General features: G+C 42.3%; 72 protein-coding genes, 1 rRNA gene, 1 pseudogene and 2 other annotated features (1 of these 76 cut by a window edge). All 74 genes and pseudogenes read left to right on the forward strand.

What is annotated here, in order from left to right; translation table 11 throughout:
- Positions 1–7 precede the first annotated feature (7 nt).
- A 5S ribosomal RNA gene (gene rrf, locus C6344_RS17800) occupies positions 8–123 on the forward strand.
- A 177-nt stretch (positions 124–300) separates the two neighbouring features.
- The gene (locus tag C6344_RS17805) at positions 301–765 is read left to right on the forward strand and encodes a CtsR family transcriptional regulator (RefSeq protein WP_003217184.1); all 465 of its coding nucleotides are present in this window, start codon (positions 301–303) and stop codon (positions 763–765) included.
- A 14-nt stretch (positions 766–779) separates the two neighbouring features.
- Positions 780–1,337, forward strand: a complete 558-nt coding sequence (gene mcsA / locus C6344_RS17810; RefSeq protein ID WP_060595374.1) for a protein-arginine kinase activator protein McsA — start codon at positions 780–782, stop codon at positions 1,335–1,337.
- Positions 1,338–1,341: 4 nt separating this feature from the next.
- Complete coding sequence (gene mcsB / locus C6344_RS17815; RefSeq protein ID WP_034665652.1) at positions 1,342–2,433, forward strand: protein-arginine kinase McsB; 1,092 nt, start codon at positions 1,342–1,344, stop codon at positions 2,431–2,433.
- Positions 2,430–4,865 carry an ATP-dependent protease ATP-binding subunit ClpC gene (clpC, locus tag C6344_RS17820; RefSeq protein WP_034665649.1) on the forward strand — a complete coding sequence of 812 codons (2,436 nt, stop codon included), beginning with the start codon at positions 2,430–2,432 and terminating at the stop codon, positions 4,863–4,865. The genes mcsB and clpC overlap by 4 nt, the downstream gene beginning before the upstream one ends.
- Before the next feature lie 93 nt (positions 4,866–4,958).
- Positions 4,959–6,338 (forward strand): DNA repair protein RadA, encoded by a 1,380-nt coding sequence (gene radA, locus C6344_RS17825; RefSeq protein ID WP_034620767.1) that lies wholly within the window; start codon positions 4,959–4,961, stop codon positions 6,336–6,338.
- A 2-nt stretch (positions 6,339–6,340) separates the two neighbouring features.
- A complete protein-coding gene (disA, locus tag C6344_RS17830; RefSeq protein WP_012008686.1) occupies positions 6,341–7,420 on the forward strand; it encodes a DNA integrity scanning diadenylate cyclase DisA in 1,080 nt (359 codons plus the stop codon).
- Positions 7,421–7,573: 153 nt separating this feature from the next.
- Positions 7,574–8,674, forward strand: coding sequence for a PIN/TRAM domain-containing protein (locus C6344_RS17835; protein ID WP_003217214.1), 1,101 nt, complete (start codon positions 7,574–7,576; stop codon positions 8,672–8,674).
- 13 nt (positions 8,675–8,687) lie between these two features.
- Positions 8,688–9,377, forward strand: coding sequence for a 2-C-methyl-D-erythritol 4-phosphate cytidylyltransferase (gene ispD, locus C6344_RS17840; protein ID WP_106073168.1), 690 nt, complete (start codon positions 8,688–8,690; stop codon positions 9,375–9,377).
- A gap of 3 nt (positions 9,378–9,380) precedes the next feature.
- Positions 9,381–9,857, forward strand: coding sequence for a 2-C-methyl-D-erythritol 2,4-cyclodiphosphate synthase (gene ispF / locus C6344_RS17845; protein ID WP_003216928.1), 477 nt, complete (start codon positions 9,381–9,383; stop codon positions 9,855–9,857).
- A gap of 94 nt (positions 9,858–9,951) precedes the next feature.
- Positions 9,952–11,403 (forward strand): glutamate--tRNA ligase, encoded by a 1,452-nt coding sequence (gltX, locus tag C6344_RS17850; protein ID WP_060595375.1) that lies wholly within the window; start codon positions 9,952–9,954, stop codon positions 11,401–11,403.
- Positions 11,403–11,634: a binding site (T-box leader), on the forward strand. It overlaps the preceding gene by 1 nt.
- Before the next feature lie 81 nt (positions 11,635–11,715).
- Positions 11,716–12,369 (forward strand): serine O-acetyltransferase, encoded by a 654-nt coding sequence (gene cysE / locus C6344_RS17855; RefSeq protein WP_012008691.1) that lies wholly within the window; start codon positions 11,716–11,718, stop codon positions 12,367–12,369.
- Positions 12,366–13,766, forward strand: coding sequence for a cysteine--tRNA ligase (gene cysS / locus C6344_RS17860; protein WP_060595376.1), 1,401 nt, complete (start codon positions 12,366–12,368; stop codon positions 13,764–13,766). Before cysE ends, cysS begins: the two co-directional genes overlap by 4 nt.
- Before the next feature lie 3 nt (positions 13,767–13,769).
- Complete coding sequence (locus C6344_RS17865; protein WP_034665636.1) at positions 13,770–14,201, forward strand: Mini-ribonuclease 3; 432 nt, start codon at positions 13,770–13,772, stop codon at positions 14,199–14,201.
- Positions 14,185–14,934, forward strand: a complete 750-nt coding sequence (gene rlmB, locus C6344_RS17870; protein WP_034665632.1) for a 23S rRNA (guanosine(2251)-2'-O)-methyltransferase RlmB — start codon at positions 14,185–14,187, stop codon at positions 14,932–14,934. The genes C6344_RS17865 and rlmB overlap by 17 nt, the downstream gene beginning before the upstream one ends.
- Before the next feature lie 2 nt (positions 14,935–14,936).
- Positions 14,937–15,449, forward strand: coding sequence for a ribosome-dependent mRNA decay endonuclease Rae1/YacP (gene rae1 / locus C6344_RS17875; RefSeq protein ID WP_060595377.1), 513 nt, complete (start codon positions 14,937–14,939; stop codon positions 15,447–15,449).
- 63 nt (positions 15,450–15,512) lie between these two features.
- Positions 15,513–16,169, forward strand: a complete 657-nt coding sequence (gene sigH, locus C6344_RS17880) for an RNA polymerase sporulation sigma factor SigH (protein ID WP_003217132.1) — start codon at positions 15,513–15,515, stop codon at positions 16,167–16,169.
- A gap of 76 nt (positions 16,170–16,245) precedes the next feature.
- Positions 16,246–16,395, forward strand: a complete 150-nt coding sequence (gene rpmG, locus C6344_RS17885; RefSeq protein WP_012008694.1) for a 50S ribosomal protein L33 — start codon at positions 16,246–16,248, stop codon at positions 16,393–16,395.
- A 34-nt stretch (positions 16,396–16,429) separates the two neighbouring features.
- Entirely contained in the window at positions 16,430–16,606 is a 177-nt protein-coding gene (secE, locus tag C6344_RS17890; RefSeq protein WP_003216942.1) for a preprotein translocase subunit SecE, read from the forward strand.
- Positions 16,607–16,776: 170 nt separating this feature from the next.
- Positions 16,777–17,310 (forward strand): transcription termination/antitermination protein NusG, encoded by a 534-nt coding sequence (gene nusG / locus C6344_RS17895; RefSeq protein WP_003217197.1) that lies wholly within the window; start codon positions 16,777–16,779, stop codon positions 17,308–17,310.
- Between the two features lie 171 nt (positions 17,311–17,481).
- Positions 17,482–17,907 (forward strand): 50S ribosomal protein L11, encoded by a 426-nt coding sequence (gene rplK / locus C6344_RS17900; protein WP_003216956.1) that lies wholly within the window; start codon positions 17,482–17,484, stop codon positions 17,905–17,907.
- A gap of 99 nt (positions 17,908–18,006) precedes the next feature.
- Entirely contained in the window at positions 18,007–18,705 is a 699-nt protein-coding gene (rplA, locus tag C6344_RS17905; protein ID WP_034665623.1) for a 50S ribosomal protein L1, read from the forward strand.
- A gap of 48 nt (positions 18,706–18,753) precedes the next feature.
- Positions 18,754–18,894: a sequence feature (ribosomal protein L10 leader region), on the forward strand.
- Between the two features lie 69 nt (positions 18,895–18,963).
- Positions 18,964–19,464, forward strand: coding sequence for a 50S ribosomal protein L10 (rplJ, locus tag C6344_RS17910; RefSeq protein WP_034665618.1), 501 nt, complete (start codon positions 18,964–18,966; stop codon positions 19,462–19,464).
- A gap of 41 nt (positions 19,465–19,505) precedes the next feature.
- Entirely contained in the window at positions 19,506–19,871 is a 366-nt protein-coding gene (rplL, locus tag C6344_RS17915) for a 50S ribosomal protein L7/L12 (protein WP_003216952.1), read from the forward strand.
- Between the two features lie 96 nt (positions 19,872–19,967).
- Positions 19,968–20,573, forward strand: a complete 606-nt coding sequence (locus tag C6344_RS17920) for a class I SAM-dependent methyltransferase (protein ID WP_106037492.1) — start codon at positions 19,968–19,970, stop codon at positions 20,571–20,573.
- 255 nt (positions 20,574–20,828) lie between these two features.
- On the forward strand, positions 20,829–24,410 hold the full coding sequence (rpoB, locus tag C6344_RS17925) for a DNA-directed RNA polymerase subunit beta (protein WP_003217223.1): 3,582 nt from the start codon (positions 20,829–20,831) through the stop codon (positions 24,408–24,410).
- A 61-nt stretch (positions 24,411–24,471) separates the two neighbouring features.
- Complete coding sequence (gene rpoC, locus C6344_RS17930) at positions 24,472–28,071, forward strand: DNA-directed RNA polymerase subunit beta' (protein ID WP_034665614.1); 3,600 nt, start codon at positions 24,472–24,474, stop codon at positions 28,069–28,071.
- A 145-nt stretch (positions 28,072–28,216) separates the two neighbouring features.
- Positions 28,217–28,465, forward strand: a complete 249-nt coding sequence (locus C6344_RS17935; protein ID WP_034665612.1) for a 50S ribosomal protein L7ae-like protein — start codon at positions 28,217–28,219, stop codon at positions 28,463–28,465.
- Positions 28,466–28,577: 112 nt separating this feature from the next.
- On the forward strand, positions 28,578–28,997 hold the full coding sequence (rpsL, locus tag C6344_RS17940; protein ID WP_003216962.1) for a 30S ribosomal protein S12: 420 nt from the start codon (positions 28,578–28,580) through the stop codon (positions 28,995–28,997).
- A 120-nt stretch (positions 28,998–29,117) separates the two neighbouring features.
- The gene (gene rpsG, locus C6344_RS17945; protein WP_003216884.1) at positions 29,118–29,588 is read left to right on the forward strand and encodes a 30S ribosomal protein S7; all 471 of its coding nucleotides are present in this window, start codon (positions 29,118–29,120) and stop codon (positions 29,586–29,588) included.
- A 54-nt stretch (positions 29,589–29,642) separates the two neighbouring features.
- Positions 29,643–31,721 (forward strand): elongation factor G, encoded by a 2,079-nt coding sequence (fusA, locus tag C6344_RS17950; protein WP_034665610.1) that lies wholly within the window; start codon positions 29,643–29,645, stop codon positions 31,719–31,721.
- Between the two features lie 118 nt (positions 31,722–31,839).
- Positions 31,840–33,030, forward strand: a complete 1,191-nt coding sequence (gene tuf / locus C6344_RS17955) for an elongation factor Tu (protein WP_034283892.1) — start codon at positions 31,840–31,842, stop codon at positions 33,028–33,030.
- Positions 33,031–33,140: 110 nt separating this feature from the next.
- Positions 33,141–34,100: an alpha/beta fold hydrolase gene (locus C6344_RS17960; protein ID WP_106073169.1), complete on the forward strand. Its 960-nt coding sequence runs from the start codon at positions 33,141–33,143 to the stop codon at positions 34,098–34,100.
- Positions 34,101–34,318: 218 nt separating this feature from the next.
- On the forward strand, positions 34,319–34,627 hold the full coding sequence (rpsJ, locus tag C6344_RS17965; RefSeq protein WP_003156464.1) for a 30S ribosomal protein S10: 309 nt from the start codon (positions 34,319–34,321) through the stop codon (positions 34,625–34,627).
- Positions 34,628–34,664: 37 nt separating this feature from the next.
- Positions 34,665–35,294 (forward strand): 50S ribosomal protein L3, encoded by a 630-nt coding sequence (gene rplC, locus C6344_RS17970; RefSeq protein ID WP_012008703.1) that lies wholly within the window; start codon positions 34,665–34,667, stop codon positions 35,292–35,294.
- Positions 35,295–35,321: 27 nt separating this feature from the next.
- Positions 35,322–35,945 (forward strand): 50S ribosomal protein L4, encoded by a 624-nt coding sequence (gene rplD / locus C6344_RS17975; RefSeq protein ID WP_007496312.1) that lies wholly within the window; start codon positions 35,322–35,324, stop codon positions 35,943–35,945.
- Positions 35,945–36,232 (forward strand): 50S ribosomal protein L23, encoded by a 288-nt coding sequence (gene rplW / locus C6344_RS17980; RefSeq protein WP_003217016.1) that lies wholly within the window; start codon positions 35,945–35,947, stop codon positions 36,230–36,232. The genes rplD and rplW overlap by 1 nt, the downstream gene beginning before the upstream one ends.
- 28 nt (positions 36,233–36,260) lie before the next feature.
- Positions 36,261–37,094: a 50S ribosomal protein L2 gene (gene rplB / locus C6344_RS17985; RefSeq protein ID WP_007496314.1), complete on the forward strand. Its 834-nt coding sequence runs from the start codon at positions 36,261–36,263 to the stop codon at positions 37,092–37,094.
- 57 nt (positions 37,095–37,151) lie between these two features.
- Positions 37,152–37,430, forward strand: coding sequence for a 30S ribosomal protein S19 (rpsS, locus tag C6344_RS17990; RefSeq protein ID WP_003216920.1), 279 nt, complete (start codon positions 37,152–37,154; stop codon positions 37,428–37,430).
- Positions 37,431–37,447: 17 nt separating this feature from the next.
- Positions 37,448–37,789 carry a 50S ribosomal protein L22 gene (gene rplV, locus C6344_RS17995; RefSeq protein WP_007496316.1) on the forward strand — a complete coding sequence of 114 codons (342 nt, stop codon included), beginning with the start codon at positions 37,448–37,450 and terminating at the stop codon, positions 37,787–37,789.
- 3 nt (positions 37,790–37,792) lie between these two features.
- On the forward strand, positions 37,793–38,449 hold the full coding sequence (gene rpsC / locus C6344_RS18000) for a 30S ribosomal protein S3 (protein WP_003217241.1): 657 nt from the start codon (positions 37,793–37,795) through the stop codon (positions 38,447–38,449).
- A gap of 1 nt (position 38,450) precedes the next feature.
- Entirely contained in the window at positions 38,451–38,885 is a 435-nt protein-coding gene (gene rplP / locus C6344_RS18005) for a 50S ribosomal protein L16 (RefSeq protein ID WP_003156478.1), read from the forward strand.
- Positions 38,875–39,075: a 50S ribosomal protein L29 gene (gene rpmC, locus C6344_RS18010; protein ID WP_003217155.1), complete on the forward strand. Its 201-nt coding sequence runs from the start codon at positions 38,875–38,877 to the stop codon at positions 39,073–39,075. The genes rplP and rpmC overlap by 11 nt, the downstream gene beginning before the upstream one ends.
- 25 nt (positions 39,076–39,100) lie before the next feature.
- On the forward strand, positions 39,101–39,364 hold the full coding sequence (rpsQ, locus tag C6344_RS18015) for a 30S ribosomal protein S17 (protein ID WP_003216906.1): 264 nt from the start codon (positions 39,101–39,103) through the stop codon (positions 39,362–39,364).
- Positions 39,365–39,403: 39 nt separating this feature from the next.
- The gene (rplN, locus tag C6344_RS18020; RefSeq protein WP_003216882.1) at positions 39,404–39,772 is read left to right on the forward strand and encodes a 50S ribosomal protein L14; all 369 of its coding nucleotides are present in this window, start codon (positions 39,404–39,406) and stop codon (positions 39,770–39,772) included.
- Between the two features lie 35 nt (positions 39,773–39,807).
- Positions 39,808–40,119 (forward strand): 50S ribosomal protein L24, encoded by a 312-nt coding sequence (gene rplX, locus C6344_RS18025; RefSeq protein WP_003217151.1) that lies wholly within the window; start codon positions 39,808–39,810, stop codon positions 40,117–40,119.
- A gap of 25 nt (positions 40,120–40,144) precedes the next feature.
- Entirely contained in the window at positions 40,145–40,684 is a 540-nt protein-coding gene (rplE, locus tag C6344_RS18030; RefSeq protein WP_003217159.1) for a 50S ribosomal protein L5, read from the forward strand.
- Positions 40,685–40,706: 22 nt separating this feature from the next.
- Positions 40,707–40,892, forward strand: a complete 186-nt coding sequence (gene rpsN / locus C6344_RS18035) for a 30S ribosomal protein S14 (RefSeq protein ID WP_008356542.1) — start codon at positions 40,707–40,709, stop codon at positions 40,890–40,892.
- 31 nt (positions 40,893–40,923) lie between these two features.
- On the forward strand, positions 40,924–41,322 hold the full coding sequence (rpsH, locus tag C6344_RS18040) for a 30S ribosomal protein S8 (protein WP_003217040.1): 399 nt from the start codon (positions 40,924–40,926) through the stop codon (positions 41,320–41,322).
- A 31-nt stretch (positions 41,323–41,353) separates the two neighbouring features.
- Complete coding sequence (gene rplF / locus C6344_RS18045; RefSeq protein ID WP_003217186.1) at positions 41,354–41,890, forward strand: 50S ribosomal protein L6; 537 nt, start codon at positions 41,354–41,356, stop codon at positions 41,888–41,890.
- A 32-nt stretch (positions 41,891–41,922) separates the two neighbouring features.
- A complete protein-coding gene (rplR, locus tag C6344_RS18050; RefSeq protein WP_003216951.1) occupies positions 41,923–42,285 on the forward strand; it encodes a 50S ribosomal protein L18 in 363 nt (120 codons plus the stop codon).
- A gap of 24 nt (positions 42,286–42,309) precedes the next feature.
- Positions 42,310–42,810 (forward strand): 30S ribosomal protein S5, encoded by a 501-nt coding sequence (rpsE, locus tag C6344_RS18055; protein ID WP_003217179.1) that lies wholly within the window; start codon positions 42,310–42,312, stop codon positions 42,808–42,810.
- A 13-nt stretch (positions 42,811–42,823) separates the two neighbouring features.
- Positions 42,824–43,006, forward strand: a complete 183-nt coding sequence (rpmD, locus tag C6344_RS18060; protein ID WP_003217067.1) for a 50S ribosomal protein L30 — start codon at positions 42,824–42,826, stop codon at positions 43,004–43,006.
- A 30-nt stretch (positions 43,007–43,036) separates the two neighbouring features.
- On the forward strand, positions 43,037–43,477 hold the full coding sequence (rplO, locus tag C6344_RS18065) for a 50S ribosomal protein L15 (protein WP_003216888.1): 441 nt from the start codon (positions 43,037–43,039) through the stop codon (positions 43,475–43,477).
- A 1-nt stretch (position 43,478) separates the two neighbouring features.
- The gene (secY, locus tag C6344_RS18070; RefSeq protein ID WP_012008710.1) at positions 43,479–44,771 is read left to right on the forward strand and encodes a preprotein translocase subunit SecY; all 1,293 of its coding nucleotides are present in this window, start codon (positions 43,479–43,481) and stop codon (positions 44,769–44,771) included.
- 55 nt (positions 44,772–44,826) lie between these two features.
- Positions 44,827–45,480 carry an adenylate kinase gene (locus C6344_RS18075; RefSeq protein WP_034665602.1) on the forward strand — a complete coding sequence of 218 codons (654 nt, stop codon included), beginning with the start codon at positions 44,827–44,829 and terminating at the stop codon, positions 45,478–45,480.
- Complete coding sequence (gene map, locus C6344_RS18080) at positions 45,477–46,223, forward strand: type I methionyl aminopeptidase (protein WP_060595380.1); 747 nt, start codon at positions 45,477–45,479, stop codon at positions 46,221–46,223. The genes C6344_RS18075 and map overlap by 4 nt, the downstream gene beginning before the upstream one ends.
- A gap of 27 nt (positions 46,224–46,250) precedes the next feature.
- Positions 46,251–46,558, forward strand: a pseudogene (locus tag C6344_RS19075) (KOW domain-containing RNA-binding protein).
- Positions 46,536–46,754: a translation initiation factor IF-1 gene (gene infA, locus C6344_RS18090; RefSeq protein WP_003217190.1), complete on the forward strand. Its 219-nt coding sequence runs from the start codon at positions 46,536–46,538 to the stop codon at positions 46,752–46,754. Before C6344_RS19075 ends, infA begins: the two are co-directional and overlap by 23 nt.
- A 31-nt stretch (positions 46,755–46,785) precedes the next feature.
- Positions 46,786–46,899 carry a 50S ribosomal protein L36 gene (rpmJ, locus tag C6344_RS18095; RefSeq protein WP_003156543.1) on the forward strand — a complete coding sequence of 38 codons (114 nt, stop codon included), beginning with the start codon at positions 46,786–46,788 and terminating at the stop codon, positions 46,897–46,899.
- Between the two features lie 21 nt (positions 46,900–46,920).
- Positions 46,921–47,286, forward strand: coding sequence for a 30S ribosomal protein S13 (gene rpsM, locus C6344_RS18100; RefSeq protein WP_003217023.1), 366 nt, complete (start codon positions 46,921–46,923; stop codon positions 47,284–47,286).
- A gap of 20 nt (positions 47,287–47,306) precedes the next feature.
- On the forward strand, positions 47,307–47,702 hold the full coding sequence (gene rpsK, locus C6344_RS18105; RefSeq protein WP_003217231.1) for a 30S ribosomal protein S11: 396 nt from the start codon (positions 47,307–47,309) through the stop codon (positions 47,700–47,702).
- Positions 47,703–47,877: 175 nt separating this feature from the next.
- Positions 47,878–48,822: a DNA-directed RNA polymerase subunit alpha gene (locus tag C6344_RS18110; RefSeq protein WP_003217009.1), complete on the forward strand. Its 945-nt coding sequence runs from the start codon at positions 47,878–47,880 to the stop codon at positions 48,820–48,822.
- A 76-nt stretch (positions 48,823–48,898) separates the two neighbouring features.
- Complete coding sequence (rplQ, locus tag C6344_RS18115; protein ID WP_003216944.1) at positions 48,899–49,261, forward strand: 50S ribosomal protein L17; 363 nt, start codon at positions 48,899–48,901, stop codon at positions 49,259–49,261.
- A gap of 124 nt (positions 49,262–49,385) precedes the next feature.
- Complete coding sequence (locus C6344_RS18120) at positions 49,386–50,228, forward strand: energy-coupling factor ABC transporter ATP-binding protein (RefSeq protein ID WP_008356549.1); 843 nt, start codon at positions 49,386–49,388, stop codon at positions 50,226–50,228.
- Positions 50,204–51,073 (forward strand): energy-coupling factor ABC transporter ATP-binding protein, encoded by an 870-nt coding sequence (locus C6344_RS18125; protein WP_044139648.1) that lies wholly within the window; start codon positions 50,204–50,206, stop codon positions 51,071–51,073. Before C6344_RS18120 ends, C6344_RS18125 begins: the two co-directional genes overlap by 25 nt.
- A complete protein-coding gene (locus C6344_RS18130) occupies positions 51,070–51,867 on the forward strand; it encodes an energy-coupling factor transporter transmembrane component T family protein (RefSeq protein WP_044139647.1) in 798 nt (265 codons plus the stop codon). The genes C6344_RS18125 and C6344_RS18130 overlap by 4 nt, the downstream gene beginning before the upstream one ends.
- A gap of 11 nt (positions 51,868–51,878) precedes the next feature.
- Entirely contained in the window at positions 51,879–52,622 is a 744-nt protein-coding gene (gene truA / locus C6344_RS18135; protein WP_050945816.1) for a tRNA pseudouridine(38-40) synthase TruA, read from the forward strand.
- Positions 52,623–52,788: 166 nt separating this feature from the next.
- Positions 52,789–53,226, forward strand: a complete 438-nt coding sequence (gene rplM, locus C6344_RS18140; protein WP_003217042.1) for a 50S ribosomal protein L13 — start codon at positions 52,789–52,791, stop codon at positions 53,224–53,226.
- Between the two features lie 20 nt (positions 53,227–53,246).
- On the forward strand, positions 53,247–53,639 hold the full coding sequence (gene rpsI / locus C6344_RS18145; protein ID WP_003217273.1) for a 30S ribosomal protein S9: 393 nt from the start codon (positions 53,247–53,249) through the stop codon (positions 53,637–53,639).
- Positions 53,640–53,837: 198 nt separating this feature from the next.
- Positions 53,838–54,353, forward strand: a complete 516-nt coding sequence (locus C6344_RS18150) for a GNAT family N-acetyltransferase (RefSeq protein WP_060595381.1) — start codon at positions 53,838–53,840, stop codon at positions 54,351–54,353.
- Between the two features lie 97 nt (positions 54,354–54,450).
- Entirely contained in the window at positions 54,451–55,197 is a 747-nt protein-coding gene (locus C6344_RS18155; RefSeq protein WP_106073170.1) for an amidohydrolase family protein, read from the forward strand.
- Positions 55,198–55,235: 38 nt separating this feature from the next.
- Positions 55,236–55,709 carry a GNAT family N-acetyltransferase gene (locus tag C6344_RS18160; protein ID WP_106031899.1) on the forward strand — a complete coding sequence of 158 codons (474 nt, stop codon included), beginning with the start codon at positions 55,236–55,238 and terminating at the stop codon, positions 55,707–55,709.
- Between the two features lie 109 nt (positions 55,710–55,818).
- Positions 55,819–55,831 carry the start of a hypothetical protein gene (locus C6344_RS18165; protein WP_060595383.1) on the forward strand. Its footprint extends 176 nt past the window's final position, so the window shows 13 of its 189 coding nt (coding positions 1–13); its start codon is at positions 55,819–55,821; its stop codon lies beyond the right edge, outside the window.

The raw sequence follows: 55,831 nt of genomic DNA on the forward strand, positions 1-55,831 counted from the left end.
CATCAGGTTTGGTGGCGATAGCGAAGAGGTCACACCCGTTCCCATACCGAACACGGAAGTTAAGCTCTTCAGCGCCGATGGTAGTTGGGGGTCTCCCCCTGTGAGAGTAGGACGCCGCCAAGCTTTTCTAAGGATCAGTTCCATACGGAACTGGTCTTTTTTGTGTTTTTGAGAGGTTTGACACCATATAAATGTGGAAATAATATTCTTAGTTGAGCGATTATCTTGAAAAATCGATCGAAAAAATTTATAGTAAGGTTAAAGTCAAATATAGTCAAAGTCAATGGAGGAGGAGGCGGAGTGGCACAAAATATTTCTGATATCATCGAGCAGTATTTGAAGGAAGTCTTGGATCAGAATGGTCGAGAAATATTAGAAATTAAGCGCAATGAAATTGCAGATAAGTTTCAATGCGTACCTTCACAAATTAACTATGTTATCAATACACGCTTTACGAGCGAGAGAGGCTATATCGTTGAAAGTAAGCGTGGCGGCGGTGGCTATATCCGCATCATTAAAGTCAAAATGAATGATGAAGTCGACTTATTGAACAACATTATTTCCCAAATATATCATCGTTTATCACAGGCTGCCTCTGATCATATCATCATGCGTCTTGTAGAAAATAACATTTTATCTGAAAGAGAAGCTAAGATGATGATCAGTGTCATGGACCGTTCTGTTTTGCACATTGATTTACCTGAACGAGATGAATTGCGGGCTCGGATGATGAAAGCGATGTTAAATGCTTTGAAATTAAAGTAAAGCGGGTGAAAAGATTGATTTGTCAAGAATGCAATGAGAGACCAGCCACTTTTCACTTTACGAAAGTTATAAATGGAGAAAAACAAGAAATGCACATATGTGAACAATGTGCAAAAGAAAACAGTGATTCATATGCTATGAGTGGAAACCAGGGTTTCTCGATTCACAACTTATTATCAGGTTTATTGAATATTGATCCTAGCTTCACCACAAGTGCTAATAAGGGATCATCCATTTTTCAAGAAGCGAGAGAAGTGGATCAATGTCCTAAGTGTGGCTTAACCTTTCAACAATTCAGAAAAACAGGCCGTTTTGGCTGTGCAGAATGCTATCGTTCATTTGATCAGTATCTGAACCCTGTTTTACGGAAAGTCCATAGTGGAAATACAGTCCATATTGGAAAAGTGCCTAAACGGATTGCCGGCAGTCTTCATGTCCGCCGGAAACTTGAGATGATGCAGCAAGAGCTGAAACAGTTAATTGAACAAGAAGAGTTCGAAAAGGCAGCGGAAGTTCGAGATCAAATTCGTGCATTAGAGCATGAACAATCTCAGCAGAGGGAGGGAGATTAACAACATGTCGCTCCAGCATTTTATTCAAGACGCTTTAAGTCAATGGATGAAACAAAAAGGACCAGAAAGTGACATTGTTCTAAGCAGTCGAATCCGGCTAGCACGCAACCTAGAGCATGTTCGTTTCCCAACTCAGTTTTCTCAAGAAGAGGCTGAAGCTGTCCTCCAGCAATTCGAGCAAAAGTTTGCTAGCCAGGAAGTGAAGGACATCGGAAACTTTGTTCTGATTCGTATGAATGAAACGCAGCCTTTAGCCAAGAGAGTACTTGTTGAAAAGCATTTGATCAGCCCAAACTTAGCAGAATCAAGATTTGGCGGTTGTTTGCTTTCTGAAAATGAGGAAATCAGTGTGATGCTGAATGAAGAAGACCATATTCGAATCCAATGCTTATTCCCAGGTTTCCAACTAGCCAATGCATTAAAAGCGGCTAATCAGATAGATGACTGGATTGAAGAGCAAGTGGATTATGCGTTTTCGGAAAAGCGGGGATACTTAACAAGCTGTCCAACTAATGTAGGTACAGGTATTAGGGCATCGGTCATGATGCATTTACCAGCTTTAGCCCTCACAAGACAAATGAATCGGATTATTCCGGCCATTAATCAATTAGGTCTTGTAGTCAGAGGAATTTATGGTGAAGGTAGCGAAGCAATAGGGAACATCTTTCAAATTTCAAATCAAATGACACTTGGTCAATCAGAAGAAGATATTGTAGATGACTTAAATAGTGTGACCGCTCAGCTCATTGAACAAGAGCGATCTGCACGAAAGGCGTTATATCAAACATCTCAAATTGAACTTGAGGACAGAGTGTACCGTTCCTTAGGGATATTGTCCAATTGTCGTATGATTGAATCAAAGGAAACAGCAAAGTGTTTGTCAGATGTGCGGCTTGGAATTGATTTAGGTATCATTAAGGGGCTTTCAAGTAATATACTGAATGAACTCATGATTTTGACTCAGCCAGGCTTTCTTCAACAGTACTCAGGAGGAGCTTTGGAGCCAAATGAACGAGATATAAAACGAGCAGCGATTATTAGAGAAAGGCTGCGTTTAGAAATGCATAGGAATGGACAGGAGGATGAAACGATATGATGTTTGGAAGATTCACTGAAAGAGCTCAAAAGGTATTAGCACTTGCACAAGAAGAAGCCATTCGCCTAGGCCATAAGAACATTGGTACTGAGCACATTTTACTTGGTCTAGTACGTGAGGGTGAGGGCATCGCCGCAAAAGCGTTAGAAGCACTGGGCCTTGTTTCAGATAAAATCCAAAAAGAAGTCGAAAGCTTGATTGGAAGAGGGCAAGAGGTGTCTCAAGCTATTCCTCATTATACGCCTAGAGCGAAGAAGGTCACTGAGCTTTCAATGGATGAAGCAAGAAAGCTAGGTCATTCCTATGTAGGGACAGAACATATTCTATTAGGTCTTATTCGCGAGGGAGAGGGTGTAGCTGCCCGCGTTTTAAATAACCTCGGAGTGAGCTTAAATAAAGCACGTCAGCAAGTTCTGCAGCTGCTTGGCAGCAATGAAACAGGTGCATCTGCCGCTGGCTCTAACAGCAATGCAAATACACCAACATTAGATAGCTTGGCAAGGGATTTAACAGCTATTGCGAAAGAAGACAGTTTGGACCCTGTCATTGGACGAAGCAAAGAAATTCAGCGTGTCATTGAGGTCCTAAGCAGAAGAACAAAAAATAACCCTGTGCTGATTGGTGAGCCTGGTGTTGGTAAAACAGCCATCGCTGAAGGTCTTGCGCAGCAAATTATTCATAATGAAGTGCCTGAAATCCTGCGCGATAAACGAGTGATGACACTTGATATGGGAACCGTTGTAGCGGGAACGAAATATCGTGGTGAATTTGAGGATCGTTTGAAAAAAGTCATGGACGAAATTCGTCAGGCAGGAAATATCATTCTCTTCATTGATGAGCTTCATACACTCATTGGTGCTGGTGGAGCAGAGGGTGCGATTGACGCATCTAATATTCTCAAACCATCCTTAGCACGTGGAGAGCTTCAATGTATCGGGGCGACAACGTTAGATGAGTACCGTAAATATATTGAAAAGGATGCTGCGCTTGAACGACGTTTCCAGCCAATTCAAGTGGATCAGCCATCTGTTGATGAAAGTATTCAAATCTTAAGAGGACTTAGAGATCGTTATGAGGCACATCACCGTGTGTCCATTACGGATGAAGCGATTGAGGCGGCGGTGAAGCTGTCTGACCGTTATATTTCTGATCGTTTCCTTCCAGATAAGGCGATTGATTTAATTGATGAGGCAGGTTCGAAAGTCCGCTTACGTTCTTTCACAACACCGCCTAACCTAAAAGAACTAGAGCAAAAGCTCGATGAAGTACGCAAGGAAAAGGATGCTGCTGTTCAAAGTCAGGAATTTGAAAAAGCAGCTTCTCTTCGCGATACGGAACAGCGTTTGCGTGAAAAAGTAGAAGTCACAAAGAAATCTTGGAAAGAAAAGCAAGGACAGGAGAATTCAGAGGTATCAGTGGATGATATCGCAATGGTTGTCTCTAGCTGGACGGGAGTGCCTGTTTCAAAAATTGCACAAACAGAAACAGATAAGCTTCTCAATATGGAACAATTGCTCCATTCTCGTGTGATCGGGCAGGATGAAGCGGTTGTCGCTGTAGCAAAAGCTGTGAGACGTGCGCGTGCTGGCCTAAAAGATCCAAAACGTCCAATCGGCTCCTTTATCTTCTTAGGCCCAACAGGGGTTGGTAAAACGGAGCTTGCAAGAGCACTCGCAGAGTCTATTTTCGGTGATGAAGAAGCGATGATCCGTATTGATATGTCTGAATACATGGAAAAACACTCTACATCTAGACTTGTTGGGTCACCTCCAGGCTATGTTGGCTATGAAGAAGGCGGTCAACTGACTGAAAAAGTGAGAAGAAAACCTTATTCTGTTGTGCTTTTAGACGAGATTGAAAAGGCACATCCAGATGTATTCAACATTTTGCTACAAGTGTTAGAAGATGGTCGTCTGACTGATTCTAAAGGGCGTACCGTTGACTTTAGAAATACGATTTTGATCATGACATCCAACGTTGGAGCTAGTGAATTGAAGCGAAATAAATATGTTGGCTTTAATGTGCAGGATGAAGGACAAAATTACAAGGATATGAAAGGCAAAGTGATGGGCGAGTTGAAGCGTGCATTTAGACCAGAATTCATCAACCGTATTGATGAAATCATTGTCTTCCATTCACTTGAAAAGAAACATCTAAAAGAGATCGTGTCTCTCATGTCTGATCAATTGACGAAACGATTAAAAGAACAAGACCTTTCAATCGAATTGACGGAAGCAGCAAAAGCGAAGATTGCCGACGAAGGTGTAGATCTTGAGTACGGTGCGCGCCCGTTAAGAAGAGCGATTCAAAAGCATGTGGAGGATCGACTTTCTGAGGAGCTTCTGAAGGGTAATATTGAAAAAGGTCAACATATCGTATTAGATGTGGAAGATGGAGAAATTGTCGTAAAAACGACGGCTGCTACGAACTAATATAGTAAGAAAAAAGTGTGAGGCATACCAGTAAAGTGTATGCCTCCCTTTACTTATTTTCTGATCAGTATAAGGAGTTGTATTCTTCAATCTATGGCTAAGACAAAATCAAAATTTATATGCCAATCGTGCGGTTATGAGTCAGCCAAATGGATGGGGAAATGTCCAGGCTGCGGCACGTGGAACAGTATGACAGAAGAGGTCGTTCGCAAAGAGCCGGCAAACCGTCGAAGCGCTTTTAATCATTCTGTTCAAACCATTCAAAAACCTTCACCTATATCTGCAATTGAAACATCAGATGAACCCCGAATCAAAACGAATTTAGAAGAATTTAACCGAGTATTAGGAAGTGGAATTGTCAAAGGCTCTCTTGTTCTCATTGGCGGAGATCCTGGGATTGGGAAGTCCACATTATTATTACAAGTATCAGCACAGCTCTCAGACAAAAATCAGAATGTATTATACATATCTGGTGAGGAGTCCATTAAACAAACGAAGCTAAGAGCGGACCGCCTCGGCATAAAAAGCACCTCTTTACATGTTTTGGCTGAAACCGATATGGAGTATATAACGTCTGCTATACAAGAGATGAAACCCGCTTTTGTCGTGGTGGATTCGATTCAAACCGTTTATCAAAGCGATATTACGTCAGCTCCTGGGTCTGTATCTCAAGTGAGAGAATGTACAGCACAGCTGATGAAAATTGCCAAGACAAATGGTATTCCAATATTTATCGTTGGTCACGTGACCAAAGAAGGCTCGATCGCAGGTCCACGCCTTTTAGAGCATATGGTGGACACGGTTCTTTATTTTGAAGGCGAGCGTCATCATACGTTTCGTATCTTACGTGCGGTGAAAAACCGATTTGGCTCGACGAATGAACTAGGGATTTTTGAAATGAGAGAGGAAGGACTCACGGAAGTATTAAACCCATCCGAAATTTTCTTAGAAGAACGTTCGGCAGGTGTATCTGGATCGTGTGTTGTTGCCTCAATGGAAGGAACAAGACCTGTTCTTGTCGAGATACAAGCATTAATTTCACCGACAAGCTTTGGAAATCCACGGAGAATGGCTACAGGCCTTGATCATAATCGTGTGTCATTGCTCATGGCGGTTTTAGAAAAACGTGTCGGACTGCTGCTGCAAAACCAAGATGCGTATTTAAAGGTCGCAGGCGGTGTGAAGCTTGACGAACCAGCGATTGACTTGGCCATTGCCGTCAGTATTGCTTCAAGCTTTAAAGACGCAGCGCCGCATCAAGCGGATTGCTTTATAGGAGAGGTCGGTCTGACGGGAGAAGTCAGAAGAGTATCAAGAATTGAACAGCGTGTGCAGGAAGCTGCGAAACTAGGATTTAAGCGAATGTTTATTCCTCAGGCGAATATAGATGGATGGAAAAAGCCGAGAGGGATTGAGTTAGTCGGTGTAGAAAATGTAGCGGAGGCACTTCGAATTTCACTAGGGGGATCATAGAAATGGAAAAAGAGAAAAAAGGAGCGAGAGAACTCGATCTCTTAGATATCGTACAGTTTGTGGCACCAGGGACACCTCTTCGGGCTGGGATCGAAAATGTCCTGAGGGCCAATACTGGCGGGCTCATTGTTGTTGGTTATAACGACAAAGTCAAGAGTGTTGTAGATGGAGGGTTTCATATTAACTCTGCCTTCTCCCCAGCACACTTATATGAATTGGCTAAGATGGATGGAGCCATTATTTTAAGCGATTCTGGTCAAAAGATCTTGTATGCGAATACACAGCTGATGCCAGATGCAACCATCCATTCATCGGAAACGGGCATGAGGCACCGTACTGCTGAACGTGTAGCGAAGCAGACAGGCTGCTTAATCATTGCGATTTCTGAACGGAGGAACGTCATTACCTTATACCAAGGGAATCGTCGTTATACGCTGAAAGATATTGGCTTTATTTTAACGAAGGCCAACCAAGCCATACAAACACTTGAGAAATATAAAACCATTTTAGATCACGCCATTTCTGCGCTAAGCGCCCTAGAATTTGAAGAGCTTGTGACCTTTGGTGATGTATTATCCGTGCTGCATCGTTACGAGATGGTGCTTAGAATCAAAAATGAAATCAATATGTATATCAAAGAGCTCGGAACAGAAGGACATTTGATCCGTCTGCAAGTCAATGAACTGATTACAGATATGGAGCAGGAAGCGGCTTTATTTATTAAAGATTACGTGAAAGAAAAGATTAAAGATCCATATGTTCTGCTTAAACAGCTCCAAGATATGTCTAGCTTTGAGCTTTTAGATGACTCCATTCTGTACAAGTTACTTGGCTATCCAGCTTCTACAAATATTGACGAATATGTGTACACAAGAGGCTACAGATTGCTTCACAAAATCCCTAGACTGCCTATGCCAATCGTCGAAAACGTGGTTGAAGCGTTCGGTGTGTTAGATCGAATTATGGAAGCGGATGTACAAGATTTGGATGAAGTAGAAGGAATTGGAGAAGTAAGAGCGAAAAAGATAAAAAAAGGATTAAAAAGACTGCAAGAAAAACATTATATCGACCGCCAGCTATAAGGAGAGAAATTTTTCTTAAACACGGTTAAAAATGGATGAATATGGGTATATTAATGATGCTTTTGTTTTCTGTTGATTATGATAGGAAACTTAAACATATATCAATGTCAGGTGAGGGTGGATTGACAGATGAAAAATAAAGGAGGTGAAGGTATGTTAAAAAGAATCGTTCAGGCGTTTTTTATCATTTTTGGTGCAGTTGTAGGGATTTTTATCATTCCAGAGTTATTTCTGCTGTTAAATGTAAAGGACATACCTTTCATAACAAATGCTTACTCTTCAGCACTAATAGGAGCCGCTGTGTTCTTTATCATCGGCAAATGGTGCACAGGCTATGTGGTTAATTGGGTGAAATGGATCGAGGATTCTCTATTAAAGGCGCCTCTTCCTGATCTTATATCTGGAAGTTTCGGATTAGTATTTGGACTTATTCTAGCATATCTTATTGTAAACGTGATCCCGCTAAACAATATCCCATATCATATTTTTGGTACCATTATTCCGATTTTCCTGGCTTTCTTTTTAGGATACCTTGGATTTCAGGTAGGGTTTAAGAAGAAGGATGAAATGATGGGGCTGTTCTCCCGATCTGCAAAGGTCACCAAGAAAAAAGGAGCAGCTGATGATGAACCTGAAATAGAAGATAAAAAGCTGAAAATTTTAGACACAAGTGTTATCATTGATGGAAGAATCGCAGATATTTGTCAAACTGGATTCTTAGAAGGTGTCATGGTCATTCCTCAATTTGTGCTCGAGGAATTACAGCATATTGCAGACTCTTCTGATGTATTAAAGAGAAATAGAGGCCGAAGAGGTCTTGATATTTTAAATCGTATTCAAAAAGAATTAGATATCAAAGTTGAAATTTACGAAGGTGACTTTGAAGACATTCAAGAGGTTGATAGCAAGCTTGTGAAGCTCGCTAAATTAACTTCAGGTGTTGTTGTGACAAATGATTTTAATTTAAATAAAGTATGCGAACTTCAAAAAGTAGCAGTGTTAAACATCAATGATCTAGCCAATGCGGTGAAACCGGTTGTGCTACCTGGGGAAGAAATGAAGGTACAGGTCATTAAAGATGGGAAAGAGCATAACCAAGGTGTTGCTTACTTAGATGACGGTACGATGATTGTGGTCGAAGAAGGACGCAATTACATTGGAAAAGACATCGATGTGCTCGTCACAAGTGTGCTGCAGACTGCTGCTGGAAGAATGATTTTTGCGAAGCCAAAACTTCTGGAGAAGGCGCTCTAAAGGGAGAACGAACATGTATTATGAAGTAGTTATTCCGGCTGCGGGGCAGGGGAAACGAATGAAGGCCGGCCGCAATAAGCTTTTTATTGAGCTGAAAAGAATGCCGGTCATTATTCATACACTAAAGGTGTTTGACGATCATTCGCAATGCAAACGCATGATCCTAGCGATCAATGAAGAGGAGCGTCAAGACTTTGAAAGGCTACTCAAGGTACACGCTTTTCAAACGCCTGTTTCACTTGTCACTGGCGGTGAAGAACGTCAGCAAAGTGTATACGAAGGATTAAAGGCTGTGAAAGATGCAGACATCGTGCTTGTTCATGATGGGGCAAGGCCTTTTATTAAGCATACACAGATTGACTTGCTCGTTAAAGCAGCGATTGAAAAAGGCTCCGCAGTTGTAGCGGTACCAGTGAAAGACACAATCAAGCGCGTTCAAGAAGGCAAAGTGGAACAAACCATTGAACGTCAGAGCTTGTGGGCAGTCCAGACCCCACAAGCTTTTCGTCATTCTATTTTAAAAGAGGCGCATGAATATGCGGAGCGGACCGGCTTTCTTGGAACAGACGACGCCAGTCTTGTGGAACAATTACATGGTGAAAACGTGTATATTGTCCAAGGAGATTACACCAATATTAAGCTGACGACACCGGATGATTTATTGGTTGCCAAGGCAATTATGGATGCGGAAAGAGGGTACTAGATCATGTTGAGAATAGGACAAGGCTTTGATGTACATCAATTAACAGAGGGAAGACCTTTGATTATCGGCGGGGTCACCATCCCATATGAAAAGGGGCTGCTTGGGCATTCAGACGCTGATGTACTGCTTCACACAGTGGCAGATGCCTGCCTAGGTGCGATTGCTGAAGGAGATATCGGCAGACATTTCCCAGACACAGATCCTGAGTTTAAGGATGCGGATTCTTTTAAATTACTGCAGCATGTGTGGGCACTAGTAAAGGAAAAAGGCTACACACTTGTGAATATTGATTGCACCATCATGGCGCAAAAGCCCAAAATGGCACCTTACATTCAACCAATGTGTGAGAAGATTGCAGAAGCGCTTGAGGCAGATGTCACACAGGTGAATGTGAAAGCAACAACGACAGAGAAACTTGGATTTACAGGAAGAGGCGAAGGAATTGCCTCTCAGGCAACAGTGCTTCTTCAGAAAAAGTGAAATCCATTTTGATGAGAATGGGATTTGATGATAAAATACGTTTATAAAAAATTGGTGTCAGACAACATGATGCAGATGAAAGGAAGTTAAACTCATGGGAAATGAAGTGCGTGTTCGTTATGCACCGAGTCCAACTGGTCATTTACATATTGGGAATGCTAGAACGGCTCTTTTCAACTATTTGTTCGCACGCAGCCAAGGCGGCAAATTTATTATTCGAATCGAAGATACGGATCAAAAGCGTAATGTAGAAGGCGGAGAAGAAAGCCAGCTTCGCCACCTGCAATGGCTCGGTATTGATTGGGATGAGAGCATTGATAAAGATGGCGGCTATGGTCCTTACAGACAATCAGAGCGTAATGAGATTTACAAAAAATATTATGATGAGCTGCTAGAGAAAGACTTGGCGTATAAGTGCTATTGTACGGCTGAAGAGCTAGAGGAAGAGCGTGAAGCACAAATCGCCCGCAGTGAAATGCCTCGATATTCTGGTAAATGCAGCCATTTATCAAAAGAAGAAGAGGACAAGCTGATCGCTGAAGGAAGAGAGCCAAGTATCCGCTTCCGAGTGCCAAAAGGAGAAATCATCAAATTTGACGACATGGTCAAAGGCGATATTTCATTTGAGACAGACGGCATCGGTGATTTTGTCATTGTGAAGAAAGACGGCACGCCAACTTATAACTTCGCTGTAGCAGTGGATGATCATTTGATGAAAATGACTCACATTCTCCGCGGAGAGGATCACATTTCGAATACGCCTAAACAAATCATGATCTTCAACGCATTTGGCTGGGATGTTCCGCTATTCGGACATATGACGCTGATTGTGAACGAGAACCGCAAAAAATTAAGTAAGCGTGATGAATCCATTATTCAATTCATCGAGCAATATAAAAACTTGGGCTATTTACCAGAAGCCCTGTTCAACTTCATTGCACTACTTGGATGGTCTCCGGTGGGCGAAGAAGAACTGTTTACAAAAGAGCAATTCATCGACATTTTCGATGTAAACCGACTTTCTAAGTCACCAGCTCTATTCGATATGCATAAACTAAAATGGGTAAATAACCAATACGTGAAGGCACTTGATCTTGATCAGGTTGTTGCGTTAACACTTCCGCATCTTCAAAAGGCAGGCAAGGTAAGCGAGCAGCTGACAGAAGAAGAAAACACGTGGGTGCGCAAGCTTATTTCTCTGTATCACGAACAATTAAGCTATGGAGCAGAAATTGTTGAGTTAACAGAGTTGTTCTTTAAGGAGCAAATTGAGTATAATCAAGAGGCAAAGGAAGTTTTAGCAGAGGAGCAAGTACCAGAAGTCATGGCATCTTTTGCTGGTCAGCTTGAACGGCTTGAGTCTTTCACACCTGATGAAATCAAGGCTGCTATTAAAGCGGTACAAAAAGAAACAGGGCATAAAGGCAAGAAACTATTCATGCCAATTCGTGTGGCTGTCACAGGACAAACGCATGGCCCAGAACTTCCGCAAAGTATTGAACTACTAGGTAAAGAAACGGTATTAAACCGCATTAAGCAAATATAAGGAAATCGTTGCGAGGGAGAAGTACAATGTTTTCGTCCATCACAGAAAGAGTCTTCACCGGCTGAAAGAGACTTATGGGCAGACGTTGGAAATGCACCCTCAAGACCCTTGAGGAACACGTGTACGTTAGTATGCAAGGGCGGTACCCTCCGTTATGGGATTAAGTTGAGAAGGCTGCAAAATGAGGGCTTTCTAAACAGAGTGGAACCGCGTTTTCAAAACGTCTCTGTCATTTGGCAGAGGCGTTTTTTATTTGTCCAAAAAAGAGAGCAAGTCCTAAGAGAGATTGATGGGGAAGAACGGGGGGAGCATGTGTTTTTCAAAATGCTGAAAGAAGATATTGATACTGTGTTTGATCAAGATCCTGCTGCTAGAAGCTATATTGAAGTAGTGCTAACCTATTCAGGGCTTCATGCGATTTGGGCTCATCGTATCGCGCACGCATTTTATAAGCGTAAGCTGTACTTTCTTGCGCGGATCATTTCTCAGGTCAGCCGGTTTTTCACAGGGGTGGAAATTCACCCTGCGGCAACCATTGGCAGGCGCTTCTTCATTGACCACGGCATGGGAGTGGTGATTGGGGAAACATGTGAAATTGGAGACAACGTCACTGTTTTCCAAGGCGTGACACTAGGGGGAACAGGGAAAGAAAAGGGAAAGCGGCACCCGACCATTTTAGACGATGCCCTCATTGCGACAGGTGCAAAGGTGCTTGGTTCCATTACAGTCGGAAAAGGGGCCAAGATTGGTGCGGGGTCAGTCGTGTTAAAGGACGTACCAGACCATTCCACCGTTGTCGGTATACCTGGGCGAGTCGTCGTTCAAAATGGAAAGAAAATCAATCGTGATCTCAATCATCAAGATTTGCCAGATCCAATTTCCGATCGTTTCAAAGAATTGGAACGAGAAATGGAAAAGCTAAAAGGTGAGCTGGCTTCATTGAGCAGAAAGGAAGAACAATCATGACAATCAATATTTATAATACATTGACACGTAAGAAAGAAGAATTTGTCCCGCTTGAACCAGGAAAGGTCAAGATGTATGTGTGCGGACCAACCGTTTATAACTACATTCATATCGGGAATGCCAGACCTGCTATTGTTTATGACACTGTACGTAAGTATTTAGAATACAGCGGCTATGATGTGAACTTTGTATCAAACTTTACAGATGTGGATGATAAACTCATCAAAGCAGCCAATGAACTCGGAGAAGATGTTCCGACGATTGCTGACCGCTTTATCCAAGCCTACTTTGAAGACGTCAGTGCACTAGGCTGCAAAAAAGCTGACCTTCACCCGCGAGTGACGGAAAATATGGATGATATCATTGCATTTATTGCGACATTGATTGAAAAAGGCTACGCCTATGAAGCGGATGGCGACGTGTATTACAGCACACGCTCATTTGAAGGCTACGGAAAGCTTTCGCACCAGTCGATTGATGAACTGAAGACAGGTGCTCGTATTCGTGTAGGTGAGAAGAAACGAGATGCACTGGACTTTGCTTTATGGAAGGCTGCAAAGGATCAAGAAATCTCATGGGATAGCCCGTGGGGCGAAGGACGCCCAGGCTGGCACATCGAATGCTCGGCCATGGTTAAAAAATATTTAGGTGATACGATCGACATTCATGCTGGCGGACAGGATTTAACCTTCCCTCACCATGAAAATGAAATCGCTCAATCCGAGGCTTTGACAGGGAAACCTTTTGCGAAGTATTGGATGCATAACGGATATATTAATATTGAGAATGAAAAAATGTCAAAATCACTTGGCAACTTTGTGCTCGTGCATGACATTGTGAAAGAACAAGATCCTGATGTGCTACGCTTCTTTATGTTGTCGGTTCACTACCGTCATCCAATTAACTACTCAATGGATTTACTAGAGAGTACAAAGAGTGCGTTTAACCGACTCAAAACGTCGTATGCTAATTTACATCATCGCCTTGAGAGCAGCACGAATATCACAGAAGACAATGCTGAATGGCTGGCGAAGATTGAAGAGCAGCGTGCGACATTTATTTCTGAAATGAATGATGACTTTAATACGGCAAATGCAATTTCTGTTTTATTCGAACTTGCGAAACAGGCGAATTATTATATGGAAAATGATCATACTTCGGAGGAAGTGATCAAGGCATTTATCGGCTTATTCCAAGAAATCACGTCTGTTCTTGGCTTCTCATTAGAAGAAAAGCACACGCTTGACGAAGAAGTAGAAGCGTTAATTGAAAAACGCAATGAGGCTAGAAGAAATCGTGACTTTGCGCTATCTGATCAAATTCGTGACCAGTTAAAGAGCATGAATATTGTATTGGAGGACACTCCTCAAGGTACTCGCTGGAAAAGAGGAGAATAGGTCATGTTGAATTTTGAAAAGCTGAAAGACGGTAAACAGTTGAACGGACTTGCGCTTGCTTATATGGGTGATGCCATTTTTGAAGTCTATGTGAGGCATCACCTCCTCCAAACGGGGGCGACAAAACCAAATGAGCTGCACAAACGAGCAAGCAAGATTGTTTCAGCTAAATCTCAGGCAGCTATTTTATTTACGCTTCAGCAGCAAGGCTTTTTCACTGAAGCAGAAGAAGCAGTGCTGAAAAGAGGAAGAAATGCAAAATCAGGCACAGTGCCTAAAAACACAGACGTTCAAACGTATCGTTATAGTACGGCGCTTGAAGCGCTCATGGGTTATTTATTTATTGAAAAGCAGGACGAACGCTTAGAAGAGCTGATTAGTCAGGCGATTGAAATCGGAACGTCAGGGAGGAAGACAAATGAGTCAGCAACATGATTATGTGATTGGGAAAAATGCAGTGATTGAAACACTGAAGTCAGATCGGGAGTTATACAAGCTCTGGATGGCAGAAAACACTGTAAAAGGACAAGCCCAGCAGGTCATTGAACTCGCTAAAAAACAAAATATCACCATTCAGTATGTTCCGAGGAAAAAGCTTGATCAAATGGTAACAGGTCAGCACCAGGGAATCGTTGCACAAGTAGCAGCATATGAATATGCGGAATTGGACGACCTGTATCAAATCGCCGAAAAGCGGAATGAACAGCCGTTTTTTCTTATTTTAGATGAAATTGAAGATCCTCATAATTTAGGATCCATTATGCGTACAGCAGATGCTGTAGGTGCACACGGGATTGTCATTCCGAAAAGGAGAGCGGTCGGCTTAACGACAACCGTTGCCAAAGCATCTACTGGGGCAATTGAACATATTCCTGTTGCCAAGGTCACCAATCTTTCAAGAGCTCTTGATGAGATGAAAGAAAGAGGAATCTGGGTCGCGGGAACAGATGCGTCTGCCAAACAGGATTATAGACAATTTGATGGCACGATGCCGCTTGCTCTTGTGATTGGCAGTGAAGGAAAAGGGATTGGCCGATTGATCAAGGAAAAGTGTGATTTTCTGATTAAGTTGCCTATGGCCGGGAAGGTCACTTCGTTAAACGCATCAGTTGCCGCTAGTCTATTGATGTATGAAGTGTATCGAAAACGTTATCCGTTAGGAGAATAGAGATGGAGATCCTCTTAGTCGATGGATACAACATGATAGGTGCATGGCCTCGGCTGCAGCACTTAAAGGAAAACAGCTTTGAAGAAGCCAGAGACGTGCTGATTCAAAATTTAGCAGAATATCAAGCATACACAGGGTATCGAGTCATTGTCGTATTCGATGCCCATATGGTCAAAGGGATCGAAAAAAAGCGGATCAACCACCGAGTAGAGGTCATCTTTACGAGAGAGAATGAAACAGCTGATGAGCGGATTGAAAAGCTGGCCCAGGATTTGAATAATGTTCGGACGCAAATTCATGTGGCGACCTCAGACTTCACAGAACAATGGGCAATTTTTGGACAAGGAGCTCTTCGGAAGTCGGCTCGAGAGCTTTTGAGAGAGATTGAAGTGATCGAACGAAAGATAGAGACGAGAGTCAAAAAGATTACTTCTGATAAACCAGTATCCAAGATTGAATTGTCAGAAGATGTATTGAAAACGTTTGAAAAATGGCGGCGTGGGAATCTGGAATAGCTTGACGATATTTCAACCATTAATGTATAATATTTCTATCTAGGTGCGGTCGGGGGGATCGAAGTGAATCTAAACAACAGCAAGGATAAATCCATCAGAGAGCAATTTTGCCAGTTGGAAGATGAACAAGTCATTGAAAGGGTTCATGTCGGAGATAGTGATGCGCTAGATTACTTAATAACGAAATACCGCAATTTTGTACGTGCAAAAGCAAGATCTTATTTCTTGATTGGAGCGGATCGAGAGGACATTGTCCAAGAGGGGATGATCGGACTTTATAAGTCTATCCGCGATTTCAGAGAGGACAAGCTTACTTCATTTAAGGCTTTTGCAGAATTATGTATTACCCGCCAAATTATCACCGCAATTAAAACAGCTACTCGCCAAAAACATATCCCGTTAAATTCCTATGTATCATTAGACAAGCCAATATATGATGAAGAATCAGACAGAACATTGTTGGACGTCATTTCCGGTGCTAAAGCGCTTAACCCAGAAGATTTAATCATTAGCAAAGAAGAATTTGATGATATTGAAATGAAAATGGGGGAACTACTAAGTGAGCTGGAAAGAAAGGTACTTGTGCTTTACCTTGATGGCAGATCCTATCAAGAGATTTCTGAAGATTTAAACCGTCATGTGAAATCAATTGATAACGCACTCCAAAGAGTAAAGAGAAAATTAGAGAAATATTTAGAGCTTCGCGAGATTAGTCTCTAATCAAACCTATATTGACAGCTTTTTCGACACTGTGATAAGGTACTAAGGAAATGATGTCGAGAAAATAGGTGTAAATATGAGGAAAAAGATTACTCTAGCCTGTAAAGACTGCGGAAGCCGCAATTATACGACAATGAAAAGTGATGCTTCAGCAGCTGAAAGATTAGAAGTTAAGAAATATTGCAAGACTTGTAATTCACATAAAACACATTTAGAAACGAAGTAAGATTTGCGTTCTTTAATCTGTGGAGGTCTTTTACATGCGTATTATCAGTTTCTTAAAAAGTGTCGGGAAAGAAATGAAAAAGGTCAGCTGGCCAAAGAAAAACGAAATGATTCGCTACACAATCACGGTTATTTTAACAGTCGTATTCTTTGCAATCTTTTTCTCTTTTCTTGATATAGGAATCTCACAATTAATCGAATTAATTCATTAATACTTGAATAATGGTCTGCTGAACGTGCTATAATAGATCATAATATGACTTGCCAAAAAACCCGTTTTACGGGTTTTTTCAATTGCTTGAAAATATTTACCGGTACTCGAGATTCGTCAAATAGACATTACGAAATGTGGGGAGGGAAGGACTGAATAGTCCTGAACGAAATGGAAAAGAATTGGTATGTTGTGCATACGTACTCTGGCTATGAAAACAAAGTAAAAGCAAACTTGGAAAAGCGTGTTGAATCAATGGGCATGCAGGATAAAATCTTCCGCGTTGTCGTACCAGAAGAAGAAGAAACAGATATTAAAAATGGTAAGAAAAAAGTCGTCAAAAAGAAAGTATTCCCTGGCTATGTCCTAGTGGAAATCGTGATGACTGACGACTCTTGGTATGTTGTTCGTAATACACCAGGTGTCACAGGATTCGTTGGATCAGCTGGATCAGGCTCAAAGCCGACAGCGCTGCTGCCAGGCGAAGCCGAAACCATTCTGAAGAGAATGGGTCTTGAAGAACGCAAAACAGAAATCGACTTTGAATTGAAAGAAACAGTCAAGGTAATCGACGGACCATTTGCTAACTTCACAGGCTCTATCGAAGAGATTGATTACGATAAAAGCAAAGTCAAAGTATTCGTTAATATGTTTGGTAGAGAAACACCCGTGGAACTTGAGTTCACGCAGATCGATAAATTGTAATTCAAAAGAGCTTGAAATGAGTGTATAGAAGTGGTAATATAGCAAAGGTACGTCTTGAGTTCGCTCAAGATCGCTAGCTAGTTATTTCGTCATTCATATAAAGAATGAAGTTGTTGAGTGGGAGGGGGATTCCCCTATTACCACATCACGGACTTTAAGGAGGTGTGTCTCGTGGCTAAAAAAGTAGTTAAAGTTGTTAAATTGCAAATTCCTGCTGGAAAAGCTAACCCAGCTCCACCAGTTGGACCTGCACTAGGTCAAGCCGGTGTTAATATCATGGGATTCTGTAAGGAGTTTAATGCTCGTACAGCTGACCAAGCTGGTCTTATCATTCCTGTTGAAATTTCGGTTTTTGAAGACCGTTCATTTACATTTATTACTAAAACTCCACCTGCTGCAGTTTTACTTAAAAAAGCAGCTGGTATTGAGTCTGGTTCTGGTGAACCTAACCGTAATAAAGTGGCAACTGTTAAGCGTGATAAAGTACGCGAAATCGCGGAAACAAAAATGCCTGACTTAAACGCTGCTAGCGTTGAATCAGCTATGCGCATGGTTGAAGGTACTGCACGCAGTATGGGTATTGTCATCGAAGATTAATTTATTGTCTTGTTGGGTTGCGAGTTTGGTTTTGACAAGTTCGCAACCCTTATTCGTGGGAGGTTATTCCGCTAAAACCACATAAGGAGGATTTTTATAATGGCTAAAAAAGGTAAAAAGTATGTAGAAGCTGCTAAGCTGATCGAACGTACTAAAGCGTATGATGTAGCTGAAGCTGTTTCTCTTACAAAAAAAGCAAATACAGCGAAATTTGATGCGACTGTAGAAGTTGCTTTTCGTTTGGGTGTAGACCCTCGTAAAAACGATCAACAAATCCGCGGTGCAGTTGTACTTCCTAACGGAACTGGTAAAACTCAACGCGTTCTTGTGTTCGCTAAAGGCGAAAAAGCAAAAGAAGCAGAAGCTGCTGGAGCAGACTACGTTGGAGATTCTGATTACATCACTAAAATCCAACAAGGCTGGTTCGAATTCGATGTAATCGTTGCAACACCTGACATGATGGGTGAAGTTGGTAAGATCGGTCGTGTACTTGGACCAAAAGGTCTTATGCCAAACCCTAAAACAGGAACTGTTACATTCGAAGTAGAAAAAGCAATCAATGAAATCAAAGCTGGTAAAGTAGAATACCGCGTTGATAAAGCTGGTAACATCCACGCGCCAATCGGAAAGGTTTCTTTCGAGGACGAAAAGCTTGTTGAGAACTTTGCAACAATCTATGATACAATCCTTAAAGCAAAACCTGCAGCGGCTAAAGGTGTATACGTGAAAAACGTTTCTGTTACAACTACTATGGGCCCTGGCGTGAAAGTGGATCCATCTTCTTTCTCTGCAAAATAAATCTTGACTTATCACAATCGTTTTGATAATATCAAAATGTTGTAAAATAGAATATGTCCATTTATACCGTAGACAGCAGGGGCCTTATGGCTTAATTAACCCGCCGAGGTGTATATGTCACAGTCTTACGTTAACGTATGCTTGTATATACAGCCTCCATGTCTTAATGGAGGCTTTTTATATGGAGAACCGTTCGTTAGGAACGTGATGGCCTGATCGGTATAAGTGTTACACAAAGAATGTACAGGAGGTGTAACCATGAGCAATGCAATCGATACTAAAAAAGTTGTCGTTGATGAAATTACTTCTAAATTTAAAGACAGTATGTCTACTGTAATTGTAGATTACCGTGGTCTTTCAGTTTCTGAAGTGACTGAACTTCGTAAACAGCTTCGTGATGCTGGCGTAGAATTCAAAGTTTACAAAAATACTTTGACTCGCCGTGCAGTTGAACAAGTTGAACTAACGGGTTTAAACGATTTCTTAACAGGTCCAAACGCTATCGCATTCAGTAACGAAGATGTTATCGCACCTGCGAAAATCATCAACGAATTTGCGAAAAGCCACGAAGCTTTAGAAATCAAAGCTGGTGTCATCGAAGGAAACGTAGCGACTGTAGAAGAAGTGAAGGCTCTTGCGGAACTTCCGTCTCGCGAAGGCTTACTTTCTATGTTGCTTAGCGTTCTTCAAGCTCCAGTTCGTAACCTTGCTCTTGCTACTAAAGCAGTTGCAGAACAAAAAGAAGAACAAGGCGCTTAATGCGTACTTAACGTAAAAAACTTAAAATGGAGGAATTACAAATGGCTTTAAATATCGAAGAAATCATTGCTTCAGTTAAAGAAGCAACTGTACTTGAGTTAAACGACTTAGTAAAAGCAATCGAAGAAGAATTTGGCGTAACTGCTGCTGCTCCTGTAGCTGTAGCTGCAGCTGGTGGTGCCGCTGCTGAAGAGAAAACTGATTTTGATCTAGTACTTGCTGGTGCTGGAGACCAAAAAATCAAAGTTATCAAAGTGGTTCGTGAAATCACTGGTCTTGGCTTGAAAGAAGCTAAAGAACTTGTTGACAACACTCCAAAACCACTTAAAGAAGGTATTGCTAAAGAAGAAGCTGAAGAACTTAAAGCTAAGCTTGAAGAAGTTGGCGCTTCTGTAGAAGTTAAGTAATCTTCGCCTAATCTTTTGGGAAAGCTCGCTTTTACTGGCGGGCTTTTTCTTTTCTATTCTCCTGAAACGATTGAATCCAGAGGAGGTCCATTCATCATGAGTGACCACTATTATACGGAAAAGCCATCAGTGAAAAGCAATAAACAGACATGGGACTTCACCTTGAGAAACCGTACCTTTACTTTTACAAGTGACAGTGGAGTGTTTTCTAAGAAAGAAGTCGACTTTGGTTCAAGGCTTTTAATTGAAGCTTTTGAAGAACCTGACGTGGATGGCGATGTCTTAGATGTCGGTTGCGGTTATGGACCGATTGGCTTATCGTTAGCATACGAAATGACGAGCCGCACCATTCATATGATTGATGTGAACGAAAGAGCAGTCGAACTTTCAAAGGAAAACGCTAAACATAATCGCATTGATAATGTCCGCATCTATCAAAGTGATTTGTTCTCGAATGTTCATTCATCAGCTGCTTTTGCCTCTATACTGACCAATCCCCCAATACGGGCAGGGAAGAAAGTTGTACATGCGATCTTTGAAAAAAGTGCTGATCATTTATTGCCGGAAGGTGAGTTGTGGGTGGTTATTCAGAAAAAGCAGGGCGGACCATCTGCGATTGAAAAATTAGAACAGCTCTTTGGAGAAGTCGAGGTTGTATTGAAAAAAAAGGGCTACTATATTATCAAAGCTAAAAAAGTTTGACGCAGTTTCCTAGCTGTGTTAACATTATAAAATGCCAATGTGTATATTTTGCTTGATAGGCTTAAAAAACAACTATTTTGTATAAATTATGCATACTTGGGAAAACTAATAAAATCGGTATTTGTTTTTGGATGTGGTTTTCTTATTTTAGAAACCCTTTTTTCTTTTGTCTTGTAAAAGTATTTCTTTACTGACATTTGAAAGGCTGAAATACTTTTTACACATATAATACGCATGATTTGAGGGGTGAATCAGTTGACAGGTCAACTAGTTCAGTATGGACGACACCGCCAGCGCAGAAGCTACGCACGCATAAGCGAAGTGTTAGAATTACCAAATCTCATTGAAATTCAAACCTCTTCTTATCAGTGGTTTCTTGATGAGGGTCTTAGAGAGATGTTTCAAGATATATCCCCAATTGAGGATTTTACTGGTAACCTTTCTCTTGAATTCATTGATTACAGCCTAGGGGATCCTAAGTATCCTGTAGCAGAATCAAAAGAACGTGATGTAACTTACTCTGCTCCACTAAGAGTAAAAGTTCGTTTAATTAACAAAGAAACTGGAGAAGTAAAAGACCAAGATGTGTTCATGGGTGATTTCCCAATCATGACAGACACAGGTACTTTTATCATTAACGGTGCGGAACGTGTAATCGTTTCTCAGTTAGTGCGTTCTCCAAGTGTATATTTCAGTGGTAAAGTAGACAAAAACGGTAAAAAAGGTTTTACTGCGACTGTCATTCCAAACCGTGGCGCATGGTTAGAATACGAAACTGATGCGAAGGATGTAGTCTATGTACGCATCGATCGCACACGTAAGTTGCCGGTTACGGTTCTTTTGCGTGCTCTCGGCTTCAGCTCTGATCAAGAGATTCTTGACCTCATTGGCGAGAATGAATACTTACGCAACACGCTGGAAAAAGACAATACAGAGAATGCGGATAAAGCACTTCTCGAAATCTACGAGCGCCTCCGTCCTGGAGAGCCGCCAACTGTTGAAAATGCGAAAAGCCTGCTAGACTCTCGCTTCTTCGATCCGAAGAGATATGACCTAGCTAATGTTGGACGCTACAAGATTAATAAAAAGCTTCATATTAAAAATAGACTGTTCAATCAAAAATTGGCTGAAACGTTAGTTGACCCTGAAACAGGTGAAATTCTAGCAGAAAAAGGTCAAATTTTAGACAGAAGAGTTCTTGATAAAGTTCTTCCATACTTAGAAAACGGCATCGGATTTAGAAAGCTTTATCCAAATGGTGGCGTAGTAGAAGATGAAGTAGAACTTCAATCTATTAAGATTTATGCACCGTCTGATCAAGAAGGCGAGCAAGTGATCAACGTGATCGGGAATGCATACGTAGAGGAAGCTGTGAAAAACATCACGCCTTCTGACATCATTGCATCGATCAGTTACTTCTTCAACCTTCTTCATGGTGTAGGTGACACAGATGATATCGATCACCTTGGTAACCGTCGCCTGCGTTCTGTAGGTGAGCTTCTGCAAAACCAATTCCGTATTGGTTTAAGCAGAATGGAGCGTGTTGTTCGTGAAAGAATGTCGATCCAAGACACAAACACGATCACACCTCAGCAACTGATCAACATCCGTCCTGTGATCGCTTCTATCAAAGAGTTCTTTGGTAGCTCTCAGCTTTCTCAGTTCATGGATCAAACAAACCCGCTTGCTGAATTGACGCACAAACGTCGTCTGTCGGCGCTTGGACCGGGTGGTTTGACACGTGAGCGTGCAGGAATGGAAGTTCGTGACGTTCACTACTCTCACTATGGCCGTATGTGTCCGATTGAAACACCAGAGGGTCCAAACATCGGTTTGATCAACTCTCTATCTTCATTTGCAAAAGTGAATCGCTTCGGCTTTATTGAAACACCTTACCGCCGGGTTGACCCTGAAACAGGTAAAGTGACACCGAGAATCGATTACTTAACTGCTGATGAAGAGGATAACTACGTTGTAGCACAAGCGAATGCTATATTAGGTGAAGATGGTTCGTTTATCGATGATAATATCATTGCTCGTTTCAGAGGGGAAAACACAGTTGTTCCTCGAAACCGCGTTGACTACATGGACGTTTCGCCAAAGCAGGTTGTTTCTGCAGCGACAGCATGTATCCCATTCTTAGAAAACGATGACTCTAACCGTGCTCTAATGGGAGCGAACATGCAACGTCAGGCTGTGCCTTTGATGCAGCCGGAATCACCGATTGTTGGTACAGGTATGGAGTATGTATCAGGGAAAGACTCTGGTGCTGCTGTTATCTGCCGCTACCCTGGTGTTGTAGAACGTGTTGAAGCGAAAAATATTTGGGTTCGTCGCTATGAAGACGTTGATGGACAACAAGTCAAAGGGAATCTAGACAAATACAGCTTGCTGAAATTTGTCCGCTCTAACCAAGGGACTTGCTACAACCAGCGTCCAATCGTAAGTGTTGGAGATGAAGTCGTAAAAGGAGAAATCCTTGCAGACGGTCCTTCAATGGAAAAAGGTGAATTGGCTCTAGGACGTAACGTCATGGTCGGCTTCATGACTTGGGACGGTTATAACTACGAGGATGCGATCATCATGAGTGAGCGCCTTGTAAAAGATGACGTCTACACGTCTATTCATATTGAAGAATATGAATCAGAAGCTCGTGATACAAAGCTTGGACCGGAAGAAATCACTCGTGATATTCCAAACGTTGGGGAAGATGCTTTACGCAACCTTGACGAGCGCGGAATCATCCGTATTGGTGCAGAAGTAAAAGACGGAGACCTTCTTGTAGGGAAAGTAACGCCTAAAGGTGTAACAGAACTAACAGCTGAAGAACGTCTATTACATGCAATCTTCGGTGAAAAGGCTCGTGAAGTGCGTGATACGTCTCTACGTGTTCCACACGGCGGCGGCGGAATTATCCACGACGTCAAAGTCTTTAACCGTGAAGATGGAGATGAATTACCTCCAGGTGTAAACCAGTTAGTCCGCGTATACATCGTTCAGAAGCGTAAAATTTCTGAAGGTGACAAAATGGCCGGACGACATGGTAACAAAGGGGTTATCTCTAAAATCCTTCCAGAAGAAGATATGCCGTATCTTCCAGATGGAACACCGATTGATATCATGTTAAACCCTCTAGGGGTACCATCTCGTATGAACATCGGTCAGGTACTTGAGCTTCATATGGGTATGGCTGCACGTTACCTTGGCATCCACATTGCGTCACCAGTATTTGATGGTGCGCGCGAGGAAGATGTTTGGGAAACGCTTGAAGAAGCAGGTATGTCCCGTGATGCGAAAACAGTCCTTTATGACGGTCGAACTGGTGAACCATTCGATAACCGTGTATCAGTCGGAATCATGTACATGATCAAACTGGCTCACATGGTTGACGATAAACTTCACGCTCGTTCAACTGGCCCATACTCACTTGTTACGCAGCAGCCACTTGGCGGTAAAGCACAGTTTGGTGGTCAGCGTTTCGGAGAGATGGAAGTATGGGCGCTTGAAGCTTACGGTGCAGCATACACACTTCAAGAGATCTTAACAGTTAAATCGGATGACGTTGTAGGTCGTGTGAAAACATACGAGGCCATCGTCAAAGGGGATAACGTCCCTGAACCAGGTGTCCCTGAATCATTCAAAGTGTTAATTAAAGAACTTCAAAGTTTAGGTATGGATGTCAAAATCCTATCTGGCGATGAAGAAGAGATAGAAATGAGAGATTTAGAAGACGATGAGGAAACGAAGAAAGCAGACGGATTAGCGTTATCTAATGACGAAGATGCTGCAGACCTCGCACCTGTCGATCTTGAACGTGACGCAGTCACAAAAGAATAGCAGAAACGATTAGAGCAAGTGACTAGGGTATAACCCGAAGATTAAAAGGGAGGTAGGCCCCTTGCTAGATGTGAACAATTTTGAGTATATGAACATCGGTCTCGCATCACCTGATAAAATCCGTTCTTGGTCTTTTGGTGAAGTGAAAAAGCCTGAAACGATTAACTATCGTACACTGAAACCTGAAAAAGATGGTCTCTTTTGTGAACGTATCTTCGGACCGCAAAAAGACTGGGAATGTCATTGTGGAAAGTATAAACGCGTTCGTTATAAGGGTGTTGTATGTGACCGTTGTGGTGTAGAAGTAACACGGGCAAAAGTCCGTCGTGAGAGAATGGGGCATATCGAACTGGCTGCCCCAGTTTCCCACATTTGGTATTTCAAAGGTATCCCAAGCCGTATGGGTCTTGTTCTTGATATGTCACCACGTGCGTTAGAAGAAGTGATTTACTTCGCTTCTTACGTTGTAACAGATCCGGGCAACACCCCGCTTGAGAAGAAACAACTTCTTTCTGAGAAGGAATTCCGTGCGTATTTAGATAAATACGGTAATACGTTCCAAGCAGCTATGGGTGCAGAAGCAATCAATAAACTTCTTCAAGATATCGATCTTGTAAAAGAAGTAGATACACTGAAAGAAGAGCTGAAAACTGCTCAAGGACAGCGTCGTACACGTGCGATTAAACGCCTTGAAGTGCTAGAAGCCTTCCGTAACTCAGGAAACAAACCATCATGGATGATTCTTGATGTACTTCCGGTTATTCCGCCAGAATTACGTCCAATGGTCCAGCTTGATGGTGGACGTTTTGCTACTTCTGACTTAAACGACCTTTATCGTCGTGTTATCAACCGTAACAATCGTCTGAAACGTTTATTAGATCTTGGCGCGCCAAGCATCATCGTTCAGAACGAGAAGCGTATGCTTCAAGAAGCTGTCGATGCCTTGATTGATAATGGACGTAGAGGCCGACCAGTAACAGGACCAGGAAATAGACCATTGAAATCTCTTTCTCATATGCTGAAAGGGAAACAAGGACGTTTCCGTCAAAACTTGCTCGGTAAACGTGTTGACTATTCTGGACGTTCCGTTATCGTCGTAGGACCACATTTGAAAATGTATCAGTGTGGACTTCCGAAAGAAATGGCTCTTGAATTATTCAAACCATTCGTGATGAAGGAGCTTGTTGAAAAAGGTTTAGCTCACAACATCAAGAGTGCGAAGCGTAAAATTGAGCGCGTGCAGCCGGAAGTATGGGATGTTTTAGAATCAGTTATTCGTGAGCACCCAGTCTTACTAAACCGTGCACCGACTCTTCACAGACTTGGTATTCAAGCGTTTGAACCTACACTTGTGGAAGGACGCGCAATTCGTCTGCATCCACTTGTATGTACAGCCTACAACGCTGACTTTGACGGTGACCAAATGGCGGTTCACGTACCATTATCTGCTGAGGCTCAAGCTGAAGCTCGTATCTTAATGCTTGCTGCTCAAAACATTTTGAACCCGAAAGATGGAAAACCTGTTGTTACGCCATCTCAGGATATGGTGCTTGGTAACTACTACCTTACACTTGAGCGTAAAGGTGCTATCGGAGAAGGTATGGTCTTCAAAGATACTGACGAAGCCCTTCTAGCTTATCAAAATGGGTATGTGCATCTTCATACACGTGTAGCTGTTGCAGCTAGCTCGTTGAAGAATGTGACATTCACTGATGAACAGCGTTCTAAATTGTTGATTACAACAGTCGGAAAACTGATCTTTAACGAAATCTTACCGGAATCATTCCCTTACATGAATGAGCCGACAAAGAGCAATATTGAAGAAAAAACGCCTGACCGCTTCTTCCTTGAAAAAGGTGAGGATGTCAAAGCTGCGATCGAGAAACAAGAAATCAATGCGCCGTTCAAAAAAGGTATTTTAGGTAAAATCATTGCGGAAATCTTTAAGAGATTCCATATCACTGAGACATCTAAAATGCTTGACCGCATGAAAAATCTTGGTTTCAAATACTCTACTAAAGCGGGTATTACGGTTGGTGTGTCTGACATCGTCGTATTAGATGATAAGCAGAAGATCCTCGAAGAAGCACAAGCAAAAGTAGATAACGTCTTGAAGCAATTCAGACGTGGTTTGATTACTGAAGAAGAGCGTTACGAGAGAGTCATTTCGATCTGGAGTTCTTCTAAAGATGTCATCCAAGGTAAACTGATGAAGTCCCTTGATGAAGTCAACCCAATCTACATGATGAGTGACTCTGGAGCGCGTGGTAACGCATCTAACTTCACTCAGCTGGCTGGTATGCGTGGTCTGATGGCCAACCCGGCTGGACGTATCATTGAACTTCCGATTAAATCTAGTTTCCGTGAAGGTTTAACCGTATTGGAATACTTTATTTCCACTCACGGAGCGCGTAAAGGTCTTGCCGATACAGCCCTTAAAACAGCTGACTCAGGTTACCTTACGCGTCGTCTCGTCGATGTTGCACAGGATGTTATCATCCGTGAAACAGATTGCGGTACAGACCGTGGTATCTTGGCGAAGTCCATTAGAGAAGGAAATGAAATTATTGAGAAGCTTGAAGAACGTCTGATCGGACGTTTTGCAAGAAAACCAATTGTTCATCCTGAAACGGGCGAAGTCATTGTGGACGAAAACGAACTAATTGATGAAGATAAAGCACTTGAAGTAGTTGAAGCAGGAATTGAGGAAGTATGGATCCGTTCTGCATTTACATGTAACACGCCTCATGGTGTATGTAAACGATGCTACGGCCGTAACCTTGCAACTGGTACTGACGTTGAAGTCGGTGAAGCAGTTGGAATCATTGCTGCTCAATCAATCGGTGAGCCAGGAACACAGCTTACAATGCGTACGTTCCACACCGGCGGGGTAGCAGGAGACGATATCACACAAGGTTTACCTCGTATCCAAGAGCTATTTGAAGCGCGTAATCCGAAAGGGCAAGCGACCATTTCTGAAATTGATGGTGTCGTTGCTGAAATTAACGATGTTCGTGACAAGCAGCAGGAAATTGTGGTTCAAGGCGACGTTGAAACTCGTTCTTACACAGCTCCTTACAATGCGCGTCTGAAAGTTGTTGAAGGTGACAAAGTCACTCGTGGTCAAGTACTGACAGAAGGTTCGATCGATCCGAAAGAACTTCTTAAAGTGACTGACATGACAGCTGTTCAAGAATATCTGCTTCATGAAGTACAAAAAGTATACCGTATGCAAGGGGTAGAAATCGGAGATAAGCACGTTGAGGTAATGGTTCGCCAAATGCTTCGTAAAGTGCGTGTCGCTGATGCAGGGGATACAGATGTATTACCAGGCACACTTCTTGATGTACATCAATTCACTGAAGCGAACAAAAAAGTACTATTCGAAGGCAAACGTCCTGCAACAGGCCGTCCAGTTCTTCTTGGTATTACAAAAGCATCGCTTGAAACAGACTCATTCTTGTCTGCGGCATCCTTCCAAGAAACGACTCGTGTCCTAACAGATGCGGCGATCAAAGGAAAACGTGATGAACTGCTTGGCTTGAAAGAGAATGTTATCATCGGTAAACTTGTTCCAGCTGGAACAGGAATGCCAAACTACCGTAAAGTTAAGCCGGTTTCACAAGTGCAGCCGTCTGACGATATGGTTCCTGTAGAGTAATCTTTCTCGTGAGATTCCTATAAAATCATCAAAAAATGGTGAAGGATGTCAAGATAATCTGTCATATGATATTGACATCCTTCTGCCATGATGATAATATAACCAAGGTGCTCAAAATAAAACCTGTTACTTTGGAGGATATTCGATGTCTTATGATAAAGTATCACAGGCTCAATCCATTATTATTGGTACGAAGCAAACAGTAAAAGCTCTGAAACGAGATTCAGTAAAGGAAATCGTCGTAGCGAAAGATGCTGATCCTGCTTTAACAGCTAGTGTAATAAAACTAGCGCAAGAGAAGGGTGTAGACATTTTAGTGGTAGATTCCATGAAAAAGCTCGGCAAAGCCTGCGGAATTGAAGTTGGGGCAGCAGCTGTTGCCATTATGTTATAGCGTACTTGTTTTGTTTTTGCATGTGTAAATGCAAAAGCATTGTTTTTTGCCTTTTGATGAACCACCTGGGTATGTGGGTTATAAAAAAAGCAACGAAGGGAGGAATAACAACATGCCTACAATTAATCAGCTAATACGCAAAGGACGCGTGAGTAAAGTTGAAAACTCAAAGTCTCCTGCACTTAACAAAGGATACAACAGTTTCAAAAAAGAGCACACTAACGTAACATCTCCACAGAAGCGCGGGGTTTGTACTCGTGTCGGTACAATGACACCGAAAAAACCAAACTCAGCACTACGTAAATATGCTCGTGTACGTTTGTCTAACCTGATTGAGGTAACAGCTTACATTCCTGGTATCGGACATAATCTACAAGAGCACAGTGTAGTACTTATCCGTGGCGGACGTGTAAAAGACTTACCGGGTGTACGTTACCACATCGTTCGTGGTGCGCTTGATACTGCCGGAGTTGACGGTCGTATGCAAGGACGTTCTAAATACGGAACAAAACGCCCTAAACAAAGCAAATAATACAAACAAACATAAGGGTTTTTAGAAGTTGATATCAGATCAGTGGAGTCAGGCAACTGACAACGATATTGAGATGAGAGACAGATAGAAATCCTTTTAAATGAGAAGGGAGGCTATCAGATGCCACGTAAAGGTCCTGTAGCAAAAAGAGACGTATTGCCAGATCCAATTTACAATTCTAAACTTGTATCTCGTTTGATCAACAAAATGATGATCGACGGTAAAAGAGGAAAGTCACAAACAATTCTCTACAAGTCATTTGATATCATCAAAGAACGTACTGGTAATGAAGCGATGGAGGTTTTCGAACAAGCCTTGAAAAACATCATGCCAGTTCTTGAAGTTAAAGCACGTCGTGTAGGTGGAGCCAACTACCAAGTTCCTGTAGAAGTTCGCCCAGACCGTCGTACTACTTTAGGTCTTCGCTGGTTAGTAAACTACGCTCGTCTTCGTGGAGAAAAAACGATGGAAGAGCGTCTTGCTAACGAAATCCTTGACGCAGCTAACAACACTGGTGCTGCTGTTAAGAAACGTGAAGATACACACAAAATGGCAGAAGCGAACAAAGCATTCGCTCACTACCGCTGGTAGGATTTATACCAAACTAAAAAAACTATTCCCTAATAAGGAAGGAGAAATTACCCAATGGCAAGAGAGTTCTCCTTAGACAAAACTCGTAATATTGGTATCATGGCTCACATCGATGCCGGTAAAACGACAACGACTGAGCGTATCTTATACTACACTGGTCGTATCCATAAAATTGGCGAAACTCACGAAGGAGCTTCCCAAATGGACTGGATGGAGCAGGAGCAAGAACGTGGTATTACAATCACTTCTGCTGCTACTACAGCACAATGGAAAGGTTACCGTGTAAACATCATCGATACACCAGGACACGTAGACTTCACAGTTGAAGTTGAACGTTCTTTACGTGTACTTGATGGTGCGGTTACTGTTCTAGATGCACAATCAGGTGTAGAGCCACAAACTGAAACAGTTTGGCGCCAAGCAACAACTTACGGAGTACCTCGTATCGTATTCATTAACAAAATGGATAAAACAGGTGCGGACTTCCTTTACTCTGTAGGCACATTAAGAGATCGTCTTCAAGCGAACGCTCATGCAATTCAATTGCCGATCGGCGCTGAAGATCAATTCGAAGGAATCATCGACCTTGTAGAAAACGTAGCATACTTCTACGAAGATGACCTTGGAACTCGCTCTGATGCACAAGAAATCCCTGCTGAGTATAAAGACAAAGCTGAAGAGCTTCGCAACAGCCTAATTGAAGCTGTCGCTGAGCTTGACGAAGAGCTTATGGAAAAATACCTTGAGGGTGAAGAAATTACAATTCCTGAATTGAAAGCTGCAATCCGTAAAGGAACGTTGAATGTTGAATTCTATCCAGTTCTTGTTGGATCTGCTTTCAAAAACAAAGGTGTTCAGCTTGTACTTGACGCTGTGCTTGATTACCTTCCTGCACCAACTGATGTTGCTGCAATCAAAGGTACCTTGCCAGATTCAAATGAAGAGGTTGTACGTGAGTCTACTGATGACGCACCATTCGCAGCCCTTGCTTTTAAAGTAATGACTGACCCTTATGTTGGGAAACTAACTTTCTTCCGTGTATACTCTGGAACACTTGATTCTGGTTCTTACGTGAAGAACTCTTCTAAGAACAAGCGTGAACGTGTTGGACGTATCCTTCAAATGCACGCAAACAGCCGTGAAGAAATCTCTACTGTATATGCAGGGGATATCGCAGCAGCTGTAGGTCTTAAAGATACATCAACTGGTGACACTCTTTGTGACGAGAAAAGTCTTGTTATCCTTGAGTCTATGGAATTCCCAGAGCCAGTTATCGATGTAGCAATCGAGCCTAAGTCTAAGGCTGACCAAGATAAAATGGGTATCGCTTTAGCTAAACTAGCTGAAGAGGATCCAACATTCCGTACACAAACAAACACTGAAACTGGTCAAACGATCATCTCTGGTATGGGTGAGCTTCACCTTGATATCATTGTTGACCGTATGAAGCGTGAGTTCAAGGTTGAAGCTAACGTAGGAGCTCCTCAAGTTGCGTACCGTGAAACATTCCGTTCTGGTGCAAAAGTTGAAGGTAAATTCGTACGTCAGTCTGGTGGACGTGGTCAGTTCGGACACGTTTGGATCGAATTCGAACCAAACGAAGAAGGCGCAGGCTTCGAATTCCAAAATGCAATCGTCGGTGGGGTTGTTCCTCGTGAATACATTCCAGCTATTCAAGCAGGTCTTGAAGATTCACTTGAAAATGGTGTATTAGCTGGATTCCCATTAATCGACATCAAAGCAAAATTATTTGATGGATCTTACCACGATGTTGACTCTAACGAAATGGCGTTTAAAATTGCTGCATCTATGGCATTGAAAAATGCTGTCAGCAAATGTAACCCAGTTCTACTTGAGCCAATGATGAAAGTGGAAGTCGTTATCCCTGAAGAATACATGGGAGACATCATGGGTGATATCACATCTCGTCGTGGACGTGTAGAAGGTATGGAAGCTCGCGGTAACGCTCAAGTTGTTCGCGCAATGGTTCCACTTTCTGAAATGTTCGGATATGCAACTGCACTCCGTTCTAATACACAAGGACGCGGTACTTTCACTATGCACATGGATCACTACGAAGAAGTGCCTAAGAGCATCAGTGAAGAAATCATCAAAAAAAATAAAGGTGAATAATTGATTTTGCCTTTAAACTAAAGTATAACTACTATTGAAGATCAGAAAGTGAGAGGTAACTCTTCACTTTCTATCACTCTATACCAAATACAATGAACCTTTAAGGAGGATTTTTAGAATGGCTAAAGAAAAATTCGACCGTTCCAAATCGCATGCTAACATTGGTACAATTGGACACGTTGACCATGGTAAAACAACTCTAACTGCTGCTATCTCAACAGTTCTTCATAAGAAATCTGGTAAAGGTACGGCTATGGCTTATGACCAAATCGATGGTGCTCCAGAAGAGCGCGAGCGTGGAATCACAATCTCAACAGCACACGTTGAGTATGAAACTGAAACTCGTCACTATGCACACGTAGACTGCCCAGGACACGCTGACTATGTTAAAAACATGATCACTGGTGCTGCTCAAATGGACGGCGCGATCTTAGTAGTATCTGCTGCTGATGGTCCAATGCCACAAACACGTGAGCACATCCTACTTTCTCGTAACGTAGGTGTACCATACATCGTAGTATTCCTTAACAAATGTGACATGGTTGACGATGAAGAGTTACTTGAACTTGTTGAAATGGAAGTTCGTGACCTTCTTTCTGACTATGACTTCCCTGGTGACGATGTACCTGTTATCAAAGGTTCTGCTCTTAAAGCTCTTGAAGGTGATGCTGATTACGAAGCAAAAATCTTTGAACTTATGGATGCGGTTGATGAGTACATCCCAACTCCAGAGCGTGACACTGAGAAGCCATTCATGATGCCAGTTGAGGACGTATTCTCAATCACTGGTCGTGGAACAGTTGCTACTGGTCGTGTTGAGCGTGGACAAGTTAAAGTCGGTGACGAAGTTGAAATCATCGGTCTTCAAGAAGAAAACGGTAAAACAACTGTTACAGGTGTTGAAATGTTCCGTAAGCTTCTTGACTATGCTGAAGCTGGTGACAACATCGGTGCACTACTTCGTGGTGTATCTCGTGAAGATATCCAACGTGGTCAAGTACTTGCTAAACCAGGTACAATCACTCCACATAGCCGTTTCAAAGCTGAAGTTTATGTACTTTCTAAAGAAGAGGGTGGACGTCATACTCCATTCTTCGCTAACTACCGTCCGCAGTTCTACTTCCGTACAACTGACGTAACTGGTATCGTACATCTTCCAGAAGGTACTGAAATGGTAATGCCTGGCGATAACACTGAGATGGAAGTTGAACTTATCTCTACTATCGCTATCGAAGAAGGAACTCGTTTCTCTATCCGTGAGGGTGGACGTACTGTAGGTTCTGGCGTCGTTTCAACTATCATTAAGTAATAAAACATATAAAAGAGACTCCTTGCAAAAGGGTCTCTTTTTTTGCTTTTCCAGATCAGAACGGCTACTATAAGCTATAGAATCTAATTGGAACCGAGAGGATCACTGGAATGGCGAAGATATATTTGAAGAAATGGTTAATCGGCGGGGTTGACCAATGGATTATGATCAAAGAAGATCACACAAATGAAGCGAAACCTGTTCTTTTATTTTTACACGGTGGGCCCGGCTCCGCTCAAATCAGCTATATTGACTCGTTTCATGAGGAACTTAATCAAGATTTTACAGTAGTTCATTGGGATCAGCGAGGCGCGGGACTTTCCTATCAAAAGAATCTCCCCGATACTTCCATGACCATTCAGCAATTTATTGAAGATACGATTGAACTGACAGAGAAAGTCCTTTCATATCTAGGTCAATCAAAATTGTACATCGCAGGATATTCATGGGGATCACTAATCGCCATACAAGCAGTACATAAGCGTCCAGATCTATATCATGCTTATTATGGAATTAGTCAGGTAGTAGATGTATTAAAAGAAGATATTGTGTCGTACGAGCTCCTTTTGGAGAAATACCATCGGAATCGGTTGTTTACTTGGTGCCTGCGATTACTGACGCCTCCTCCGTGGAAACGAATATCAGCTCATGCTCTGTTCTCTCTCTATAAAGAGCTCGGAAGCGTAGGTCTCACACATAGGTGGAGGCCGCTTATTCAAATGCTGCGCGGATTTCTTTTTAGTAAGGAATATCAGCTGAAAGATAAGTGGAAGTTCCTTAAAGGACAGAAGTTTAGTCAGGACATGCTATGGGATGAATTGATGAATGAGAGCATTGAATACCGAGTTTCTACTATATTAATACCTTGCTACTTTATCATTGGCGCATATGACATGATTACACCAGCTGCTGCATCAAAACCATATGTTGATCAATTAACAGCACCAATCAAAGAGTGGTTCACCTTTAAAGAATCTGCACATTCCCCGCATCTAGAAGAACCAGAAGAATTTATCCGTACCATAAAAAAGACTGCTGTACATCATCTTCAGGGAAAGCTTGATTTATAGGCTGAACCCCTGTATAATATGAAAAGTGTGCAAATCATAAATTTATCCGATTTATTATTGCAACACGCAGGCCAATTTGGTACAATAGTGCATGTTGGTCTTTGACTGCGATGAAGTGAGAGGTTGCTGACACACCCGGCCGCTTTGCCATGGCAAGGTGATCAGGTTTTTCTCACGGAGAACTGTCTAACGTAAGTAGGCGAAAAGGAGGGAAAATAATGGCAAAACAAAAAATTCGTATTCGTTTAAAAGCATATGATCATAGAATTCTTGATCAATCTGCTGAGAAGATTGTTGAAACGGCTAAGCGTTCTGGTGCTAGTGTATCTGGTCCAATCCCGCTTCCAACTGAAAAATCAGTTTACACAATCCTTCGTGCGGTGCATAAGTACAAAGATTCTCGTGAGCAATTTGAGATGCGTACTCACAAACGTCTAATCGACATCGTGAATCCAACTCCACAAACAGTTGATGCACTTATGCGTTTAGATTTACCATCTGGTGTAGATATCGAAATCAAACTTTAATTCAAATAGAAAACACATATTATAGGAGGTGTGACTAATGACCAAAGGAATCTTAGGTAGAAAAATTGGTATGACGCAAGTATTCGCAGAAAACGGTGATCTTATCCCTGTAACTGTTGTTGAGGCTGCTGCTAACGTTGTTCTTCAAAAGAAGACTACTGACACGGATGGCTATGAAGCAATCCAAATCGGTTTTGACGACAAACGTGAAAAGCTTTCTAACAAACCAGAGAAGGGCCACGTTGCTAAAGCGGAAACTGCTCCTAAGCGCTTCGTAAAAGAATTACGCGGTGCGGAGTTAGATGCGTATGAAGTTGGTCAGGAAGTCAAAGTTGATATTTTCGCAAATGGAGATATCGTAGATGTAACAGGAACATCAAAAGGTAAAGGATTCCAAGGGGCTATCAAGCGCCACGGACAATCACGCGGACCAATGACTCACGGTTCACGTTACCACCGTCGTCCTGGTTCAATGGGACCTGTTGATCCAAACCGAGTATTCAAAGGTAAACTTCTTCCAGGTCGTATGGGCGGAGAGCAAATCACTGTCCAAAACCTTGAGATCGTTAAAGTTGATGCAGAACGCAATCTACTATTGATCAAAGGAAATGTACCAGGAGCTAAAAAATCTCTAGTAACTGTAAAGAGTGCAGTTAAATCTAAATAACTCTCTTAGGAAAGGAGGAAACAAGTCATGCCAAAAGTAGCATTATTTAACCAAAACGGTTCTACTAACGGTGAAATCGAATTAAACGCTTCTGTGTTTGGAATCGAGCCAAACGAAAGCGTAGTATTCGATGCTATTCTTATGCAAAGAGCTTCCTTACGTCAAGGAACTCATAAAGTAAAAACTCGTTCTGAAGTACGTGGCGGAGGTCGTAAGCCTTGGAGACAGAAGGGTACAGGTCGTGCTCGTCAAGGTTCTATTCGTTCACCACAATGGCGCGGAGGCGGTATCGTATTCGGTCCAACACCACGCAGTTATTCATATAAATTACCTAAAAAAGTTCGCCGCTTGGCTATCAAGTCAGTATTGTCTTCTAAAGTAATCGACAACAACATCATCGTTCTTGAAGATTTGACTCTTGATGCAGTGAAAACGAAAGAATTCGCAGGCATCCTTAAAGGATTATCTGTTGAGAAGAAAGCGTTGATCGTCACTGCGGATGCAAACGAAACAGTTGCTTTATCTGCTCGTAACATCCCTGGAGTAACAGTTGTTGAAGCTAACGGTATCAACGTTCTTGACGTTGTCAACCACGACAAACTTCTGATCACTAAAGCAGCGGTTGAAAAAGTAGAGGAGGGACTTGCATAATGAAAGATCCTCGTGATGTTCTAAAGCGCCCTATCATTACTGAACGTTCTGCTGATCTAATGACAGAGAAGAAGTACACGTTCGAAGTTGATGTCAGAGCTAACAAAACAGAAGTGAAAGACGCTGTTGAAGAAATCTTTGGAGTGAAAGTTGAGAAAGTCAACGTTCAAAACTACAAAGGGAAATCTAAACGCGTTGGACGCTACACTGGTATGACTAGCCGTCGCAGAAAAGCGATCGTGAAATTAACTGCTGACAGCAAAGAAATCGAAATTTTTGAAGCGTAAATCTTAAAAAGAAGGAGGGAAATTCAAAATGGCGATTAAAAAGTATAAACCAACCAGTAATGGTCGTCGTGGCATGACTACTTCAGATTTTGCTGAAATCACGACTGACAAACCAGAAAAATCGTTGCTTGCACCGCTTCACAGAAAAGGCGGACGTAACAACCAAGGTAGATTGACTGTTCGTCATCAAGGTGGCGGTCATAAACGTCAATACCGTATCATCGACTTTAAGCGTGATAAAGACGGTATACCTGGACGCGTTGCTACAATCGAGTATGATCCAAACCGTTCAGCGAACATCGCTCTTGTAAACTATGCAGATGGTGAGAAACGTTACATTCTTGCTCCGAAAGGAATCCAAGTTGGTACTGAAGTTACTTCTGGACCAGAAGCTGACATCAAACCAGGTAATGCTCTTCCACTTATCAACATCCCAGTTGGTACAGTTGTGCATAACATTGAATTAAAACCAGGTAAAGGTGGACAATTAGTTCGTTCTGCTGGTACTTCTGCTCAAGTTCTTGGTAAAGAAGGTAAATACGTTCTTGTACGTTTGAACTCAGGAGAAGTTCGCATGATTCTTTCTGCTTGCCGTGCGACTATCGGTCAAGTTGGAAACGAGCAACACGAATTAATTAACATCGGTAAAGCTGGACGTTCTCGCTGGAAAGGCGTACGCCCAACAGTTCGTGGTTCTGTAATGAACCCTAACGATCACCCACACGGTGGTGGTGAAGGACGCGCTCCAATCGGACGTAAATCACCAATGTCTCCATGGGGTAAACCGACTCTTGGATTCAAGACTCGTAAGAAAACCAACAAGTCTGATAAATTCATTGTACGTCGTCGTAAAAACAAGTAACGGGGTTGTCTACGGTTCATTTAGGACCGTAGTTCAATCACGAAGGGAGGTTCCACAATGGCTCGCAGCTTAAAAAAAGGACCATTTGTTGATGATCATTTGATGGCTAAAGTCGAGAAATTGAATGAAACTGACAAAAAGCAAGTCGTAAAAACTTGGTCTCGTCGTTCTACAATTTTCCCACAATTCATCGGTCACACAATCGCTGTCTATGACGGACGCAAACATGTACCTGTTTTCATTTCTGAAGATATGGTAGGTCACAAATTGGGCGAATTCGCACCAAGCCGTACTTACAAAGGTCATGCTAGTGACGATAAAAAAACAAGACGCTAATGAGAGGAGGCTTTTAAATGCAAGCTAAAGCTGTCGCAAGAACAGTCCGTATTGCTCCTCGTAAAGCACGTCTAGTAATGGACCTGATCCGAGGTAAGCAAGTAGGAGAAGCAGTTTCTATCTTAAACCTTACACCTAAGGCTGCTTCACCAATTATTGAAAAAGTATTAAAATCTGCTATCGCAAACGCTGAGCACAACTACGAGTTGGACGCTAACAGCCTAGTGATTACTCAAGCATTCGTTGACGAAGGTCCAACACTTAAGAGATTCCGTCCACGTGCTATGGGTCGTGCGAGCGCAATTAACAAACGTACTAGCCACATTACAATCGTTGTATCAGAAAAGAAGGAGGGATAATCCGTGGGTCAAAAGGTAAATCCAGTAGGTCTTCGTATTGGCGTCATTCGTGATTGGGAATCTAAATGGTTCGCAGGAAAAGATTACGCTGACTTCTTACATGAAGACTTGAAAATCCGTGAATTCATCAGCAAGCGTTTGTCTGACGCGTCTGTTTCTAAAGTAGAAATCGAACGTGCTGCAAACCGCGTAAATATCACAATCCACACGGCTAAACCAGGTATGGTAATTGGTAAAGGCGGATCTGAAGTTGAAGCACTTCGTAAAGCTCTTAACAGCCTAACTGGCAAACGTGTACACATCAACATTCTTGAAATCAAGAGAGCAGATCTTGATGCTCAGCTAGTTGCTGAAAACATCGCTCGTCAACTTGAAAATCGTATTTCATTCCGTCGTGCACAAAAACAAACAATCCAACGCACAATGCGTGCTGGAGCACAAGGAATCAAAACAATGGTTTCTGGTCGTCTTGGCGGTGCAGATATTGCTCGTTCTGAATATTACAGTGAAGGTACTGTTCCGTTGCACACACTTCGTGCTGACATCGACTATGCTACTGCTGAAGCTGACACTACTTATGGTAAGCTTGGCGTAAAAGTATGGATCTATCGTGGAGAAGTCCTTCCAACTAAGAAGAATACTGCGGAAGGAGGAAAATAATATGTTATTGCCAAAACGCGTGAAGTATCGCAGAGAACATCGTGGGAAAATGCGTGGTCGTGCAAAAGGTGGCACTGAAGTACATTTCGGTGAGTACGGTATCCAAGCTCTTGAAGCTTCTTGGATCACGAACCGTCAAATCGAAGCTGCTCGTATTGCTATGACTCGTTACATGAAACGTGGCGGTAAAGTTTGGATTAAAATTTTCCCTTCTAAGCCATACACAGCTAAACCTCTAGAAGTCCGCATGGGTTCCGGTAAAGGTGCTCCAGAAGGATGGGTAGCTGTAGTAAAACCGGGCAAAGTTTTATTTGAAATTTCTGGTGTGTCTGAAGAAGTTGCTCGTGAAGCTCTTCGTCTTGCATCTCACAAATTGCCAATTAAAACGAAGTTCGTAAAACGTGAAGAAATTGGTGGTGAATCAAATGAAAGCTAATGAAATTCGTGACCTTACCACTGCTGAAATTGAACAAAAAGTAAAGTCTCTTAAAGAAGAACTTTTCAATCTTCGTTTCCAATTAGCGACTGGGCAGCTTGAAAACACTGCTCGCATTCGTGAAGTGCGTAAATCAATCGCACGCATGAAAACTGTGATTCGTCAAAGAGAAATCGCTGCTAATAAATAATAATTAGAGGGGAGGCCCCGCAAACATGAGCGAACGTAACCAACGTAAAGTGTATCAAGGTCGTGTTGTTTCTGACAAAATGGATAAAACCATCACTGTTGTAGTTGAAACATACAAAAAGCATTCACTTTATGGCAAACGTGTAAGATACTCTAAGAAGTTCAAAGCACATGATGAAAACAACCAAGCAAAAATCGGAGACATCGTAAAGGTCATGGAAACTCGTCCTTTATCTGCGACTAAACGCTTTCGTCTAGTTGAAGTTGTCGAAGAAGCCGTTATTATCTAATAAAGTTCGGATTTCTTTTTCCGAAAGGAGGTAACATTAATGATTCAACAGGAGACTCGTTTAAAAGTAGCTGACAACTCTGGCGCACGCGAAGTACTAACGATTAAAGTTCTTGGTGGCTCTGGACGTAAGACGGCTAACATCGGTGATGTCATTGTTTGTACGGTTAAACAAGCAACACCAGGAGGCGTTGTCAAAAAAGGTGAAGTTGTGAAAGCAGTTATCGTTCGTACAAAGAGCGGAGCTCGCAGAAACGATGGATCTTACATCAGTTTCGATGAAAATGCATGTGTCATTATCCGTGACGACAAGAGCCCGCGTGGAACTCGTATCTTCGGACCAGTAGCACGTGAACTTCGTGAAAACAACTATATGAAAATTGTTTCTCTAGCACCAGAAGTACTTTAATGAATACAATCCGCGACTCAAGGAGGTGCGATTAAATGCATGTTAAAAAGGGCGATAAAGTAGTGGTTATCTCTGGTAAAGATAAAGGTAAACAAGGAGTCATCCTTGCTGCTTTCCCTAAGAATGACCGTGTTTTAGTAGAAGGTATTAACCTTGTGAAAAAACACTCTAAACCAACCCAAGCTAACCCTCAGGGCGGAATTTCTGAACAAGAAGCGCCGATCCACGTATCAAACGTAATGCCGCTTGATCCTAAAACGGGTGAAGTGACACGTGTTGGGTATAAAGTTGAGGACGGAAAGAAAGTCCGTGTAGCGAAAAAATCTGGGCAAGTTCTAGATAAATAGTAAATAAGGAAGGGAGGTCTTTCTCATGAACCGCCTTAAAGAAAAGTATGTAAAAGAAATTACACCTGCATTAGTTTCTAAGTTTGAATACAAATCAGTAATGCAAGTGCCAAAAATCGAAAAAATCGTGATCAACATGGGTGTTGGTGACGCTGTTCAAAACGCTAAAGCAATCGATACTGCTGTTGAAGAATTAACGTTTATCGCTGGTCAAAAACCTGTCGTTACTCGTGCGAAGAAGTCTATTGCTGGATTCCGTCTACGTGAAGGAATGCCAATCGGTGCGAAAGTAACACTTCGCGGAGAGCGCATGTACGATTTCCTTGATAAACTTATTTCTGTATCTTTACCACGTGTACGTGACTTCCGCGGGATTTCTAAGAAATCTTTCGACGGTCGTGGAAACTACACGCTTGGTATTAAAGAACAGTTAATCTTCCCAGAAATTGATTACGATAAAGTAACAAAAGTCCGCGGTATGGATATCGTTATCGTTACGACTGCCAATACGGACGAAGAAGCACGTGAGTTATTAACTCAAGTAGGTATGCCGTTCCAGAAATAATCAATGAAAGGGAGGCGAAATCGTGGCTAAAAAGTCTATGATTGCGAAACAACAACGCAAACAAAAGTTTAAAGTTCAAGAGTATACGCGCTGCGAACGTTGTGGACGTCCACATTCAGTAATTCGCAAGTTTAAACTTTGCCGTATTTGTTTCCGCGAACTTGCATATAAAGGACAAATTCCTGGCGTTAAAAAAGCCAGCTGGTAATCCCCATAAATGGGAAGGAGGTTATTAAATAATGGTTATGACAGATCCGATTGCAGATTTGCTGACTCGTATTCGCAATGCGAACATGGTACGTCATGAGAAGCTAGAAGTACCGGCTTCAAAAATCAAAAGAGAAATTGCTGAAATCTTAAAGCGTGAAGGTTTTATCCGTGACGTTGAATATGTTGAAGACAGCAAACAAGGAATTATCCGTATGTTCCTTAAATATGGCCAAAACAACGAGCGTGTTATCACTGGTCTAAAAAGAATCAGTAAACCTGGTTTACGTGTATATGCGAAATCAAATGAAGTACCACGTGTACTTAACGGACTTGGAATCGCAATTATTTCTACATCACAAGGTGTTTTATCGGACAAAGAAGCCCGTGCTAAACAAGCTGGTGGAGAAGTACTTGCTTACGTATGGTAAAAAAAGTTTAAGATGAATGGAGGTGCTTGGTATGTCTCGTATAGGTAAAAAACTAATCGAGATCCCTTCAGGAGTTACTGTGACAAACAACGATAACACAGTGACAGTAAAGGGACCAAAAGGTGAACTAACTCGTACATTTCACCCTGATATGGAAATTAAAATTGAGGACAGCGTCTTAACTGTAAGCCGTCCGTCTGATCATAAAGAACACCGTGCTTTACATGGTACAACACGTAGCTTAATTGCAAACATGGTTGAAGGTGTATCTAAAGGTTTCGAAAGAGGTTTAGAACTTATCGGTGTCGGTTACCGTGCAGCTAAATCTGGAAACAAACTTGTTCTTAACGTTGGATACTCTCATCCAGTTGAAATCGTTCCTGAGGCTGGAGTTGAAGTCGAAGTTCCATCTCAAACGAAAGTAGTCATTAAAGGTATCGATAAAGAGCGTGTGGGAGCTCTAGCTTCTAACATCCGCGCTGTCCGTTCTCCAGAGCCTTACAAAGGTAAAGGAATTCGTTACGAAGGTGAATTCGTTCGCCGTAAAGAAGGAAAAACTGGTAAGTAAGATCGCTTAATGTGAAGAAAGGAGTGACTCGGATGATTACGAAAACTAGCAAAAACGCTACTCGTCTTAAAAGACACGCTCGTGTTCGTGCGAAACTTTCAGGTACTGCTGAAAGACCTCGCCTTAACGTTTTCCGTTCTAACAAGAACATCTACGCTCAAGTAATTGATGATGTTAACGGTGTAACACTTGTAAGTGCTTCTACTCTTGATAAAGAGTTAAAGATCGAGAATAGTTCTGACGCTGCAGCTGCTACTAAAGTTGGCGAACTTGTTGCAAAACGTGCTGTTGAAAAAGGAATCTCTAACGTGGTATTTGACCGCGGAGGATACTTATATCATGGACGTGTAAAAGCTCTAGCTGAAGCTGCTCGTGAGGCTGGACTTAAATTTTAATAAAAGAAGGAGGGACACATCCGAATGAGTCGTATTGACCAAAGCAAATTAGAGTTAGAAGAACGCTTAGTTACGGTTAACCGCGTAGCGAAAGTTGTTAAAGGTGGACGTCGTTTCCGTTTTGCAGCTTTAGTTGTTGTCGGTGACAAAAACGGTCATGTAGGTTTCGGTACTGGTAAAGCACAAGAAGTACCAGAAGCGATCCGCAAAGCTGTTGAAGATGCGAAAAAGAATTTAATTGAAGTACCAATGGTTGGAACTACAATTCCACATGAAATCATCGGTCGATTCGGTGCAGGAAACGTTCTATTGAAGCCTGCTTCAGAAGGTACAGGAGTTATCGCTGGAGGCCCAGTGCGTGCGGTTCTTGAGCTTGCTGGTCTAGCTGATATCCTTTCTAAATCTCTAGGTTCTAATACACCGATCAACATGATCCGCGCAACACTTCAGGGTTTAAGTGAACTTAAACGTGCTGAAGACGTTGCGAAGCTTCGTGGAAAATCTGTAGAAGACCTGTTAGGATAAGGAGGGAACATTAATGGCAAATAAATTAGAAATTACCCTCAAACGCAGTGTAATCGGTCGCCCAGAAGATCAGCGTGTCACTGTTCGTACTCTTGGTCTTAAGAAAACAAACCAAACAGTCGTACATGAAGACAATGCAGCGATCCGCGGCATGATTAACAAGGTGTCTCATTTAGTTTCTGTTAAAGAACAATAAAACATTTTTAATCGATAAGGAGGTGCCCAAATGAAACTTCATGAATTGAAGCCTTCAGAAGGTTCACGTAAAGTACGCAACCGTGTTGGTCGTGGTATTGGATCAGGTAACGGTAAAACTTCTGGTAAAGGTCATAAAGGTCAAAACGCTCGTTCTGGCGGCGGTGTACGCCCTGGTTTCGAAGGTGGTCAAATGCCTTTATTCCAACGTCTTCCAAAACGTGGTTTTACAAACATCAACCGTAAAGATTACGCGGTTATCAACTTAGACAGATTAAACAGTTTTGACGAAGGAACGGAAGTAACTCCTGAACTTCTTCTAGAGACTGGTGCAATAAGCAAGTTAAAAGCAGGAGTAAAAATTCTTGGCAACGGTAAATTAGAAAAAAAATTAACTGTAAAAGCCAATAAATTCTCTGCTTCTGCTAAAGAAGCGATTGAAGCTGCTGGCGGTACAGCCGAGGTGATCTAACTTGTTTAAGACAATCTCCAATTTTATGCGCGTGAAAGATATACGGAATAAGATTATATTCACTCTTTTAATGTTAATCGTCTTTCGTATAGGTGCTTTCATCCCTGTGCCTAATGTGAACGCCGAAGTTCTCCAGGCACAGGATCAAATGAGTGTTTTCGGGATCCTCAACACGTTTGGGGGCGGGGCACTTTTCCAATTCTCCATTCTTGCAATGGGGATTATGCCGTATATCACTGCTTCGATCATCATTCAGCTCTTGCAGATGGATGTTGTTCCGAAGTTCACTGAGTGGTCAAAGCAAGGAGAGGTTGGCCGCCGAAAATTAGCACAATTCACAAGGTATTTTACAATTGTTCTAGGTTTTATCCAGGCGTTAGGAATGTCATATGGATTCAACAATATGGCAGGAGGCATGCTGATTGAAAACCCAGGTGTTTCAACGTACCTCTTAATTGCGGTCGTACTCACTGCGGGAACAGCATTTTTAATGTGGCTAGGAGAGCAGATTACTGCTCACGGTGTTGGTAACGGTATTTCGATTATTATCTTTGCCGGTATCATCGCAGGTATCCCTCAAACATTAAAACAAGTGTACGCTCAGCAATTTGTGGGTGGAGATGGACAGCTGTTCATGCAAATCCTGAAAATAGCCCTTATTGTTATTGCTATCCTTGTCATTGTTATCGGTGTTATTTACATTCAAATGGCAGTGAGAAAGATTGCGATTCAATATTCAAAAGGAACTGGCCGTGCACAAATGTCTGCTAGTCAAGCAACGCACCTTCCATTGAAAGTGAATCCAGCAGGGGTGATTCCAGTCATCTTTGCCGTTTCTTTCATTATTACTCCACAGACGGTTGCATCGTTCTTCGGAACCAATAATGTGACAACTTGGATAACCAACAACTTTGACTATACTAAGCCAATCGGTATGACGATTTATGTAGCACTGATTGTTGCTTTCACATATTTTTATGCCTTTGTCCAAGTGAATCCTGAACAAATGGCTGAAAATCTGCAAAAGCAGGGTGGCTATATCCCGGGAGTTCGTCCAGGGAAAATGACTCAAGATAGAATTACGAGCATTTTGTACCGACTCACGTTTGTGGGCGCCATTTTCTTAGCCGTGATTTCAATACTTCCTATCTTTTTCATTCAATTCGCTGGATTACCTTCCGCTGCACAAATTGGCGGCACAAGTCTTCTCATTGTTGTAGGTGTTGCACTTGAAACAATGAAACAGCTTGAAAGCCAATTAGTGAAACGAAACTACCGTGGATTTATGAAATAAAACAGAGGGCTGGGCTTCTGCCCAACCTCTCTAAGTAAGGAAGGGGAAATCCGAAATGAACTTAGTCTTAATGGGGCTTCCGGGTGCTGGTAAAGGCACTCAGGCAGAACGAATTGTTGATGATTATGGGATCCCTCATATCTCAACAGGAGATATGTTCCGCGCTGCTATGAAAGAGGAGACACAACTTGGGCTCGAAGCAAAATCCTTTATCGATAAAGGAGAGCTTGTTCCTGATGAGGTCACAATCGGTATTGTTAGAGAAAGACTTGGCAAAAATGATTGTGAACAAGGTTTTCTTCTGGACGGATTTCCGCGAACAGTCGCTCAGGCTGAAGCTTTAGAAGAAATTCTAAAGGACCTTGGCAGAACGATTGATTATGTCATTAATATTAAAGTCGATAAAGATGCTTTGATGGAGCGTCTGACTGGCCGAAGAATTTGCAAAAATTGCGGAGCGACATATCATTTAGTATTCAATCCACCTGCGAAAGAAAATGTTTGCGATAAGTGTGGAGGCGAGCTTTATCAACGTGCAGATGATAATGCAGAAACCGTTTCGACTAGACTTGAAGTAAACTTAAAGCAGACTGAACCTTTACTGAACTTCTATTCAGAAAAAGGATATCTTGCAAACATTGATGGTGCGAAGCACATTAACGATGTATATGCAGATATCAAGAACCTGCTTGGGGGATTAAATAAATGATTATCTGTAAAACTCCTCGCGAGCTTGAGATTATGAGAGAAGCTGGACGCATTGTCGCACTGACTCATGAAGAGCTGAAGAAACACATAAAACCAGGTATTTCGACAAAAGAATTGGATCAAATTGCCGAACGTTTTATTACAAAGCAGGGTGCAATCCCATCTTTTAAAGGGTATAATGGTTTTCGCGGGAGCATTTGCGTTTCGGTGAATGAAGAACTCGTTCACGGTATTCCTGGTAAACGGGTTTTACGTGATGGCGACATCATTAGTATCGATATTGGCGCAAAGTTAAATGGCTATCATGGTGACTCTGCTTGGACTTATCCAGTTGGGGTAATCAGTGATGAAGACCGCAGACTACTGGAAGTCACAGAGGAATCTCTATATAAAGGCTTACAGGAAGCAAAGCCAGGCGAACGTCTGTCGAACATTTCCCATGCCATACAAACGTATGTAGAAAACGAGAATTTCTCAGTTGTTAGAGAATATGTTGGACATGGGGTCGGACAGGATCTTCATGAGGACCCTCAAATTCCTCATTATGGTCCGCCCAACAAAGGCCCGCGGCTAAAACCTGGAATGGTGTTGGCCATCGAACCGATGGTGAACGCAGGCAGCCGATATGTGAAAACATTGGCTGATAACTGGACGGTTGTAACGGTTGATGGGAAAAAGTGTGCTCACTTTGAGCATACGATTGCGATTACAGATACAGGTTTTGATATACTGACTAAGATTTAGGTCTTCACTGAAGCCTTTCAGGCCCAAATCGGGCAGGTTGTCTGTATAGTCCAAAGGAAAGAACAAGATCAGTATACAGGTGTCATCGGCATGTTCGGTGGCTGCCATGTACTAATCGCAGACGGAGAAAAGCGTAAATTTCATTCTCCTAAGAAAAAATATCAATCATATAACCTTTTATGGTTGCGTATCTCCGGAAGTTCAGAACAGTATATTCAAAACAGGTCGGGTGATAGATGGACAATTGAGATGATCTCATTTGGACATTTGTCAGAGAGCAAGTTACTGATTTGAAGAAGGGAGAACACTTGAATGGCGAAAGACGATGTAATTGAAGTGGAAGGTACTGTAGCAGAAACTTTGCCAAATGCAATGTTCAAAGTTGAACTAGAGAATGGTCATACAGTTTTGGCTCATGTATCAGGAAAAATCCGTATGCACTTCATTCGCATTTTACCTGGAGACAAAGTTACGGTAGAATTATCTCCATATGACTTAACTCGTGGTAGAATTACGTACCGTTACAAATAAAGCAACTCCGGAAGAAGGAGGTTGGAAACACATGAAAGTGAGACCATCTGTTAAACCTATCTGTGAAAAATGTAAAGTGATTCGCAGAAAAGGAAAAGTAATGGTGATCTGTGAAAACCCAAAACATAAACAAAAACAAGGCTAATAACAAGGAGGTGCCCAAATCATGGCTCGTATTGCTGGTGTAGATATTCCACGTGATAAACGTGTTGTCATTTCTTTAACATATGTTTTTGGAATTGGTCGTACGACTGCGCAACAAGTCCTTAAAGAAGCAGGTGTTTCTGAAGACACTCGCGTTCGCGATCTAACTGAAGACGAACTTGGTAAAATCCGTGATATCATTGACAAACTTAAAGTAGAAGGTGACCTTCGTCGTGAAGTTTCACTTAACATTAAGCGTCTAATTGAAATCGGAAGCTACCGCGGAATCCGTCATCGTAGAGGACTTCCTGTTCGTGGACAAAACACAAAAAACAACGCGCGTACTCGTAAAGGTCCGCGTCGTACTGTAGCTAACAAGAAAAAATAAGTAAAGGAGGTAGTTAAAGAATGGCTGCTGCTCGTAAACAAAATACGCGTAAACGTCGCGTGAAAAAGAATATTGAAGCTGGAATCGCTCATATCCGTTCCACTTTCAACAACACGATTGTAACGATTACTGATGTTCATGGAAACGCAATTTCTTGGTCAAGTGCTGGTGCATTAGGATTCAGAGGTTCTCGTAAATCTACTCCTTTCGCTGCACAAATGGCTGCTGAAACTGCGGCTAAAGGTTCTATCGAACATGGTCTTAAAACACTTGAAGTAACTGTTAAAGGTCCTGGTTCTGGTCGTGAAGCTGCAATTCGTGCGCTTCAAGCTGCAGGTCTTGAAGTTACTGCAATCAGAGACGTAACTCCAGTTCCTCATAACGGATGCCGTCCACCAAAACGTCGCCGCGTGTAATTTGTTTGTATAGATTTTGTGTCCCTGTCAATAATGGGTTATGATACAGTTATTTATGAGACGAATACACGACTCGTTGCCTGAGCACATACGGGACTAAACAATGAGGAATTTCGGATGGAATCTCATATGATTCTATTCGAGGTTTCGACGTTTTGAAGGAGGGTTTTATTAGATGATCGAAATTGAAAAACCAAAAATCGAAACGGTTGAAATCAGCGACGATGCCAAGTATGGCAAGTTTGTCGTAGAGCCACTTGAGCGTGGATATGGTACCACTTTAGGGAACTCCCTTCGTCGTATCCTTTTATCCTCACTTCCTGGTGCAGCTGTAACATCGATCCAGATAGATGGTGTCTTACACGAATTCTCAACGATCGAAGGCGTGGTTGAAGATGTTACAACGATTATCTTAAACATTAAAAAGCTTGCACTCAAAATCTACTCTGAAGAAGAGAAGACGCTTGAAATTGATGTACAAGATGAAGGTACTGTAACAGCTGCTGATATTACACACGACAGCGATATTGAAATCTTAAATCCAGATCTTCACATCGCAACTCTTGGCAAGAATGCGAGCTTCCGTGTTCGCTTAACTGCACAAAGAGGTCGCGGGTATAATCCTGCTGATGCAAACAAAAGAGACGATCAGCCAATCGGTGTGATTCCGATCGACTCAATCTATACACCTGTATCTCGTGTGACTTATCAAGTGGAGAACACCCGTGTCGGGCAAATCACAAACTATGATAAATTAACACTAGATGTATGGACTGATGGAAGCACAGGACCGAAAGAAGCGATCGCTCTAGGTTCTAAGATTTTAACTGAACACCTGAATATTTTCGTTGGGTTAACTGACGAAGCTCAGCATGCTGAAATCATGGTTGAGAAAGAAGAAGACCAAAAAGAAAAAGTGCTTGAAATGACAATTGAAGAGCTTGATCTTTCTGTTCGTTCTTACAACTGTTTGAAGCGTGCGGGTATTAACACTGTTCAAGAGCTTGCTAACAAGACAGAAGAGGATATGATGAAAGTTCGTAACCTTGGACGTAAATCTCTTGAAGAAGTGAAAGCGAAACTAGAAGAACTTGGACTGGGTCTTCGTAAAGACGATTGACTAGTTTCATTGTGAACTAGGATTTTCGTGTGTTTTTTATTCATACAGCATTCTCTAACTAAGGAGGGGACATCACATGGCATACAGAAAGCTAGGACGCACTAGTGCACAACGTAAAGCAATGCTTCGTGACCTAACGACTGATTTGATCATCAACGAACGCATCGAAACAACTGAAACACGTGCGAAAGAACTTCGCTCTGTAGTTGAAAAAATGATCACTCTTGGCAAACGCGGAGATCTTCATGCTCGCCGTCAAGCTGCAGCTTACATTCGTAATGAAGTAGCTAACGCTGAAACAAACCAAGATGCACTTCAAAAATTATTCGCTGACGTTGCAACTCGCTACGAAGATCGCCAAGGTGGATACACTCGTATCATGAAGCTTGGACCTCGTCGCGGCGATGGCGCACCAATGGCTGTCATTGAATTAGTTTAATCACATAGCGTGTATCTAAGAAAGGGCGGGACAGTTCATAACTGGATCTATGCCCTTTTTTAGATACTACGGCTTTTTAGCAATAAGCAAAGAAGAGGTTGAGCTGAGAGGAGGTCCGGTAGAGATGGGGAAGACATTAATTGACGTAAAGGACATTGTATTTCGATATCACAAGGATGCGGACAAGCCCGCTTTAGATCAAGTGTCATTGCATGTGAATCAAAATGAATGGCTCGCCATTGTTGGCCATAATGGTTCAGGTAAATCCACACTTGCCCGTGTACTGAATGGGCTCATTTTACCGGATGCTGGAACGGTGAAGGTTGGAGAGATTGAGCTGAAAGAAGAGAGTGTCTGGGATATTCGCAAAAAGGTCGGAATGGTCTTTCAAAACCCAGATAACCAATTCGTTGGCTCAACGGTTCGTGATGATGTGGCTTTTGGTTTAGAAAATAACGGGGTTGAGCGGGAATTGATGATAGAACGTGTAGATTGGGCTGTCAAACAGGTCAATATGCAGGAGTTTCTTGATCAAGAGCCGCACCATCTATCAGGCGGGCAAAAGCAGAGAGTCGCCATTGCAGGTGTACTTGCCGCAAGCCCTGACATCATGATCTTAGATGAAGCAACATCGATGCTTGATCCGATTGGCCGTGAAGAAGTGTTAGAGACTGTTAGACTACTGAAGGAACAAGGAACGGTCACAGTCATTTCCATCACACATGATTTAGACGAGGCCGCCAAGGCAGACCGGGTCATTGTCATGAATGGCGGGAAAAAATTTGCCGAGGGAACCCCAGAGGAAGTATTTGAACTAGACGAACAGCTGGTTCAGATTGGACTTGATCTGCCATTCTCCTATCGGTTGAGCAAACAATTGAAGCAGCAAGGTGTACCGCTTGCAAATGCCCATTTGACACAAGAAGGATTGGTGAAAGAGCTATGGACATTACGATCAAAGAATTAGAGCATCGTTATCAAATGAAAACGCCGTTTGAGCGTCTCGCTTTGTATGATGTCAATGCTTCCATCCAAGAGGGTAGCTATGTCGCTGTCATTGGTCATACGGGCTCTGGCAAGTCTACATTGCTGCAGCATTTAAATGGCTTGCTCAAACCAACGAAGGGGAGCATTGCGCTTGGAGATACCGTCTTACAAGCCAATAAAAAGCAGAAGGATTTAAAGTCCCTCCGGAAAAAAGTAGGCATCGTGTTTCAGTTTCCTGAGCATCAGCTCTTTGAAGAAACGATCCTTAAGGATATCTGCTTTGGTCCGATGAATTTCGGTGTTCCTCAGGAAAAGGCAGAAGCAAAGGCGAAGGAAATGCTGAAGCTAGTCGGTCTTCCTGAATCCCTATTATCTCGATCTCCCTTTGAACTAAGCGGCGGTCAAATGAGACGTGTGGCGATTGCAGGTGTTCTAGCGATGGAGCCAGAAGTGCTTGTGCTGGATGAGCCGACTGCAGGGTTAGATCCACGCGGACGGAAGGAAATCATGGACATGTTCTATGAGCTTCATCAAAAGGCAAACCTTACCACGATTCTGGTTACACACAGTATGGAGGACGCCGCTCATTATGCGGATCAAATGATTGTGATGCATAAAGGAACGGTAAAGGCGACAGGTACGCCGAGAGAATTGTTTGCCAATCGTACAGACATGTCTTCGTTTGGTCTCGACCTCCCAGAAACGATTAAATTCCAGCAGACTGTAGAAGAAAAGCTGGGTATTACGTTTCCAAGGCCGCTTCTGACCATGGATGAAATGGCAGAAGCCTTAACAGCTCTTTATCAGGAGGACACGACATCATGATGGATAGTATGATTATCGGCAAATATGTGCCAGGTTCATCCTTTGTCCATCGTCTTGATCCAAGGACAAAGCTGTTATCAATTTTCTTTTTTGTCTTTATTGTCTTTTTTGCTAATAATTACATCACTTACGGGCTTTTAGGTGTCTTTACCCTCCTTGTGGTGATGGTTTCTCAGGTGCCGCTATACTTTATTCTCAAGGGAATGAAGCCGATCCTATGGATTGTCCTGTTTACCTTCATTCTGCATATCTTCATGACAAAGGATGGCGCCTTGCTATTTCACTTTGGTTTTTTAAATATTTATGAAGAAGGTCTAAAGCAGGGGATTTTCATTTCACTCCGTTTTGTCTATCTCATCATGATGACGACACTTCTGACGTTAACCACAACGCCTATAGAAGTGACAGACGGCATGGAAAAGCTGCTTCACCCATTCCGTAAAATCAAACTGCCTGTTCACGAGCTTGCTCTCATGATGTCCATCTCTCTTCGGTTTATTCCAACTTTACTAGAAGAGACGGACAAAATCATGAAGGCACAAATGGCAAGAGGTGTTGATTTTACAAGCGGACCTCTAAAGGACCGCATGAAAGCAATTGTTCCTTTGCTTGTTCCGCTTTTCGTCAGTGCGTTTAAGCGTGCAGAGGAACTGGCGACCGCTATGGAAGCGAGAGGCTACCGCGGGGGAGAAGGGCGGACGAAATACCGTCAGCTTGTCTGGGGCATGAAAGACACGTTCACGCTGCTCCTATTCATCCTGTTAACAGCACTCCTTGTGCTTCTGAGAAATTAGGTGATTCCTAGATGAAGGTCAAATGTACCGTCTCCTACGATGGGACACATTTTAAAGGCTATCAGGTGCAGCCTGGGCAGCGGACTGTTCAGACGGAGATCGAGTCGGCTCTTGCAAGAATGCATAAACAGGATGAACTGATTCCGATTGTGGCTTCTGGTCGGACGGACAGCGGCGTCCATGCGAAGGGGCAGGTCATCCATTTCGACACGCCGCTCTCGATTCCGATGGAAAGATGGCCTTTTGCCCTCAATAGTCTCCTGCCGGATGACATCAGGGTTCTAAAGGCTGAGGAAGTGGATGAGTCGTTTCATGCACGTTTTAGTGTCGTTTCGAAGGAGTACCGTTATAAGGTCTCAACGGAAACGCACCAAAATGTGTTCACGAGACAGTATGCCTGCCACTTTCCTTACCGGCTGGATGCAGACAAAATGAGAGAAGCTGCTGGACACCTCATTGGCACACACGACTTCACAAGCTTTTGTGCGGCCAATACAGAGGTTCAGGACAAGGTAAGGGAGATTTACACCCTCGAGTGGAAAAACGTCTCAGACGGGCTTGAAATGCGTGTGAGAGGAAATGGCTTTTTATACAACATGGTGCGAATTATCGCTGGAACGTTACTTGAAATCGGATCTGGTAAATTTCACCCTGATGAGATAAAAGCCATGCTTGCCGCCCGAAATCGCGAAGCGGCAGGCAAGACTGCGCCTAGTCACGGACTGTATTTATGGGAAGTTTTCTATGACAACTAAACCAGGTGTAACATGTTCTTGACACAGGAAGCAGAAAGTTATAAGATATCATATGGTATGTATTTCAACCCCACAAATAAGCCCCGGAAGACTTATCTTGTGTTTTGAAATAGAACGTAGCATTTGATTCAAGGAAAAATCATTGATTTATTTAGGAGGGAAACTCATGCGTACAACACCAATGGCGAACGCAAGCACAATTGAGCGCAAATGGCTAGTTGTTGATGCGGCAGGCAAGACTCTAGGTCGTCTTTCTACTGAAGTAGCATCACTTTTGCGCGGTAAGCACAAACCAACTTATACACCACACGTTGATACAGGTGATCACGTCATCATCATCAATGCTGAGAAAATCGAATTAACAGGTAAGAAATTGACGGACAAAATTTACTACCGTCACACGATGCACCCAGGTGGTTTGAAACAAAGAACTGCTCTTGAGATGCGTACAAACTACCCTGAAAAAATGTTGGAGCTTGCTATCAAAGGTATGCTTCCAAAGGGTCCATTAGGCCGTCAAATGTTCAAAAAATTAAATGTGTACCGTGGTTCTGAGCATCCACATCAAGCACAACAACCTGAAGTTTACGAACTTCGCGGTTAATTATAAGGGAGGTTAACAATTTGGCACAGGTTCAATATTACGGTACAGGTCGTCGTAAAAGTTCTGTAGCGCGCGTTCGCTTAGTTCCAGGTGAAGGCCGTATCGTCGTTAATAATCGTGAAATTACTGAATACATTCCATTCGCTGCTTTAATCGAAGACGTGAAACAGCCTTTGAACATCACAGAAACAGCTAACAGCTACGATGTTCTTGTAACTGTTCACGGTGGTGGATTCTCTGGTCAAGCTGGAGCAATTCGTCACGGTATCTCTCGTGCTCTTCTAGAAGTAGATCCTGAGTACCGTACATCACTTAAACGTGCTGGACTTCTTACTCGTGACCCTCGTATGAAAGAGCGTAAGAAATACGGTCTTAAAGGCGCGCGTAGAGCTCCTCAGTTCTCAAAACGTTAATCAATTTTATATTGTATGGACGTTTTACAAAGGTTTGTTACAGACAAACCATATATGAAAAGCATCAGCATCCTGCTGGTGCTTTTTTTGTGCTTTTTATTTAATAAATAATGACTGGTCACTTCCTTTTGGATACGTATAAAATATGAGTATAGAAAGTTTTCTGTTTAAAAGAAGATTATTTATGGAGGTTGTCCTATGAATCTAACGACAGAAAGGTGTCTCATTCGACCATTTACTGATGATGATTGGCAGGATGTTTATGCATATACATCTGATCCGACAGTGATGAAGTATATTCCGGAAGATGTATTTTCTAAAGAAGATGCGAAGGAATTTATCAAAAATAATCGTCATGAAAATGCTAAGTATGTCGCTGTCCTATTAAAAGAAGATCATACATGCATTGGGCATATCGCGTTTCATCCGTACTTTGGTGAGCACACATATGAAATTGGGTGGGTCTTCAATCCTGCATATCAAAACAAAGGCTATGCATCAGAAGCTGCTTATGCTGTACTACATTATGGCTTTCACACAATGAATTTACATCGAATCATTGCCACTTGTCAGCCTGAAAATGTGCCATCGTGGAGAGTGATGGAGAAAATGGGGATGAGAAGAGAAGGGTATTTTAAAAAGTGTATACCTCAAGGAAATGAGTGGTGGGATGAATTTTACTATGCCATCTTACGAGAGGAATGGAAAACTTGATAAGTTTTCATAATATGAAGTGATTCGTCATTCCAAATATCTGTTGGCTTTCGCTATTGATATAATCAGATCAAATAAGCAGAAGAGGGGCGCGCGCATGAGGATCTTTGATGCACATTTTCATATCATTGATTTTAATTTTCCCATTCAAGAAAACCAAGGGTATACACCGCCTAGTTATGTGGTGAATGATTATAGGAGAGAGACGGCTGATTTTGGGATTTTAGGTGGAGCAATCGTGTCAGGGTCATTTCAAGGCTTTGACCAAGGCTATTTGTTGAAGGCGCTGGATGAAATGGGGCCGTCTTTTTGCGGTGTGACTCAATTACCTTTTACAGCAACTGATGATGAGATTGTTCATTTGGATCAACATGGGGTAAAAGCTTTACGTTTTAACGTGAAGCGGGGTGGTTCGGAGAATATTTCGAAGCTCGATTATTTTGCGAAAAGGGTGTATGAGCTGGCGGGATGGCATAGTGAGATTTACATAGACGCTAAGCATCTCCCTGACATCTCATCAACACTTGAAAAGCTGCCGGCCGTTTCAATTGATCATTTAGGCTTATCGGAAGAAGGCTTGCCGCATTTGCTAAAGCTGGTTGAAAAAGGGGTTCGTGTGAAAGCAACAGGTTTTGGACGTGTTGATTTAAACGTCGAACATGCGTTGACGTCTATTTATCAAACGAATCCTAATGCACTAATGTTTGGTACAGACCTTCCATCCACAAGGGCAAAGCGTCCGTTTGAATACGGTGATGTTGAATTAATTCAACAGATTTTTGATGAAAAAGCTGCTGATCACATCTTATATGAGAACGCACGTCATTGGTATTTTGGTCAATGATGAAATTGTTCCACTTCATTTCATAGGAGGTGTTTTCTTTGGATTTAAGTCAACTGACGTGCAGAGAAGCCACGCTGGAAGATCTCGACAAGATCGTCTTCATGCTCGCTGATGATATGTTAGGTCAAAAAAGAGAGCGCTACACTCAACCATTATTAGAAAGCTATATCAAAGCCTTTCACTCAATAGATGCTGATCCAAATATTGAACTCATGGTTGCGTGTGATCAGGAAGAAGCTGTAGGTGTTCTCCAATTGACCATGACGCCTTTTCTTACACATCAAGGAGGATGGAGAGCTTCAATAGAAGGAGTTCGTACAGCCTCGACTCATAGAGGAAAAGGAATTGGCACGATGTTGATAAAAAGGGCTATTCAACACGCAAGCGACCGCGGCTGTCATATGATTCAGCTAACAACAGACAAACAGAGACCAGATGCACACCGTTTTTACGAAAAATTAGGGTTTGAAGCTACGCATAATGGGATGAAACTGCATCTGCCCCATCAATAAGAACATCAAGAAGTGGAGGGATTCACGAACCTCTGCTTTTTTGCGCCTTTATTTGAAATATTTGTTATATTGAATATGTAAATCCTCTGTTATTTGGAAAGGAGAAACATTGAAGACGGAAA

This window comes from Bacillus sp. GBSW19, assembly GCF_002998655.1.
GTDB lineage: Bacteria > Bacillota > Bacilli > Bacillales > Bacillaceae > Bacillus.

Excerpts from the sequence above, each read along its gene's own strand:
- mcsB (WP_034665652.1), top strand. The coding sequence starts at position 1,342 with ATGTCGCTCCAGCATTTTATTCAAGACGCTTTAAGTCAATGGATGAAA.
- clpC (WP_034665649.1), top strand. The coding sequence starts at position 2,430 with ATGATGTTTGGAAGATTCACTGAAAGAGCTCAAAAGGTATTAGCACTT.
- radA (WP_034620767.1), top strand. The coding sequence starts at position 4,959 with ATGGCTAAGACAAAATCAAAATTTATATGCCAATCGTGCGGTTATGAG.
- disA (WP_012008686.1), top strand. The coding sequence starts at position 6,341 with ATGGAAAAAGAGAAAAAAGGAGCGAGAGAACTCGATCTCTTAGATATC.
- C6344_RS17835 (WP_003217214.1), top strand. The coding sequence starts at position 7,574 with ATGTTAAAAAGAATCGTTCAGGCGTTTTTTATCATTTTTGGTGCAGTT.
- ispD (WP_106073168.1), top strand. The coding sequence starts at position 8,688 with ATGTATTATGAAGTAGTTATTCCGGCTGCGGGGCAGGGGAAACGAATG.
- ispF (WP_003216928.1), top strand. The coding sequence starts at position 9,381 with ATGTTGAGAATAGGACAAGGCTTTGATGTACATCAATTAACAGAGGGA.
- gltX (WP_060595375.1), top strand. The coding sequence starts at position 9,952 with ATGGGAAATGAAGTGCGTGTTCGTTATGCACCGAGTCCAACTGGTCAT.
- cysS (WP_060595376.1), top strand. The coding sequence starts at position 12,366 with ATGACAATCAATATTTATAATACATTGACACGTAAGAAAGAAGAATTT.
- C6344_RS17865 (WP_034665636.1), top strand. The coding sequence starts at position 13,770 with ATGTTGAATTTTGAAAAGCTGAAAGACGGTAAACAGTTGAACGGACTT.
- rlmB (WP_034665632.1), top strand. The coding sequence starts at position 14,185 with ATGAGTCAGCAACATGATTATGTGATTGGGAAAAATGCAGTGATTGAA.
- rae1 (WP_060595377.1), top strand. The coding sequence starts at position 14,937 with ATGGAGATCCTCTTAGTCGATGGATACAACATGATAGGTGCATGGCCT.
- rpmG (WP_012008694.1), top strand. The coding sequence starts at position 16,246 with ATGAGGAAAAAGATTACTCTAGCCTGTAAAGACTGCGGAAGCCGCAAT.
- secE (WP_003216942.1), top strand. The coding sequence starts at position 16,430 with ATGCGTATTATCAGTTTCTTAAAAAGTGTCGGGAAAGAAATGAAAAAG.
- nusG (WP_003217197.1), top strand. The coding sequence starts at position 16,777 with ATGGAAAAGAATTGGTATGTTGTGCATACGTACTCTGGCTATGAAAAC.
- rplA (WP_034665623.1), top strand. The coding sequence starts at position 18,007 with ATGGCTAAAAAAGGTAAAAAGTATGTAGAAGCTGCTAAGCTGATCGAA.
- rplJ (WP_034665618.1), top strand. The coding sequence starts at position 18,964 with ATGAGCAATGCAATCGATACTAAAAAAGTTGTCGTTGATGAAATTACT.
- rplL (WP_003216952.1), top strand. The coding sequence starts at position 19,506 with ATGGCTTTAAATATCGAAGAAATCATTGCTTCAGTTAAAGAAGCAACT.
- C6344_RS17920 (WP_106037492.1), top strand. The coding sequence starts at position 19,968 with ATGAGTGACCACTATTATACGGAAAAGCCATCAGTGAAAAGCAATAAA.
- C6344_RS17935 (WP_034665612.1), top strand. The coding sequence starts at position 28,217 with ATGTCTTATGATAAAGTATCACAGGCTCAATCCATTATTATTGGTACG.
- rpsL (WP_003216962.1), top strand. The coding sequence starts at position 28,578 with ATGCCTACAATTAATCAGCTAATACGCAAAGGACGCGTGAGTAAAGTT.
- rpsG (WP_003216884.1), top strand. The coding sequence starts at position 29,118 with ATGCCACGTAAAGGTCCTGTAGCAAAAAGAGACGTATTGCCAGATCCA.
- fusA (WP_034665610.1), top strand. The coding sequence starts at position 29,643 with ATGGCAAGAGAGTTCTCCTTAGACAAAACTCGTAATATTGGTATCATG.
- tuf (WP_034283892.1), top strand. The coding sequence starts at position 31,840 with ATGGCTAAAGAAAAATTCGACCGTTCCAAATCGCATGCTAACATTGGT.
- C6344_RS17960 (WP_106073169.1), top strand. The coding sequence starts at position 33,141 with ATGGCGAAGATATATTTGAAGAAATGGTTAATCGGCGGGGTTGACCAA.
- rpsJ (WP_003156464.1), top strand. The coding sequence starts at position 34,319 with ATGGCAAAACAAAAAATTCGTATTCGTTTAAAAGCATATGATCATAGA.
- rplC (WP_012008703.1), top strand. The coding sequence starts at position 34,665 with ATGACCAAAGGAATCTTAGGTAGAAAAATTGGTATGACGCAAGTATTC.
- rplD (WP_007496312.1), top strand. The coding sequence starts at position 35,322 with ATGCCAAAAGTAGCATTATTTAACCAAAACGGTTCTACTAACGGTGAA.
- rplW (WP_003217016.1), top strand. The coding sequence starts at position 35,945 with ATGAAAGATCCTCGTGATGTTCTAAAGCGCCCTATCATTACTGAACGT.
- rplB (WP_007496314.1), top strand. The coding sequence starts at position 36,261 with ATGGCGATTAAAAAGTATAAACCAACCAGTAATGGTCGTCGTGGCATG.
- rpsS (WP_003216920.1), top strand. The coding sequence starts at position 37,152 with ATGGCTCGCAGCTTAAAAAAAGGACCATTTGTTGATGATCATTTGATG.
- rplV (WP_007496316.1), top strand. The coding sequence starts at position 37,448 with ATGCAAGCTAAAGCTGTCGCAAGAACAGTCCGTATTGCTCCTCGTAAA.
- rplP (WP_003156478.1), top strand. The coding sequence starts at position 38,451 with ATGTTATTGCCAAAACGCGTGAAGTATCGCAGAGAACATCGTGGGAAA.
- rpmC (WP_003217155.1), top strand. The coding sequence starts at position 38,875 with ATGAAAGCTAATGAAATTCGTGACCTTACCACTGCTGAAATTGAACAA.
- rpsQ (WP_003216906.1), top strand. The coding sequence starts at position 39,101 with ATGAGCGAACGTAACCAACGTAAAGTGTATCAAGGTCGTGTTGTTTCT.
- rplN (WP_003216882.1), top strand. The coding sequence starts at position 39,404 with ATGATTCAACAGGAGACTCGTTTAAAAGTAGCTGACAACTCTGGCGCA.
- rplX (WP_003217151.1), top strand. The coding sequence starts at position 39,808 with ATGCATGTTAAAAAGGGCGATAAAGTAGTGGTTATCTCTGGTAAAGAT.
- rplE (WP_003217159.1), top strand. The coding sequence starts at position 40,145 with ATGAACCGCCTTAAAGAAAAGTATGTAAAAGAAATTACACCTGCATTA.
- rpsH (WP_003217040.1), top strand. The coding sequence starts at position 40,924 with ATGGTTATGACAGATCCGATTGCAGATTTGCTGACTCGTATTCGCAAT.
- rplF (WP_003217186.1), top strand. The coding sequence starts at position 41,354 with ATGTCTCGTATAGGTAAAAAACTAATCGAGATCCCTTCAGGAGTTACT.
- rplR (WP_003216951.1), top strand. The coding sequence starts at position 41,923 with ATGATTACGAAAACTAGCAAAAACGCTACTCGTCTTAAAAGACACGCT.
- rpsE (WP_003217179.1), top strand. The coding sequence starts at position 42,310 with ATGAGTCGTATTGACCAAAGCAAATTAGAGTTAGAAGAACGCTTAGTT.
- rpmD (WP_003217067.1), top strand. The coding sequence starts at position 42,824 with ATGGCAAATAAATTAGAAATTACCCTCAAACGCAGTGTAATCGGTCGC.
- rplO (WP_003216888.1), top strand. The coding sequence starts at position 43,037 with ATGAAACTTCATGAATTGAAGCCTTCAGAAGGTTCACGTAAAGTACGC.
- C6344_RS18075 (WP_034665602.1), top strand. The coding sequence starts at position 44,827 with ATGAACTTAGTCTTAATGGGGCTTCCGGGTGCTGGTAAAGGCACTCAG.
- map (WP_060595380.1), top strand. The coding sequence starts at position 45,477 with ATGATTATCTGTAAAACTCCTCGCGAGCTTGAGATTATGAGAGAAGCT.
- infA (WP_003217190.1), top strand. The coding sequence starts at position 46,536 with ATGGCGAAAGACGATGTAATTGAAGTGGAAGGTACTGTAGCAGAAACT.
- rpmJ (WP_003156543.1), top strand. The coding sequence starts at position 46,786 with ATGAAAGTGAGACCATCTGTTAAACCTATCTGTGAAAAATGTAAAGTG.
- rpsM (WP_003217023.1), top strand. The coding sequence starts at position 46,921 with ATGGCTCGTATTGCTGGTGTAGATATTCCACGTGATAAACGTGTTGTC.
- rpsK (WP_003217231.1), top strand. The coding sequence starts at position 47,307 with ATGGCTGCTGCTCGTAAACAAAATACGCGTAAACGTCGCGTGAAAAAG.
- C6344_RS18110 (WP_003217009.1), top strand. The coding sequence starts at position 47,878 with ATGATCGAAATTGAAAAACCAAAAATCGAAACGGTTGAAATCAGCGAC.
- rplQ (WP_003216944.1), top strand. The coding sequence starts at position 48,899 with ATGGCATACAGAAAGCTAGGACGCACTAGTGCACAACGTAAAGCAATG.
- C6344_RS18120 (WP_008356549.1), top strand. The coding sequence starts at position 49,386 with ATGGGGAAGACATTAATTGACGTAAAGGACATTGTATTTCGATATCAC.
- C6344_RS18125 (WP_044139648.1), top strand. The coding sequence starts at position 50,204 with ATGGACATTACGATCAAAGAATTAGAGCATCGTTATCAAATGAAAACG.
- C6344_RS18130 (WP_044139647.1), top strand. The coding sequence starts at position 51,070 with ATGATGGATAGTATGATTATCGGCAAATATGTGCCAGGTTCATCCTTT.
- truA (WP_050945816.1), top strand. The coding sequence starts at position 51,879 with ATGAAGGTCAAATGTACCGTCTCCTACGATGGGACACATTTTAAAGGC.
- rplM (WP_003217042.1), top strand. The coding sequence starts at position 52,789 with ATGCGTACAACACCAATGGCGAACGCAAGCACAATTGAGCGCAAATGG.
- C6344_RS18150 (WP_060595381.1), top strand. The coding sequence starts at position 53,838 with ATGAATCTAACGACAGAAAGGTGTCTCATTCGACCATTTACTGATGAT.
- C6344_RS18155 (WP_106073170.1), top strand. The coding sequence starts at position 54,451 with ATGAGGATCTTTGATGCACATTTTCATATCATTGATTTTAATTTTCCC.